The organism is Acinetobacter sp. RF15B (genome assembly GCF_007558235.1).
Taxonomy (GTDB): domain Bacteria; phylum Pseudomonadota; class Gammaproteobacteria; order Pseudomonadales; family Moraxellaceae; genus Acinetobacter; species Acinetobacter lwoffii_C.
Genome location: NZ_VLSR01000013.1, coordinates 1 through 57,671 on the forward strand (window position 1 = coordinate 1; position 57,671 = coordinate 57,671).

The 57,671-nt window shown below is 45.3% G+C and carries 52 protein-coding genes, 1 tRNA gene and 1 pseudogene (1 of these 54 running past the window's edge); 32 read left to right on the forward strand and 22 right to left on the reverse strand.

Annotated features, from left to right (window positions below; genetic code table 11):
- The 4 genes and pseudogenes from E2K74_RS10280 to E2K74_RS10295 all read left to right on the forward strand — a co-directional run.
- Positions 1 to 115: pseudogene (locus tag E2K74_RS10280) on the forward strand (IS5/IS1182 family transposase); the annotation flags it as partial.
- A gap of 95 nt (positions 116 to 210) precedes the next feature.
- Positions 211 to 1,251, forward strand: a complete 1,041-nt coding sequence (locus tag E2K74_RS10285; protein ID WP_151207433.1) for a hypothetical protein — start codon at positions 211 to 213, stop codon at positions 1,249 to 1,251.
- A 66-nt stretch (positions 1,252 to 1,317) separates the two neighbouring features.
- Positions 1,318 to 1,890, forward strand: coding sequence for a rhombosortase (gene rrtA, locus E2K74_RS10290; RefSeq protein ID WP_151207434.1), 573 nt, complete (start codon positions 1,318 to 1,320; stop codon positions 1,888 to 1,890).
- Positions 1,891 to 2,069: 179 nt separating this feature from the next.
- Positions 2,070 to 4,352, forward strand: coding sequence for a TRAP transporter large permease subunit (locus tag E2K74_RS10295; protein ID WP_151207436.1), 2,283 nt, complete (start codon positions 2,070 to 2,072; stop codon positions 4,350 to 4,352).
- Positions 4,353 to 4,831: 479 nt separating this feature from the next.
- Here E2K74_RS10295 and rsfS read toward each other — a convergent pair whose 3' ends face one another.
- The 5 genes from rsfS to E2K74_RS10320 all read right to left on the reverse strand — a co-directional run bounded on the left by rsfS (position 4,832) and on the right by E2K74_RS10320 (position 10,754).
- A complete protein-coding gene (gene rsfS / locus E2K74_RS10300; protein ID WP_151205629.1) occupies positions 4,832 to 5,236 on the reverse strand; it encodes a ribosome silencing factor in 405 nt (134 codons plus the stop codon).
- A gap of 80 nt (positions 5,237 to 5,316) precedes the next feature.
- Positions 5,317 to 6,105, reverse strand: a complete 789-nt coding sequence (locus E2K74_RS10305; RefSeq protein ID WP_151207438.1) for a hydroxypyruvate isomerase family protein — start codon at positions 6,103 to 6,105, stop codon at positions 5,317 to 5,319.
- Between the two features lie 39 nt (positions 6,106 to 6,144).
- A complete protein-coding gene (locus E2K74_RS10310; RefSeq protein ID WP_151207440.1) occupies positions 6,145 to 7,011 on the reverse strand; it encodes an NAD(P)-dependent oxidoreductase in 867 nt (288 codons plus the stop codon).
- Between the two features lie 33 nt (positions 7,012 to 7,044).
- Positions 7,045 to 7,836, reverse strand: a complete 792-nt coding sequence (locus tag E2K74_RS10315) for a crotonase/enoyl-CoA hydratase family protein (protein ID WP_151207442.1) — start codon at positions 7,834 to 7,836, stop codon at positions 7,045 to 7,047.
- Positions 7,837 to 7,940: 104 nt separating this feature from the next.
- On the reverse strand, positions 7,941 to 10,754 hold the full coding sequence (locus tag E2K74_RS10320; RefSeq protein ID WP_151207444.1) for an ATP-binding protein: 2,814 nt from the start codon (positions 10,752 to 10,754) through the stop codon (positions 7,941 to 7,943).
- A 349-nt stretch (positions 10,755 to 11,103) separates the two neighbouring features.
- Between E2K74_RS10320 and cysM the strand changes: the two genes are divergently transcribed.
- The 5 genes from cysM to E2K74_RS10345 all read left to right on the forward strand — a co-directional run bounded on the left by cysM (position 11,104) and on the right by E2K74_RS10345 (position 17,345).
- Positions 11,104 to 12,033, forward strand: a complete 930-nt coding sequence (gene cysM / locus E2K74_RS10325; protein ID WP_151207446.1) for a cysteine synthase CysM — start codon at positions 11,104 to 11,106, stop codon at positions 12,031 to 12,033.
- 17 nt (positions 12,034 to 12,050) lie between these two features.
- The gene (locus E2K74_RS10330) at positions 12,051 to 12,869 is read left to right on the forward strand and encodes a 3'-5' exonuclease (protein ID WP_151207448.1); all 819 of its coding nucleotides are present in this window, start codon (positions 12,051 to 12,053) and stop codon (positions 12,867 to 12,869) included.
- Positions 12,870 to 12,875: 6 nt separating this feature from the next.
- A complete protein-coding gene (gene rlmD, locus E2K74_RS10335; RefSeq protein WP_151207449.1) occupies positions 12,876 to 14,252 on the forward strand; it encodes a 23S rRNA (uracil(1939)-C(5))-methyltransferase RlmD in 1,377 nt (458 codons plus the stop codon).
- A gap of 44 nt (positions 14,253 to 14,296) precedes the next feature.
- A complete protein-coding gene (locus E2K74_RS10340; protein ID WP_151205264.1) occupies positions 14,297 to 16,603 on the forward strand; it encodes a RelA/SpoT family protein in 2,307 nt (768 codons plus the stop codon).
- Positions 16,604 to 16,694: 91 nt separating this feature from the next.
- Positions 16,695 to 17,345 carry a hypothetical protein gene (locus E2K74_RS10345; RefSeq protein WP_151205263.1) on the forward strand — a complete coding sequence of 217 codons (651 nt, stop codon included), beginning with the start codon at positions 16,695 to 16,697 and terminating at the stop codon, positions 17,343 to 17,345.
- A 55-nt stretch (positions 17,346 to 17,400) separates the two neighbouring features.
- Here the strand turns inward: E2K74_RS10345 and secF are convergent, their stop codons facing one another.
- The 7 genes from secF to queA form a co-directional block, all read right to left on the reverse strand.
- On the reverse strand, positions 17,401 to 18,375 hold the full coding sequence (gene secF, locus E2K74_RS10350; RefSeq protein ID WP_171480677.1) for a protein translocase subunit SecF: 975 nt from the start codon (positions 18,373 to 18,375) through the stop codon (positions 17,401 to 17,403).
- An 8-nt stretch (positions 18,376 to 18,383) separates the two neighbouring features.
- Positions 18,384 to 20,282: a protein translocase subunit SecD gene (gene secD, locus E2K74_RS10355; RefSeq protein ID WP_151203685.1), complete on the reverse strand. Its 1,899-nt coding sequence runs from the start codon at positions 20,280 to 20,282 to the stop codon at positions 18,384 to 18,386.
- A 54-nt stretch (positions 20,283 to 20,336) separates the two neighbouring features.
- On the reverse strand, positions 20,337 to 20,666 hold the full coding sequence (gene yajC / locus E2K74_RS10360) for a preprotein translocase subunit YajC (protein WP_151203683.1): 330 nt from the start codon (positions 20,664 to 20,666) through the stop codon (positions 20,337 to 20,339).
- A gap of 100 nt (positions 20,667 to 20,766) precedes the next feature.
- Positions 20,767 to 21,897 carry a tRNA guanosine(34) transglycosylase Tgt gene (gene tgt, locus E2K74_RS10365; protein ID WP_151207455.1) on the reverse strand — a complete coding sequence of 377 codons (1,131 nt, stop codon included), beginning with the start codon at positions 21,895 to 21,897 and terminating at the stop codon, positions 20,767 to 20,769.
- A gap of 229 nt (positions 21,898 to 22,126) precedes the next feature.
- Positions 22,127 to 22,696: a LemA family protein gene (locus E2K74_RS10370; protein ID WP_151203679.1), complete on the reverse strand. Its 570-nt coding sequence runs from the start codon at positions 22,694 to 22,696 to the stop codon at positions 22,127 to 22,129.
- Positions 22,697 to 22,724: 28 nt separating this feature from the next.
- Complete coding sequence (locus tag E2K74_RS10375) at positions 22,725 to 23,753, reverse strand: hypothetical protein (protein ID WP_151207457.1); 1,029 nt, start codon at positions 23,751 to 23,753, stop codon at positions 22,725 to 22,727.
- A gap of 16 nt (positions 23,754 to 23,769) precedes the next feature.
- Positions 23,770 to 24,804 (reverse strand): tRNA preQ1(34) S-adenosylmethionine ribosyltransferase-isomerase QueA, encoded by a 1,035-nt coding sequence (gene queA / locus E2K74_RS10380; RefSeq protein WP_151207459.1) that lies wholly within the window; start codon positions 24,802 to 24,804, stop codon positions 23,770 to 23,772.
- Between the two features lie 167 nt (positions 24,805 to 24,971).
- Between queA and E2K74_RS10385 the strand changes: the two genes are divergently transcribed.
- Positions 24,972 to 25,058 (forward strand) — tRNA-Leu (locus tag E2K74_RS10385).
- 198 nt (positions 25,059 to 25,256) lie between these two features.
- On the opposite strand, the gene E2K74_RS10390 is transcribed toward E2K74_RS10385, so the two are convergent.
- Positions 25,257 to 25,883 carry an SOS response-associated peptidase gene (locus E2K74_RS10390; protein ID WP_151207461.1) on the reverse strand — a complete coding sequence of 209 codons (627 nt, stop codon included), beginning with the start codon at positions 25,881 to 25,883 and terminating at the stop codon, positions 25,257 to 25,259.
- A gap of 231 nt (positions 25,884 to 26,114) precedes the next feature.
- Complete coding sequence (locus E2K74_RS10395; RefSeq protein ID WP_151207463.1) at positions 26,115 to 27,758, reverse strand: acyl-CoA synthetase; 1,644 nt, start codon at positions 27,756 to 27,758, stop codon at positions 26,115 to 26,117.
- 225 nt (positions 27,759 to 27,983) lie between these two features.
- Between E2K74_RS10395 and E2K74_RS10400 the strand changes: the two genes are divergently transcribed.
- The 4 genes from E2K74_RS10400 to infC all read left to right on the forward strand — a co-directional run bounded on the left by E2K74_RS10400 (position 27,984) and on the right by infC (position 33,158).
- Positions 27,984 to 29,267: a D-arabinono-1,4-lactone oxidase gene (locus tag E2K74_RS10400; RefSeq protein ID WP_151207465.1), complete on the forward strand. Its 1,284-nt coding sequence runs from the start codon at positions 27,984 to 27,986 to the stop codon at positions 29,265 to 29,267.
- Positions 29,268 to 29,277: 10 nt separating this feature from the next.
- Positions 29,278 to 30,450: an alanine racemase gene (locus E2K74_RS10405; protein WP_151207467.1), complete on the forward strand. Its 1,173-nt coding sequence runs from the start codon at positions 29,278 to 29,280 to the stop codon at positions 30,448 to 30,450.
- A gap of 228 nt (positions 30,451 to 30,678) precedes the next feature.
- Complete coding sequence (thrS, locus tag E2K74_RS10410; RefSeq protein ID WP_151207469.1) at positions 30,679 to 32,601, forward strand: threonine--tRNA ligase; 1,923 nt, start codon at positions 30,679 to 30,681, stop codon at positions 32,599 to 32,601.
- Between the two features lie 59 nt (positions 32,602 to 32,660).
- On the forward strand, positions 32,661 to 33,158 hold the full coding sequence (gene infC / locus E2K74_RS10415; protein WP_218955312.1) for a translation initiation factor IF-3: 498 nt from the start codon (positions 32,661 to 32,663) through the stop codon (positions 33,156 to 33,158).
- A 421-nt stretch (positions 33,159 to 33,579) separates the two neighbouring features.
- On the opposite strand, the gene E2K74_RS10420 is transcribed toward infC, so the two are convergent.
- Positions 33,580 to 34,053, reverse strand: a complete 474-nt coding sequence (locus E2K74_RS10420; protein ID WP_151207470.1) for an Hsp20 family protein — start codon at positions 34,051 to 34,053, stop codon at positions 33,580 to 33,582.
- A 281-nt stretch (positions 34,054 to 34,334) separates the two neighbouring features.
- Between E2K74_RS10420 and E2K74_RS10425 the strand changes: the two genes are divergently transcribed.
- From E2K74_RS10425 to E2K74_RS10435, 3 genes are all read left to right on the forward strand, one after another.
- Entirely contained in the window at positions 34,335 to 34,946 is a 612-nt protein-coding gene (locus E2K74_RS10425; protein WP_151207472.1) for a glutathione S-transferase N-terminal domain-containing protein, read from the forward strand.
- 93 nt (positions 34,947 to 35,039) lie between these two features.
- Positions 35,040 to 35,330 (forward strand): hypothetical protein, encoded by a 291-nt coding sequence (locus E2K74_RS10430; protein WP_151207474.1) that lies wholly within the window; start codon positions 35,040 to 35,042, stop codon positions 35,328 to 35,330.
- Between the two features lie 7 nt (positions 35,331 to 35,337).
- The gene (locus E2K74_RS10435; RefSeq protein ID WP_151207476.1) at positions 35,338 to 35,760 is read left to right on the forward strand and encodes a YqaA family protein; all 423 of its coding nucleotides are present in this window, start codon (positions 35,338 to 35,340) and stop codon (positions 35,758 to 35,760) included.
- Positions 35,761 to 35,783: 23 nt separating this feature from the next.
- On the opposite strand, the gene E2K74_RS10440 is transcribed toward E2K74_RS10435, so the two are convergent.
- Complete coding sequence (locus E2K74_RS10440; protein ID WP_151207478.1) at positions 35,784 to 36,521, reverse strand: TonB family protein; 738 nt, start codon at positions 36,519 to 36,521, stop codon at positions 35,784 to 35,786.
- Between the two features lie 359 nt (positions 36,522 to 36,880).
- Here E2K74_RS10440 and rpmI point away from each other — a divergent pair, with 359 nt between their 5' ends.
- The 3 genes from rpmI (at position 36,881) to E2K74_RS10455 (ending at position 37,954) form a co-directional block, all read left to right on the forward strand.
- Positions 36,881 to 37,075 carry a 50S ribosomal protein L35 gene (gene rpmI, locus E2K74_RS10445; RefSeq protein ID WP_001096359.1) on the forward strand — a complete coding sequence of 65 codons (195 nt, stop codon included), beginning with the start codon at positions 36,881 to 36,883 and terminating at the stop codon, positions 37,073 to 37,075.
- Between the two features lie 11 nt (positions 37,076 to 37,086).
- Entirely contained in the window at positions 37,087 to 37,446 is a 360-nt protein-coding gene (rplT, locus tag E2K74_RS10450) for a 50S ribosomal protein L20 (protein WP_004647525.1), read from the forward strand.
- 127 nt (positions 37,447 to 37,573) lie between these two features.
- A complete protein-coding gene (locus E2K74_RS10455) occupies positions 37,574 to 37,954 on the forward strand; it encodes a hypothetical protein (RefSeq protein ID WP_151207480.1) in 381 nt (126 codons plus the stop codon).
- 670 nt (positions 37,955 to 38,624) lie between these two features.
- On the opposite strand, the gene E2K74_RS10465 is transcribed toward E2K74_RS10455, so the two are convergent.
- Entirely contained in the window at positions 38,625 to 39,647 is a 1,023-nt protein-coding gene (locus E2K74_RS10465; protein WP_151207482.1) for a hypothetical protein, read from the reverse strand.
- Positions 39,648 to 39,807: 160 nt separating this feature from the next.
- Between E2K74_RS10465 and pheS the strand changes: the two genes are divergently transcribed.
- The 3 genes from pheS to E2K74_RS10480 all read left to right on the forward strand — a co-directional run bounded on the left by pheS (position 39,808) and on the right by E2K74_RS10480 (position 43,597).
- The gene (pheS, locus tag E2K74_RS10470; protein ID WP_151203647.1) at positions 39,808 to 40,788 is read left to right on the forward strand and encodes a phenylalanine--tRNA ligase subunit alpha; all 981 of its coding nucleotides are present in this window, start codon (positions 39,808 to 39,810) and stop codon (positions 40,786 to 40,788) included.
- Positions 40,789 to 40,922: 134 nt separating this feature from the next.
- Entirely contained in the window at positions 40,923 to 43,304 is a 2,382-nt protein-coding gene (gene pheT, locus E2K74_RS10475; RefSeq protein ID WP_151207484.1) for a phenylalanine--tRNA ligase subunit beta, read from the forward strand.
- The gene (locus E2K74_RS10480) at positions 43,301 to 43,597 is read left to right on the forward strand and encodes an integration host factor subunit alpha (protein ID WP_004783565.1); all 297 of its coding nucleotides are present in this window, start codon (positions 43,301 to 43,303) and stop codon (positions 43,595 to 43,597) included. The genes pheT and E2K74_RS10480 overlap by 4 nt, the downstream gene beginning before the upstream one ends.
- A 104-nt stretch (positions 43,598 to 43,701) precedes the next feature.
- On the opposite strand, the gene E2K74_RS10485 is transcribed toward E2K74_RS10480, so the two are convergent.
- The 3 genes from E2K74_RS10485 to trxA all read right to left on the reverse strand — a co-directional run bounded on the left by E2K74_RS10485 (position 43,702) and on the right by trxA (position 46,313).
- On the reverse strand, positions 43,702 to 43,989 hold the full coding sequence (locus E2K74_RS10485) for a hypothetical protein (RefSeq protein WP_151203643.1): 288 nt from the start codon (positions 43,987 to 43,989) through the stop codon (positions 43,702 to 43,704).
- A gap of 406 nt (positions 43,990 to 44,395) precedes the next feature.
- Positions 44,396 to 45,664 carry a transcription termination factor Rho gene (gene rho, locus E2K74_RS10490; RefSeq protein ID WP_151203641.1) on the reverse strand — a complete coding sequence of 423 codons (1,269 nt, stop codon included), beginning with the start codon at positions 45,662 to 45,664 and terminating at the stop codon, positions 44,396 to 44,398.
- A 322-nt stretch (positions 45,665 to 45,986) separates the two neighbouring features.
- Positions 45,987 to 46,313, reverse strand: a complete 327-nt coding sequence (gene trxA, locus E2K74_RS10495) for a thioredoxin (RefSeq protein WP_151207486.1) — start codon at positions 46,311 to 46,313, stop codon at positions 45,987 to 45,989.
- A gap of 259 nt (positions 46,314 to 46,572) precedes the next feature.
- Between trxA and ppx the strand changes: the two genes are divergently transcribed.
- The 7 genes from ppx to E2K74_RS10530 all read left to right on the forward strand — a co-directional run bounded on the left by ppx (position 46,573) and on the right by E2K74_RS10530 (position 53,550).
- Positions 46,573 to 48,093 carry an exopolyphosphatase gene (gene ppx / locus E2K74_RS10500; protein WP_151207488.1) on the forward strand — a complete coding sequence of 507 codons (1,521 nt, stop codon included), beginning with the start codon at positions 46,573 to 46,575 and terminating at the stop codon, positions 48,091 to 48,093.
- Positions 48,094 to 48,124: 31 nt separating this feature from the next.
- Positions 48,125 to 48,949, forward strand: coding sequence for an acetyl-CoA carboxylase carboxyltransferase subunit alpha (locus tag E2K74_RS10505; protein ID WP_151207490.1), 825 nt, complete (start codon positions 48,125 to 48,127; stop codon positions 48,947 to 48,949).
- The gene (gene tilS, locus E2K74_RS10510; protein ID WP_151207492.1) at positions 48,886 to 50,259 is read left to right on the forward strand and encodes a tRNA lysidine(34) synthetase TilS; all 1,374 of its coding nucleotides are present in this window, start codon (positions 48,886 to 48,888) and stop codon (positions 50,257 to 50,259) included. The genes E2K74_RS10505 and tilS overlap by 64 nt, the downstream gene beginning before the upstream one ends.
- Before the next feature lie 2 nt (positions 50,260 to 50,261).
- Positions 50,262 to 51,101, forward strand: a complete 840-nt coding sequence (gene proC, locus E2K74_RS10515; protein ID WP_151203631.1) for a pyrroline-5-carboxylate reductase — start codon at positions 50,262 to 50,264, stop codon at positions 51,099 to 51,101.
- Between the two features lie 19 nt (positions 51,102 to 51,120).
- Positions 51,121 to 51,690, forward strand: coding sequence for a YggT family protein (locus E2K74_RS10520; protein WP_151203629.1), 570 nt, complete (start codon positions 51,121 to 51,123; stop codon positions 51,688 to 51,690).
- 225 nt (positions 51,691 to 51,915) lie between these two features.
- A complete protein-coding gene (locus tag E2K74_RS10525) occupies positions 51,916 to 52,425 on the forward strand; it encodes a DUF1543 domain-containing protein (protein ID WP_151207494.1) in 510 nt (169 codons plus the stop codon).
- Positions 52,426 to 52,557: 132 nt separating this feature from the next.
- Positions 52,558 to 53,550, forward strand: coding sequence for a DUF2804 domain-containing protein (locus E2K74_RS10530; protein ID WP_151203625.1), 993 nt, complete (start codon positions 52,558 to 52,560; stop codon positions 53,548 to 53,550).
- Positions 53,551 to 53,747: 197 nt separating this feature from the next.
- Here the strand turns inward: E2K74_RS10530 and E2K74_RS10535 are convergent, their stop codons facing one another.
- Complete coding sequence (locus E2K74_RS10535) at positions 53,748 to 54,626, reverse strand: metal-dependent hydrolase (protein WP_151207496.1); 879 nt, start codon at positions 54,624 to 54,626, stop codon at positions 53,748 to 53,750.
- 144 nt (positions 54,627 to 54,770) lie between these two features.
- Between E2K74_RS10535 and E2K74_RS10540 the strand changes: the two genes are divergently transcribed.
- Entirely contained in the window at positions 54,771 to 55,808 is a 1,038-nt protein-coding gene (locus tag E2K74_RS10540; protein WP_151207498.1) for a helix-turn-helix transcriptional regulator, read from the forward strand.
- 39 nt (positions 55,809 to 55,847) lie between these two features.
- On the opposite strand, the gene E2K74_RS10545 is transcribed toward E2K74_RS10540, so the two are convergent.
- Complete coding sequence (locus E2K74_RS10545) at positions 55,848 to 57,179, reverse strand: Na+/H+ antiporter NhaC family protein (RefSeq protein ID WP_151207500.1); 1,332 nt, start codon at positions 57,177 to 57,179, stop codon at positions 55,848 to 55,850.
- Between the two features lie 364 nt (positions 57,180 to 57,543).
- Here E2K74_RS10545 and trpA point away from each other — a divergent pair, with 364 nt between their 5' ends.
- A protein-coding gene (gene trpA, locus E2K74_RS10550; protein WP_151203617.1) for a tryptophan synthase subunit alpha crosses the window boundary here: on the forward strand, positions 57,544 to 57,671 show its start. It continues 676 nt past the right edge of the window; the window shows 128 of its 804 coding nt (coding positions 1-128); the start codon lies at positions 57,544 to 57,546; its stop codon lies off the right edge, out of view.

Below are 57,671 nucleotides of genomic sequence, written 5' to 3' on the forward strand. Positions count from 1 at the left end.
ATTTGCGAGATTAAAACATTTCCGTGCTATTGCTACCCGATTTGATAAGCTTGCACGAAATTATCAGTCTATGATTTACATTGCTTGCATGTTTATTTGGTGTAAAGCCAAATGAGGACACGCCCTAGAGTAAATACTCTTTTATTCCTAAAAAGCTTCTGCTATGTTTAGCAGCATATGGACATCATCACAATTATAGAGGACAGGAAAATGTCGAGCGTCCGAAAAATATGCCAAGGTATGGCGACCATTGCAATAACAACAACAGTTTTAACAGGATGTTCTCAAGTCACCAAGACCGGTGCCAATGTTGCACTCGGTTTTACTGAAAAGCATGTTGTCCCACCAATTCTGGCGATGGATGATGCTGAAATGGTGTGTAATTCCGGTAATGCTTTAACGCCAGCCATTATGTCCACCAAGGAAATGGGAGCAGATCCTACTCGTGTGGCAGTCTTGATGTATTCTGCAGCCGGTATCTGTGCCGAGAAGAAGGCACTCGAAGCAGAATTACGCTATTTGCGAGCTTCCAGAGCCAATCAGGTCACCGAAGCACAAGATGCCCGCGTTGAACAAAAGCGCTGGGCCGCTCTGGCAGCGCAGCGTCAGTACACAGGCTATCAGTTATTCCAGACCCGTTATGAGAAAAAGTATAATAAAGGACTGGGCGAAGAATGCGCACGCATGAACAGTGATATTGAGCAGACTGTGTATTTGCTTGGCATGTTAAGCGGTTTGCAAGCCATGACCAATGATATTAATTCCGGTAATGCGGTTAATGTACCGAAAGATATTGCTGCTGTGGTCGAACGTGGCATGACCTGCCTAGACAATGCCAAATTCTGGGGTGTGCCAAATGCGACCCGTGCCGTTATCTGGACCTTATTGCCAGGCGCGGGAGAGGGCAAGCCAGAGCCTTACCAAACCCTTAAACAATCTACACAAATCGGTGAGCAAAAAGGTGTACGTTTATCACATGCTCTGTATGCAGTAGCAGCTCAGGCCAGCGGGGACGATGCTAAAGTACGGGATGCCCTAAAAACTTTTGCCCAAGCCCGCAGTGATGAGAAACCGGTTAATCCTCAGTTCAAACTCATCGACAGTATGGCAGCCATGATGACCGAAGGTATTGCAGATCGTTACTGGACTGAACATACGGGTGTACGTAGTGCAGATGATGGTATGCAGAACTTTTGGGATGAAACAGCCAATTCTTCAGAACTGGATGAGCTGTTTAATGCTGACATGTAATTAATAGAATAGGCATGAGCGGCTGTATAGCTCATGTTAGTGGCTCACAGGGAGGACAAGAAGCCGATGCACGATCAAGATCTGCGACGAAAAATTATTTTTCTGGCAGCTTTTGTCTCTCTTGCTGCATGTTTGCAAATTTTTATGGAGCACTTTATTTACTGGCGGGAAAGTTTGCTCGGTGAGTTCTGGCGGCTCTGGACAGCACATTGGGTGCATGTCAGCTGGGTTCATTATTTGTTGAATATTCTGGCCTTTATCTGCCTGCCTTTTATATTTCCCCGCGTCACTATCTGGCATTTTATAGCGATTTTGCTGATTTTACCGCCGTTGATCAGCCTGAGCTTTTACTTCTTTTTACCAAATATTGAAGCTTATGCCGGTCTATCCGGGGTATTGCATGGGGCGTATGTGGCAGTGGCCTGTCTTCATCTGCTCTACCGGCGTGAACGAAGCTTTGCCACGCTGGTTCTGGTTTTAATTTTAGGCAAGCTGATCTGGGAAAATACTATAGGTAATATTGGCACTGCACAATTAATTGGTAGTCCGGTACTGGTAGAAGCGCATTTGTTGGGTGTCATCTGGGGAGTAGTAATCGCCTTGCTGTATATACTCGTCAGCTATGTTCGCGAAAGTTAAATAGTTGGCATAAAAAACGAAAAAGAAAATACAAATTGTCATTCTTATTTTGACAATATTCATGCAGAGTCGAAAAAGATAATAAAGAAACTTAGCTCCGAACAGGACGTGTCGGAGCATACAGGAAGATTGGCGTCCTGAACCAAAGGGTCGCTAAAACAAAAAAAATAGGAATATACATGCAAAACGATAATCAAAACAGATCTGGTCTGGGTCTGTTGCGTTATATCTGGACCGAATGGATCTCGACCTTTGTGGTGCTCATCTTGCTTTTGCTTACCCTGATTATTGGGACAGGTGAAATGATTCACGGTCAGCTATTACGTATGGGTGAACGCCTGTATGGTGATCCGGCAACCGGGATGCAATATTCATTTTTACGGGCAGAGCCTACTGCACCCCAATGTGAGCGCAATATTAATGTCGATCAGCGTGTTCAGGAGCAAATGAAAACGGATGCTGCGGATGAGTATGCCGACTTCTTTGGCGTTCGTTCTGAAGCGGATGTCCGTGCTGCCGTTATGCAGGCCCAGCAGGTTTGTGAGGAGTCCTATGGATTCTATGACAAGGCCATTGCACATATGCAGGCTTATCCTAGTATTCGGGCCTATCGTACTTTTGAAACCACGTTCTTTGGACTGTTTAAGTTCGGAACTGAAAACCGGGCGTTATTGCTGGTCATCATGGTGGTATTTGCTGCGATTAGCGCAACTTTAAAAACCCACCACATTGGTCTGCGTAGCCCCGCCACTAAAATTGATTTCCGGGTATATACCCTGGCCATGCTGATTGCCAATGCGTTCCTGGCCTTTTCATCTTATAGCCAATATCAATCCGTACTGAATTCTGGTGTCCCGATGGGCGAGATGAAGTATATCTACTGGTTATGGATGATTTTATTCGGAACTTTGACCCTCGTCAGTTTGTTTCAGGTCATCCGGCTTCCTCAGCCTATACGTGAAGGGGGTAGTCTGGGACTGGCATTTTTAAGTGTTCCTCTGTATGCCTATATGGCGATTACAACCGGGATCAACTTTACCTTCTTTATGGATTATCCAATGGGACAGGGGATTTACCTCGGTCAATTGGTTGAGTTCTCCAGTATTTTCCTGAATCTGGCCCTGTTTATCTGGGCAGGGATGCTGTTAAAACAGACCCGTGTGGTCGACATGTTTTTGAATATTCTGCGTCCATGGAATCTGGCACCAGAAACCCTGACCTGGCTGATACTGCTTGCAGCAGCCTTGCCGACAGCCTATACCGGTGCTTCAGGAATTTTCGTGATTGCAGCAGGTGCCATTATTTATAAGGAAGTCTGGAATGCCGGAGGGCGTCGTCAGTTTGCCTTGGCAGCTACGGCGATGTCTGGCTCTTTGGGTGTGGTTTTGCGTCCATGTCTGCTGATTGTTGTGGTGGCCTCCTTAAATAAAGAAGTCACGACCGATCTGCTGTATCACTATGGTCTGTATGTTTTCCTGCTGACTTCAACTTTATTTTTAGTCATTTCACTGTTCTTTGCCGAGCATAAGTTTAGGATTGCTGCACCCAGCATAGCTGCCCCACAATCAGCTCGTGCCTTTGTTGCGATCATTCCTTATGTGATGATCTTTGTGCTGATCTGGTTGTTCTATAAATATGCCCTGTCGACCAACCTGAATGAGTTTACTGCACCTGTGATGATGCCAGTGATCTTGCTGATGATCGTGCTGTTTGACAAGCTGCGTCATGAGCCTGCGCCGTTACCACCCGTTGGACATTGGGATGAAACGATGACCGCGAGCCTGGGTTCAGGTTCTACGCCGGCGCTTGCAACGGCGAGTGCTGCGGCTCCTGCCGAGTATCGTGAAGCAGCACATGCTGAGCAATCTCAAAAAGAGTTGGCAGTAGATCATGGCGTTCCACGATCACCGTCGAATGGAACTTTGCGTCAGGTGGGTTTCTGGAAGTCCATGCATATCTCTACCAGTGAAACGGTAGGGCATATCGGTGCTTTGGTTATCCTGATGGCGTTGTCAGTCAGTGTCGGCGGTTTGCTGGAGCGTCTGGAAATCATGGAAGCTTTCCCGACCGATATTAGCAGTACGCTACTGGTAATTTCGATGATTGTCGGGCTAATGATTTTTGTCGGGATGATTATGGATCCATTCGGTGCCGTTATTTTAATCTCGGCTACGGTAGCCCCAGTGGCTTATCAATACGGCATTCATCCTGTGCATTTCTGGATGATTACCTTGATTGGTTTTGAGCTGGGCTATGTCACCCCACCTGTGGCATTGAACCATCTATTGGCACGGCAATCCATTGGCGATGCCGAGGTGGCCGAAGCAGATGCAGAAGTACGCCATCTGTCCTTCTACTATCGTTTTGAACGCTGGATTTTGCCAGTGATCGTATTGTTGCCAGCTATGCTGATCATTGCTTATGTACCTTATATTTTTAAGCTATTTGGCTGGTATCAATAGGTTTCAATAAAGGTATCTTCGGGGCATGCATGTCCCGTCGTTTGCTTTAAATAATAACCTGAGTCTCAATCGTTAAAATGTCGGTATGATCCCATATTTTAATAACAAGGACTCAGGTTTTGTCCTATCTGAAAATTGTGCGTGATTCCTGAATAAAAGTTATTTCATCTTGTGAGATTGATGTCCTGTCTATCAGTAGCATTCAGGATGAAACCAAGATCATTAAGAGATGGGCATTAAGTTAGCAACCTCCAATATGACTCATATTCATTGTCTATCTATTGGTATTCTCAGGCACTGGATATGAGCAGAAGGGCAATGGAGATAAATCGTATTCAGTTGATTTTATTTGAAGTTAGACTTTCAAAACTTCTTATTCACTGCGGAAAAGGTATGAAAACAAAAAGAACCTCAATTGAGGTTCTTTTTGTAATATGTCTGGGGGAGCAGGACGCTACGGACCTGTTTCTAGAATCCGGTTAGGCGACAGAATCTGCTGGATTTTTTTGCCATAAGCTTTCCAGATCGTAGAACTTACGAGCAGTGGGCAGCATGCAGTGAACAACCACATAACCTAAATCAATTAGAATCCATTCTGCATCACGTTCACCTTCCACGCCAAGTGGACGGAAACCGGCTTTACGTGCTTCTTCAGCAACATTATGGGCAAGAGATTTAATATGACGCGTTGACGTACCACTGGCAATAATCATGGCATCTGCAACATTGCTGATATTGCTGACATCAAGCTCGACAATTTCTTTCGCTTTTACATCTTCAAGGGCTGCGTGTACAACGTTCAGACACTCTTGTACCGCTGGAGAATAAGAATTCATGCTGTGATCGTGAGAATTAGAAGCGCTGGGCGATGGTTCTAAATTCATAGAGGGTATAATTTCCTAACAATTATGCTGATCTAATATAGCGGTTTTAGTCTTAAATTTCAAACGCTACCCTGGCCGGCCTAGTCATGCTCAGGAAAGAATTCAGCTTTCCAGCTAAAGGAATCATTGGAGTGTCCGAGCGGCTTATATTCGGCTGCAACATAAGCTTGATATTGGCTACTCTTTAACCACTGAAAAATATCATAATATTCAATAGAAGCAGTATTTGGCTGATGCCGACCCGGGTAATCTGCAAATTGTATATGTCCAATGACTGCAATATTTTCTTTCAAAGTTTCCAGTACATCTTCGCCCATCATGGCCATGTGATAACAGTCATATTGCATTTTTAGGGCCGGATGCTGAACTGCTTCCAGCATTTCCTGAGCCTGGGCAATATTTTGTACCAGAAAACGAGGCATATCCTTGCCATTAATAATTTCAAATACAGGCTCAATCTGATGCTCGGCGAGCATAGAACAGGCCATCTTTAAATTACTGGCGAGGGTTTTCAGGCAGGGCAGCAGGTCACAGTCGAGTGGCTGCCGTCCTGCCAGAATATTGACCCGCGGTACTTGGAGTGCGGTTGCATATTGGATGGCCTGTTGCATGGCATGACGAAACTCCAGTTCCTGTCCCGGAATACCTGCCAGACCATGGCCGCCCTGCATCAGGTCACCGGCTGGTACATTGATGAGGCAGAGGTTGATTTCATGTCTGCTTAACTGACTGCGAATCTGCTCTATGCTGAGTTCATAGGGAAACTGTATTTCAACATGTTCAAATCCGTGGGCACGGGCAAGGGCAAATCGCTCTAGGAGGGGAACTTCCGTAAAAATCATTGAAAGATTAACGGCGAGTTTAATCATAGGAAATGTCCTTGCTGAGTATTTAACAGGAATAGCGTATTAATGATTGATCTGCTGAATGAGAGAGGCCAAATCTGCTTCAGCAAAGCCTTGATCCTGATGAGCTTTTAATTGGGATAAAGCCTGCTGTGCAACTGGAATATCCAGCTCTAAACTGCGGGCCAGTTGTACGGCATTATTCAGATCTTTAGACAGGGTCTGGACTTTCCATTGTACCGGTTCAAAGGTTTGGGTGGCCATACGCGGTGCCAGAATCTGAAAGGGCTTGGAGTCGGCAAAACCATCGGCCAGTGCAGGGGCCAGTAAGCGGGTATCGACCCCGGCATGCTCCGCCAGCGCGACAGCTTCGGCAATGAGGGTGCTGTTGGCAGCTACAATCAGCTGATTGCAGATTTTGGTTGCTTGGCCTGTACCATTGTTGCCCATACGGGTGACACGCTGTGACAGCACCTTATAAATCAGGCTTAATGCGTCAATGACTGCGCGATTACCACCTGCAAAGATGACCAGATTACCCTGTTCGGCACCTGCTGTTCCACCAGAGACGGGTGAGTCAATCCAGTTGACCTGTTTGGCCTGTGCCTGTTCAGCCAGTAGCAGGGTCTGGGCAACTGAAAGACTGGAGAAATCAACAATAACCTGACCGGCTACCAGAAAAGGCGCAATTTGTGCAAATACCGCCGTCATCGCCTGATCATCGGCCAGACAGGTTAAAATTACAGGATAATCTGAAATCTGCTCGAGACTTAAGGCAAGGGCACCCATAGCAACAAGTGGATCGCAGGCGGTCGTTGTACGATTCCACACTGCAACCTGAAAACCGGCCTGTAGCAAACGTGTCGCCATACGGCTGCCCATCAGCCCCATGCCCAGAAAAGCAATTTTACTCTCACGATTAAATAGCATCTGTGTTTTCACCTCTTGATTCCGCTTGCGCTCTTATGATTTGTACTGACGTGGTACAAACTGAATCTCCGGATTCTTGTCTTTTTTACGCGCCAGCTGGCTGTTTTTGCCCAAAATTAATTTTAATTGCCAGATTTTTTCCATACGCAGGGATTTGTTCGGATGGTGCTGCATGGCATCCAGCACAAATTTAGAAGCCATTAAGGCATCTGGGGAGCGTTGTAGCATTTCCTCTGCCAGGGCCTGAGCTTTGACAAGTGGTTGCTCATCTAGATGAGTGACCAGACCAATCTCTTTAGCATAGGCCCCTTCAAAAATACGTGCCGTTAATGTCAGCTCTTTGGCCAGATCAATCCCGATCAAGCCTTTGAGTGAACGGCTCAGGCCCATATCTGGCACCAGACCCCAGCGAGTTTCCATAATCGACATTTTGGTGGCGGGGTGAGCAATACGGATATCGGCGGCAAGCGCCAGTTGCATGCCGGCACCAAAACAGAAGCCTTCAAGTGCTGCAATCACGGGCACAGGTAGCTCCTGCCACACCAGAAAGGCTTTTTGAAACAGGCTCTGGCCCGGGCGAATCAGCTCCCAGGCGGCAAAGACACGGTTTTTAGGATTGTTTAAGTCAGCCAGATCAATTCCGGCACTAAAGACCTGGGCTTCGCCTGTCAGGATGACACAGCGGATGGATTTATCTTTTTTAATCCGCTTGGCTGTCTGCACCAGTTCACGCAGCAGGGCAAAGCTCATGGCATTACGTTTGTCTGGACGGTTCAGTGTAACCGTCGCAATTCCATTATTTTTTTCAAAGCGTACCAGAGACATGGGGTTCATCCTTATTTTTTCTTCAGCGAGCATAACATGCACTCTAAGCACTTGCATGACAGTCCGGTCACGCTCCCTTTACGTGTCCCGGACTAAAAACAGATTTAATGGTCGGATTTGTACAGGATTTGTCGGGCTGCCTGTTGGACCTGCTCAATGACGGTTTTTAGCTCATCCAGATATTTCAGTACCTGCTGTACAAAACTCTCATCTGCTTTACGGCGCTCTTTACGCAAGGTCGAAACAAACTGCTCAAACTCGCCTGTGATCGTTTGCAGGCTTGGCGTACCGACATAACGAGTTGCGCCATAGAGGCGGTGCAGGACATGTTCAAGCTGAGGAAAATCCTCCAGCTCAATCAGCTGCTCAATTTCAGTCAGTTCATTTTCAAAGCTGTCGACCAGCATGCCGAGCAGATCAATCGCCAGATCCTCTTTGTTGGCTGCCAGTTGCAGGCTTTGTTGCCAGTCCAGAATATTAGGATCCAGGGCTTCAATGACATTGATACGTTCGGGCACCGGCAGCTTTTTAAAGCTTTCTGTGGTCCATTGGGTCAGGATCTGTACAATCTGCTCAATCTGGATTGGCTTGGTTACATAATCATCCATCCCATTTTGCAGCAGTTTATGCTTTTCATCGGAAAGCGCATGGGCGGTCAGGGCAATAATCGGCAAGCGCTGCTGAGGCTGGGGGTCAAACGTAGATTCCAGTGAGCGAATCGCACGCGTGGTATCAATGCCTGACATCACCGGCATCTGGATATCCATAAACACCAGATCAAAAGGGCTGAGTCCCTGTTCATGACGGCTCTGGATAATATGCAAGGCTTCTTGTCCGCTAATGGCTTTGGTGGTACGGACATTCAGTTCGCCCAATAAGGCTTCCAGGACAATCAGGTTCGGTAGATGGTCATCCACAGCCAGTACATGCAACCCCTGACCATTAAAGCTTTCATACTGCTCTTCTTCAAAACTTTGCTGGTTGCTCAGGAGTTGAATCAGGGCCGTACGGCTGAGTGGCTGATGCAGGGCACGAGCGCGATGTTCATTCAGCATGTTCGGATCAAGCTGCATCTGATAGCCATACACTGCCAGATGACCCTGATAACGGGTACGGATTTCTCTGAGCAAGGCCTGTCCATCGCCCCCATGATCAACAATGAGCCAGGTATTGTCGGTACTGTGTAAATGATTCAGGCGACTGAACAGATCCAGAATAGAGGCACATTCACTGTGTGCCACTTTATAGTTTTCTAGATAATGCCGCAGTACATTGGCGGTTGCCGGATGCGCCAGATAGGACACCACCGTCAGTTCACTGAAATCCGGATGTTCAATTACATGTTCTTCATCCAGCAGTAATTGTGCCGTAAACCAGAAAGTTGAGCCTTTTTCGGTCGGGGCGCGTTCCTGATTATCTTCAAAGCCAATCTGGCCGTGCATCAGGCTCACTAATTGCTTGGAAATAGCCAGCCCCAGACCGGTTCCACCGAACTGACGGGTGACAGAGGTGTCGCCTTGCGAGAAGGATTCAAACAGTCTCTTGCGGTCGGTACCACTCAGGCCAATACCGCTGTCCTGTACGCTAAAGTGCAAGACACAGTGCTCCAGGTCCTCATGTTCCAGACGTACCCGGACAATGATTTCCCCGTCGGGGGTGAACTTGATGGCATTGGAGATCAGGTTGGTTAAAATTTGCTTGAAGCGTAGCGCATCGCCAATCACATGTTTGGGCACATTGTCGGCATAGTAGAAGGCCATATCGATATGCTTTTGCGCAGCCAGCGGCGAGAGCATATCCATCACATCAAAAATGGCTTCTTCCAGATCAAAAGGTGCGGTTTCCAGCTCCAGTTTACCGGCATCAATCTTGGAAAAATCCAGCACATCATTAATCAGGGCCAGAAGATGGGCTGAAGACTTGCGAATCGTTTGCAGGTACAGGCTTTGTTCATTGCTCAGGTTGCCCTGACGCAGCAATAAATGGATAAAACCGTCAATACTGTTTAGTGGCGTGCGCAGTTCATGTGAAATATTGGCCAGAAATACCGATTTGGCCTGATTGGCAGAAATGGCCTGATCGCGTGCCTGACGATAGGTAATGTTTTGCACTTCTAAAGTGTCTAAGGTACGGCGCAGGTCATCTTCAGTCTGTTCGGTATGTTCGCGTAACTCCAGAAAACTAAAATGCAGACGTTTAACCACATTGGCAATATCGCGTTGCAACAGGCGCAGCTCGCCGGTACTGTTAATAACCATGTGTTGGTCCAGCGTATCGACGTTCAGGCGTTGCAACTGCATGCGAATTTCATACATCGGCGCAATCCAGCGACGCGAATAGAAATTCAGACATAACAGCAGAAGTAATAAGGTCAGTAAACCAGTGGCAATCAGTACGATTAATACCCGGTAACGGGCGATTTCCAGAGGCTGATTATCCAGCTCAATGGCCAGCCAGCCGGAATTAAAGCTATTTTCATTGACCCTGACCGCATAAATATGATTGTTTTTATAAAGAATGGGACCGATAAAACTGGCCGCTTGATTGAATTCCGGCCAGGGTGCCTGTTCCTGAAAGCCAATTCCCAGACGGTTTCGGCCATTTTCATCCAGAATTGCTGCGCGTACCAAATGCTTTTCATTCAGCATATGCTGCATGGCACTGTGCGCCTGATCATATTGCCAAGGATACAGGCTTAAAATATCAAGTGAATATTCTGCCGTAGACTGAAAACGCGTCATAATCGCAATCGCCATCTGCTTTTGCTGGGCACGTGCCGCATTCGAGGTTTCAGTAATCACCAGAATGGCACCTACACAGGCCAAGATGGTAATCGGCACAAAAATCAGTGCAATCAGCTGTCCATAAGCGTGATTTAAGTGCAAGCGTTTAAACATCTTTTTATTGATACTTGACATGATTTAAGCAGTATTTTCCTTATGTCGGGCATATTAGCATGCTTTAAATTGACAGTTAAAATTTAAGCATTATTTTTATTCAGGTAGCCGCCGTGAAATACTGATCATCGGGTTTATAAAAGAGCTATCCTGCACATTTGCTCAGATAAAAATGTAAAGATATAACTGGATGCCATTTTCTTTAAATAGCATAGATTTGACCTAATCTTTTGAAAAAACCTGTTTTTGAATCCATTTTTGATAAAGCGGAGCAGTCTGCAAGCCGTATGAAGGAAAAAGAAAAGGGGAAATGGATGCAGGGAAAAGTATTTTTTCATACAATAGTCGCACATCGATATAGGTGCAAATAATGAGTAATACATACCCCGATTTCCAAGCCGATGAATTTTTGTTAGACCATTGTGTGGGTAAAACGCCACTGGTGCGTTTGCAACGTCTGGCAAGTCATACTCAAGCGACTGTATTGGCTAAGCTCGAGGGCAATAATCCGGCAGGTTCAGTGAAGGACCGTCCGGCTTACAATATGATCATGCAGGCAGAAAAACGCGGGCAGATCCAGCCTGGTGATACCTTGATTGAGGCAACCAGCGGAAATACGGGAATTGCATTGGCAATGGTGTCTGCCATGCGCGGCTACAACATGAAGCTGATCATGCCGAGCAACATGAGTCAGGAACGTAAGGATGCCATGCGTGCTTATGGGGCCGAGCTGATTGAAGTAAGTAAAGAGCAGGGCATGGAAGGCGCGCGCGATCTGGCCTTGCAAATGCAGGCAGAAGGTAAGGGGCTGGTTCTAAACCAGTTTGGTAATCCGGATAATGTCGAAGCGCATTACCTGACCACAGGTCCGGAAATCTGGCAGCAGACGGGTGGCAAGATTACCCATTTTGTGAGTTCCATGGGAACGACTGGCACAATCATGGGAGTGTCCAAGTACCTGAAAGAAATGAATCCGGAAATTCAGATTGTAGGCTTGCAGCCTTCGGATGGCTCAAGCATTGCCGGCATTCGTCGCTGGCCAGAAGAATATCTGCCAACGATTTTTGACCGTAGCCGGATTGATCGTATTATGGATATTCCGCAGATTGAAGCTGAAAGAACCATGCGTAAACTGGCCCAAAAAGAAGGTATTAGTGCCGGTACCTCATCAGGCGGAGCCGTGTGGGCCTCCATTCAGCTGGCCGAAGCGCATCCAGGCGCTGTGATAGTCTGTATCATCTGTGACCGGGGTGACCGTTATCTGTCTACCGGCCTGTTCTCTGTAGAAGATCCCGAATAATTGTTGAGAAATCGTTTATGCGCTTGCCTGTTTTAACTTTCGATATTGAAACCCAAACCGATCTTAAATCAGGCGCTCATCTGTTTGGTCTGGATCTGCCCGAGGCAGACCTCGAGCAGGCCCTGACCAAATTACGCCGTCAGGAATCTGGTTCGGATTTTCAGCGTTTGCCCCTGCATGAGATTGTCTGTATTTCCGGTTTATGGATGGATGAGCAGGGCATGCGCCTGTTTTCTTTTAGTCAGGAACAGGACAGCGAAGCAGAGATTTTAAAAAAATTTCTGTCCATTTTTGACAAGCGCCATCCAACCTTGGTGAGCTGGAACGGCTCACAGTTTGATTTACCGGTAATTTTATACCGTGCCATGTATCATGGCCTTTCTGCGCCCAGCCTGTTCGACCAGGGCGAAATTGACACACAAAAGCGTTATAATAACTACCAGAATCGTTACCATCAGCGCCATGTCGATTTGATGGATGTCATGGCCATGTTTCATGCGCGGCATTTTCAAAAACTTGATGATGTGGCGCACTTGCTGGGTTATCCGGGAAAATGCGGTGATGGTGTGTACCGTATACCGAATTACGTCCGCGACCAGCAATGGACTGAAATCACCAGTTATTGTGAAGGCGATGTCCTGAATACCTGGCTGGTATATATCCGCTGGCTCTTGCTAAAAGGGCAGCTGTTATTGCCGGATTATCAGCATCTGTTGCAAAGCACCATTCAATATTTGCAGACCCAGCCGCAGCATGCAGATTTTTTAAGCCGCTGGCGCGAAACTGCGCAGCAGACTGCATTTACCCGTTTTGATTTTCCACTCTCCACAGATTAGGTTTTCATGAAACATCGCGCTCGACCCCGTCTCCAACAGCCATCCGAATATATTTTTCAGGTTGAGTCGCTTTCCCATGAAGGGCGTGGCATAGCTCACTATGGCACCCATCCCGATCATCCGCCTGAAAAACACGGCAAGAAAGTGTTTATCCGCTATGCGCTGCCGGGTGAAACCGTGCGTGCCCGTATTAGCCGTGAAGTCAAAAAGCTGGAAGAAGCCGACAGTATAGAACTGCTGAGTGCACCTTCTGATATGCGTATCCAGCCTATCTGTCCGCATTTTGGGATATGTGGTGGCTGTAATATGCAACACATTCATCCCGATGCCCAGATTGAGCTGAAGCAGAATGTATTGCAATCGCATCTGGCACATTTTGCAGGCATCCAGCCGGAACAATGGCTGATGCCTTTGCGTTCCCAGCGTGAAGATTATCGCCGTAAAGCCCGGATTGGTGTGCGCTATATCGCACAGAAAGACCAACTGGTGGTGGGATTTCGTGAAAACCAGTCTAACAGGCTGACTTCAATTGACCGTTGCATGATTCTGGATCGTGAGTTCGGCTCGGTTACAGCTCTTAAACAATTGCTCCAAAGTCTAAATGGTCAGGCCAACATTGGTCATATAGAATTAGCCATGGGTGATGCAGAAATTGCGCTGACGGTTCGGGAAACTGCAAAACTATCAGCAGAAGATGTCAACCAATTGCGCCAATTTACGTTAGATAAAGGCTGGCAGCTGTATTTGCAGCCTGTGGGCAAGGAGACGCTGCAGCGTATGGACGACTCGCAGGCTGCTGCACGCTTGCACTATGGTCTTGATGACTTCGCCGTAACATTCGGGTTTAATCCTTCAGACTTTACTCAGGTAAATTCGACTATTAACTCGCAGATGGTCCACCTGGCATGTGATTTGCTTCAACTGCAGCAAGGCGAAAGGGTTCTGGATCTATTTTGTGGATTAGGGAACTTTTCCTTACCTTTGTCACGCTGTGTGGGGCCTTCAGGTCGGGTTGTGGGCGTGGAAGGTAGTGAAGAAATGGTACAACGCGGTCGGGAAAATGCCAGATTAAATGGGATTGAACAGATTTCGTTTTATTCACAAGATTTAACCAAAGATTTTTCGCAGCAGGCTTGGGCAAAACAGGGTTTTGATGCATTATTAATCGACCCACCACGCTCAGGAGCGGAAGAAGTAATGCAGTATGTGCCTAAATTTGGCGCAAAAAGAATCGTTTATGTGTCATGTAATCCGGCAACCCTGGCAAGAGATGCGGGAATTTTGACACAACAGGGTTATCGCCTGAAACGGGCCGGAGTGATGGATATGTTTACCCATACTGGCCATGTAGAATCGATCGCCTTGTTCGAAAAAGAAAATTAAATAAACGATTAAAGAGATGATGTATCTAAAAGTAGGAGAAGGGTATGGTCACAGTGCGTGAACAACTGCCTGGGCGACTCAATGAGTTGTCACAGGAGACGACTGTAGAACATGCCGAACAAGCACACCAAGATCTGACCGAATGGTTAGAGCGGGTTCGTGGCATATTAGATGGAGCACCCTTAACGCAGCTCGAGGAAGTCGCTCATTTAACATTACAATATGAGCTGCAAAGTACGATTCAGCATCGCTCCAATACCTTCTATACCGGTATTGAAATGGCCGATATTCTGGCGCATCTGCATGTGGATGAAGATACCTTATCGGCTGCGATGCTCTATCGTTCCGTGCGTGAAGGGGTCATGCCGCTGGCAGAAGTGCGGGAAAGGTTTGGCGAACAGGTGCATAATCTGGTCAAAGGCACCCTCGCGATGGGTAAATTATCCGAGCTGATTGAAAAGAATAAACGTCTGGAAGACCATTTCAATAATAACCAGCGTGAACATCTGACCGGTATTTACAAGATGCTGATTTCGGTCACCGAAGATGTGCGGGTGGTCTTGATCAAGCTTGCCGAGCGTACCTATGCCTTACGTGAACTGACTAATTCTTCGCGTGAGCGTCAGGAACGGGTAGCCCGGGAAATTTTGACCATTTACTCACCGCTTGCCCACCGTTTGGGCATTGCCCAGTTGAAATGGGAGCTGGAAGATCTGGCTTTCCGTTATCTGGCGCCTGAACGCTATAAAGAAATCGCTTCTTTATTGAATGAAAAACGTTTGGAGCGTGAGCAGTATATTCAGTTTGTTATTGATAAGCTGCGTACTGAACTGAGTGAGTATAATATCGATGCTGAAATCAGTGGCCGGGTAAAACACATTTATTCGATTTATCGAAAAATGAAAAGCAAAAACCTGAGCTTCGACCAGCTTTATGATATTCGTGCATTACGGGTCCTGGTAAAAAATGTGCCGGAATGCTACCACACCTTAGGGATTGTTCATCAGATCTGGCGACATATTCCACATCAGTTTGATGACTATATTACTAACCCTAAAGCGAACGGTTACCGTTCCTTGCATACGGCGGTAATAGCCGAAAACAAATCGCTCGAAGTGCAGATCCGTACCTATCAGATGCATGAAGAGGCAGAATTGGGGGTCTGTTCACACTTTAACTATAAGGAAGGCTCAAAAAATACCGATCATTCCTTTAACCATCGTTTGCATTCCTTGCGTGCTGTGCTGGAGCATTATCAGGAGCGCAATGAGGCCAGTGCCTATAAAACAGATGATGAAACCGAAAATTTTGAGCATATTCAAGAGTTTGAAGGTTTTGAAAAAATCTATGTGTTTAGTCGTGATGGGGATATTAAGGAGCTGCCACGTGGCTCGACAGTGCTGGATTTTGCCTACCATGTGCATACTGAAGTCGGGAACAAATGTTATGCCGCGCGGGTCAATCAGCGTTATGTGCCGCTGACCTATACCTTAAAAACCGGTGAGCAGGTTGAGATTCTGACCAAGAAAGACCGTGAGCCGAACCGGGATTGGCTGGTGAATTCACTGGGCTATATCCGGACAGCACGTGCGCGGGATAAATTGCGTCACTGGTTCCGCCAGCAGGATCGTAGCAAGAATCTGGAAGTGGGCCGTGATGTACTGAATAAAGAACTTTCACGTCTGGCGATTCATCCAAAATCCATTGATTTGAGTGATTATTGTAACCATTTTAATGTGAAAAATGGTGATGATATCCTGATTGGCATCGTAAATGGCGATATTAGCCTGCATGCCCTGATCAATCAGGTGAACCGCCATATGCATCTGGATCAGGATGAGCCTGAACTGGTGCTGAAGCCTGCTTTAAATCCACGAGCCAGTCACACGCTTTCAGCGCACGGGATTCTGATCGATGGTCTGGATAATGTAGAACTGCATATTGCGCAGTGCTGTCAACCGGTGCATGGTGAGTCTATTGCGGGTTATATTACCTTGAACCGTGGGGTAAGCATTCATAAGGTGGCTTGTCCGGACTATGTGCGCATGATTAATCAGGAACCGGAACGCGCAGTAGAAGCGGACTGGGAAATGCAGCCAACCCGGGGGCAAAGTGTACAGATTGTGGTGGAAGCCTATGATCGCCGGGGTCTCTTGAAAGACCTGACCCAGGTCATTTTCTCGGATCAGATTAATATCCGTCAGGTCAATACGATCTCGGAGTCGGATGGTATTGCCAATATGAAATTGCTGATTGAAGTAAAAGGCCTGGCGCAACTGTCCAAACTGCTGGCCCGTCTTGAGCAGCAACCGGGAATTATCAGTGCACGCCGTCTGGTACAAGGCAATTAATTTCTGATCGAATACTTTAAAAGCCCGCAATTCAATTGCGGGCTTTTTTGTTGTAAGGTGTCTGTTCAGAATAAAAAAACCAGCTAAAAGTATGAGTGCGACGGAAATATTTGAGCGCAGACGTCATAATCTGGCCAAGCTCATTGACCATCTGATTGACAGCCAGCGCTTTAAAAATGGCAAAGACATTTGTGAGCATTTTGGTCTGTCAGCGTCTTATATTACCCAATTACTGAATAGCAAACGCCAGATAGGGGACAAAGCTGCGCGGGAGCTGGAACGGCAGCTGGGGCTGGAAACCCTGTTACTGGATCAAGTCCTAGAGTCGCAGACTGAGTTGTCCCCCGCCCAAGTATCGTGTGCTCTATTTCAAATGCACACTGTTGAGCAGCAGGCTTTTCGTTTAAGTCCTTTGCTGGGTACTATCAGAAAAGCACCTGTAATCTTATCTGCGTCTGATTACTATGCAATTCAGGTTAATGATCAGCATTATTTTCCTGCTTTAAAGCCCGGTTACTGGGTGGTCTGTGATCCAGGACAGCAAGTCCAGCCTCAGGACATGATCTGTTTATATCTGAACAATGCTCTACAGCTCATGGTGGAATTAATTGCTGAAACAGAAAACAGTTTGCAGTTTCAAAGTCTGGATGCTAGCCGGACGGTCAGTTTTAAAAAATCCGATATTGCAAAGATGCATAGGGTAGTGGCCATTCTACCGGCCAGAGAGATAGGTGTGAATTGAAAATAAATCAGCCCATCCGAAGATGGGCTGAACACTGATTAGGTGAAAAGACCGCTTATGGCAGCTGGTCTTCGTCTTCAAATTCAGGTTTGACTTGTACAATAAAGTCCTGACGATTCAGACCGCGCCATAGCGCAAAAGCTGTCCCGATATAGATCGATGAATAGGTACCGACAAAGACCCCGATAAACATTGCAATCGAGAACCATTTCAGACCTTCACCCCCCATGACCATCATGGCCACGACCACCAGTAATAGGGTCATGGAGGTGTGGATGGTACGGCGCAAGGTTTCAGTCAGGGCAATGTTGATGATCTCGAGCGGTTCGGCACCGCGAATTTTGCGGAAGTTTTCACGGATACGGTCCGACACTACGATGTTATCGTTCAGTGAGAAACCAATAATCGCAAGAAGCGCTGCCAGAACGGTTAGATCAAATGGCCATTGCATCATCGCAAAAATACCAATGGTCACGATGATGTCATGGAACAGGGACAGGACGGCACCCATCGCCAGCTTGAACTCAAAGCGGATGGTGACATAAACCAGCATCAGCAGGAGCGCAAGGGCAACTGCACCGCCGGAACGCACATACAGCTCGTTACCAACCTGTCCGCCGACCACATCGACCTTCGGCACTTCTGCTGCATTATTTGGCAATTGCACGGCAGAGGTGATGGCTTTGGTCAGGTCTTCCGCTTCAATATCTTCTTGCACCGGCATACGTACCATCAGGTCACGTTCAGACCCTAGGGTCTGCACCACTGCATCATTAAAGCCCGCCTGAGCCAGTGCTTTGGATACCTCGGTCGGTTTTACCGGATTGGTATAGTTCAGTTCAGCTGCTATACCGCCGGTAAAGTCCAGACCCAGATTTAAACCTTTGGTCACAATAAAGAAGATACTGGCTACCGTCAGAATGATTGAAAATACTGCCGCAGGCAGTGCAATCTTCATAAACGGGATAATGCGTTCGTCTTCCGGGCGACCGTACTGTTTTTGATTCAGTTGAGTATTTTCAGTCATCAGTGATCTCCTTAAATGCTCAACTTTTTCAAGTTACGTTTTTTGCCATAGATCAGCTGAACAATGGCACGGGTTACCGTAATGGCGGTAAACATTGAGCAGACAATACCGATCATCAGAGTCACGGCAAAGCCTTTGATCGGACCAGTACCAATCGCGAACAGGATAAATGCCACCAGGAAGGTGGTGAGGTTCGAGTCGAAAATGGTGTTATAGGCCCGGTCATAACCAGCCACAATCGCCTGTTTGGGCGAGGCCCCCCATTTAAGTTCTTCCCGTATCCGTTCACAGATCAGGACGTTGGCATCGACCGCCATACCAATGGTAATCACGATACCTGCAATACCCGGCAAGGTAAGAGACGCACCAATCCAGGACATGACCGTAAGGATCATAGCGAGGTTAAAGATCAGGGCAAAGTTGGCAATCACACCAAACAGACGGAAGAACACCACCATCCAGATTGCCACCAGAATGAAACCGATCTGCGTAGATAATACACCTTTGTCGATGTTTTCCTGACCAAGACTTGGACCAATCACACGTTCTTCAACAAAATACATGGGCGCAGCCAAAGCACCAGCACGTAACATCAAGGCCAGTTCAGCTGCTTCTTGTGGTGAATCCAGACCGGTAATACGGAACTGTGAACCCAGTACGGCCTGAATGGTGGCGGCATTAATTACCACAGATTCGGTATATGGCGTACGTACTTCAGTCTGGGTACCAGTTGCAGGGTCTTCGACATAACTGATGCGCTGTTTATTTTCAATGAACAGTACCGCCATGCGCTTGCCGACTGCATTACGGGTTGCATCGGCCATCAGCTTGCCACCCGCGCTGTCCAAGGTAATATTGACCTCAGCACCACCAGTGTCCTGGCTAAAACCGCTTGAGGCATTCTGAACACGCTCACCGGTCAAAATACGGTTACGATTCAGCAATAACTGACGCCCACTGTCCAGCGATTCATAAGCAAAAGCTTCGGTTCCCGGTGGCGGAGTGCCATTTAATTGGCCGGTATATGGGTCGATTGACTGATCATTCAGATCAGACACCAGCCGGAATTCCAGATTCGCAGTACGACCCAGAACACGTTTGGCCTCAGCTGTATCCTGTACACCTGGAAGCTCGACCACAATACGGTTGCTGCCTTGGGTTTGTACCAATGCTTCTGCTACACCGAGCTCATTAATACGGTTACGTAAGGTGGTTAAGTTCTGGTTAACAGCATACGACTCAATTTCCTGCTTACGCGTGTCTGTATAGTTCAAACGTAAAGTTGAACCTGAGTCGGTGGCTACAGCTTGCGGGTTAAACTCATTCCCATTGCGACGCAAGAAATCCATGACCGCAGAACGGTCATCATTGTTGGCAAACTGCACCACAATGGTATTGTTGCTTAAAGAAAGGCTGTTGAATTTCAGGTTATTGTCACGCAGTTGACGACGCAGGTCGGCGGCTGAAGTTTCCATCCGCTGGGCAATGGCTTTGTCCATATCCACTTCAAGCAGGAAGTGTACACCACCACGCAAGTCCAGGCCGAGCTTCATTGGCTTGGCACCAATTTTTTGTAGCCATTCTGGGGTGGTCGGGGCCAGGTTCAAGGCCACCACATATTCATCACCCAAACCACGGCGCAATGCTTCTTTGGCTTTGAGCTGGGTTTCACTTGAATCTACGCGTAAGAGGGCGGCATTGTTACTAAAGCTATTGTCATGAGTTGCAATATTTTCAGTGCTTAAAATCTGCTCTGCTTTTTGTATGATGCCTGCGTCAATTTGAGTACCGGCTTTGGCACCCGAAATCTGTACAGCAGGTTCATCTGGATACAAACTTGGCAGGGCATATAAGGTACTGATCACCAGGACAACCAGGATCAGTACATATTTCCATGCTGGGTAACGCATTCGTTTTCTTCTTAAAATGAAAAAAGTCGTGCGGGTGGCACGACTGTTTTTTGATTAAATGTTATTTAAAGTACCTTCAGGCAGCACTGAGATCACACTCGCACGCTGAACTTTAACTTCTACGCCACGGCTTAATTCAACTACTGCAAATTCACCTTCAATTTTGGTGATCTTGCCCATTAAACCGCCAGCGAATACCACTTCGCTGCCTACTCCAAGGCTGTCCACCAAGGCGCGGTGCTCTTTGGCACGTTTGGACTGTGGACGCCAGATCAGAAAGTAGAAGATTGCAATAAAAACCGCAATCATCAGGATGTTAGCCATCATACTTGGTTGTTGTGCGGCTCCACCTGCAGCGTGCGCAGTCGAAATAAAAAGGCTCATTTCATTTTCCTAAAATAAAAAACTGGTGATCAACTCGGTAATAAATTGACATATTCTTGCAATTTACCTTGTCTTTTTCTTCAGCGCAAATGCTGAAAGATTAATCTTGTGGACAAGGTGGAACTTCCAGGCCGCGACGGGCATAAAAGTCCTGTACAAATTCATCAAAAGTTCCATGGTCGAGCGCATTACGGATATCTTCAGTAAAACGCTGGTAATAACGCAGGTTATGGATGGTGCCCAGCATAGAGCCCAGCATTTCTCCGCATTTTTCCAGATGGAACAGATAAGAACGGGTAAAGTTTTGACAGGTATAGCAGTCACAATGTGGATCCAACGGGCTTTGATCATGACGATATTTACTGTTGCGAATTCGTACCAGACCGTCTGTCACAAAATAATGGCCATTACGTGCATTACGGGTTGGCATGACACAGTCAAACATATCGACACCACGGCGAATGCCTTCCACAATATCCTCCGGCTTGCCGACACCCATCAGGTAACGCGGTTTGTCTTCCGGCATTTTGACCGGAAGATAATCCAGGACCTTGATCATTTCTTCTTTCGGTTCGCCGACAGACAGGCCGCCAATCGCATAACCGTCAAAACCAATTTCTAACAGGCCTTGTAGGGATTCATCGCGCAGGTCTTCATACATGCCGCCCTGAATAATACCGAACAGGGCGTTGGTATTGTTCAGGTGATTGTGATGATGTTCTTTACAGCGCTTGGCCCAGCGTAAAGACAGCTGCAAGGATTTTTGTGCTTCTTCATGCGTTGCAGGATAAGGGGTACATTCATCAAAAATCATCACAATGTCAGAATTCAGCACCTGTTGAATTTCCATTGAAATTTCAGGAGAAATAAAGACTTTTGAACCATCAATGGGAGAACGGAAAGTAACTCCTTTTTCTTCAATCTTGCGCATTGCACCTAGACTAAAGACCTGGAAACCGCCAGAATCGGTCAAAATCGGCTTGTCCCATTTCATGAAACCGTGCAGGCCGCCATGCGCTTTAATGACATCCAGGCCAGGACGCAGATACAGATGGAAGGTATTGCCGAGGATAATCTGGGCTTTAATGCCTTCCACATCACGTGGCAACATACCTTTGACCGTACCATAAGTACCGACTGGCATAAATACGGGAGTTTCCACCACACCGTGTTCAAGCGTTAAACGACCACGACGGGCACGGCCCGACTGATCTGATTTTTCAAACTTCATAGGAGTTCCACATCGAGGCGAAAAAACAGTTCGCTGATTGTTAATATAAATAAAAGGCGCTATTTTCCTTGATTCCGGCCTGAAACGCCAGCATTCCAGAGTTTCAACTCTGTAATTTTATTTGTAAATGATTAAAGTGAAGTTTCAAATAAAAATAAAATATCCTTAATTCCTGGCTTTTTTCTGCTTGTCGTCAGCCAGAGAAAACATGCTTGAGTAAAATGTACAATTAATGAAAATTCGGACGATAGTCAAAATTCTGACTGACGTTCTGGTCGCGAAAAGGACGTACCGCTTTTTTTCTCAGCAGCATGTCATTGATCATATTGTGCGGAAAAATCTGGATCTGATTATTAAACAGCTCGACATTGCGGTTATAAATGGTGATCGCAGCACCGACATTTTCATTCTGTTCTTCAATTTCATTCATCATTTTCAGATAAATTTCATTGGCTTTGAGTTCTGGATAATTTTCAATCACCACATTCAGGCTGCGCATCAGTTCTTTATTCAGGCTTTCAATGCGTTGTAACTGGGCAATATCGGCATCTTTCATGTTCAGGTTCATGATGTTCTGGCGCAGTTCGGTCACTTTTTCCAGAGTACCTTTTTCAAAGCTGGAATACTGTTCGACCAGAGGGTGCAGACCATCCAGGATTTTAATTTTCTGGCGTTCATAACTGGCCACATCGGCCCAGGCACGAATGGTCGAGTTGTGATGACGGACAATATTGTTACGGATCATGATGATCGCGACAATCGCAGCGACCATGATCAGGCAAAAAATCAAAAAGCCCATGCGTAGCTCCCCCTTAAAGTTGAAATAATTATTTTAAAAACTGTAGTAAGTCGTGTTGTAACTTTTCTAGTTCGGTTAATTTAAACGTTCTCAGATGCCCACGCAATGCTGGAATATCGTTAATTTTATTGTGTTTGCTCGATGCCTGAAACAGATTGTGGGGTCCTAGGTAGCAGAGCAGCTGACTTTCCGGGTGAAACATTAAGTCTCCCTGACGCCGTTCAAAAAAGTCAGCCAGTCTGAGTACAAAACCTGGAGTGTAGAGTTTGGCCATCTGCAGCGGGTCACTACCATAAAAGCTCAATTTCTGGTTGGTGCGAATATCACTACTGTGCCAAGGGTAGGTAAAAGGATAATAAAATTTCTTTCGGGCCGTGGTGACAGCCAGTCCCTGAGTTTGAATGTCAAACACAAATACTCCCCACAGATCTTTATGTACTTCGGTCAGTTTGATCGGCTGGCCTTCTTTGTCCCGTACCTGGACTTCATGCACATAATGATATTGAAAGAGCAGCACCTGATGCTGCTGACCATCTTCATCTTCCCAGACGGTACTGGCATAACGCTGTATATCATTCCTCAGGGAACCCTGGTTAAAGACCGGAAACTGGCGCTTTAAATGACTGATGAAATGCAGGGGATTCAGCGCAATAGAAATATGCTGCGGTTGTTGTTGAAAAGCCAGCTGATATTTTTTTGCAATCGCTACCTCTTCCAGATAGCGGATGACGTCATCCAGCGGCTTACGGTGTTCATAACTGATATAGGCACCGAACAGCAGCAGGCAACCTAAAAATACACAGCTTTGAACCCAGATGTTTTCAGGTGCGATAAACACACCCATGATTAAAAAAATACTGATTCCACCCAAGGCGAGTGGCAGGTTATTTTCAAATTTTAAAGTGATTGGGCCATTCCAGGGATGCAAGCCATCTAGTAGTTCCTGATAGCTTTTAGCCTGATGGCCCAAGTGCCAGAGCCGCGCAATATTGTGAAGCACCACTTTATTCTTCTTGCGTCGAATATGAATGGAATGCTGCACAGAGTCGATCGGCATCGGGAAGCTTCCTGCTTTATTCGGCTTGATCAATCAGCATGGCATCGCCATAACTGAAGAAGCGATATTGACTGGCCACCGCATGCTGATAGGCCTTCAGAATATGGTCACGGCTGGATAATGCCGATACCAGCATCAGCAGGGTGGATTCCGGCAAATGGAAGTTGCTAATCAGGCGGTCGACCACTTTGAACTCATAACCGGGATAGATAAAAATCTGGGTATCGCCAGTCCAGCCTTTCAATTCACCACCATTGGCCTGAGCCGCACTTTCAGTGGCCCGGGTGGCAGTGGTTCCCACGGCAATCACTTTATTGCCACGCGCTTTGGTGGCTTTAATTAACGCCATGGATTCATCTGAAACCTGACACCATTCACTGTGCATGATGTGATTTTCAATATCATCAGTGCGTACGGGCAGGAAGGTACCTGCACCCACATGCAAGGTCACAAAAGTCTTTTGAATGCCTTTTTCTTCTAGCTTATTCAATAAGTTGACATCGAAGTGCAAAGAAGCAGTGGGTGCGGCAACACTGGCCAGTTTGGTCGGATCATTAAATACAGTCTGATACCGCTCGCTATCAATCTCTTCCGCTTCACGGTTGAAATAAGGCGGAATCGGCAGGGCGCCGTATTGATCTAGTACTTCTAGAATCGGCTGAGAGAATTCGACAATAAACAGGTTCTCATGACGTCCCTGAACCGTGACTTTAATAGCATCTGGTCCAATAAACAGTTCTGCACCAGCTTTAGGCGTATTACTGGCCTTGATATGACAGTGGGCAACCAACTGGTCTATCATCCGTTCGACCAGCACTTCAACAGCGCCACCTGATGCGCGTTTCCCTTTCAGGCGCGCTTTCATGACCTTGGTGTCATTCAGAACCAGCAGATCTCCTTCATTCAGCAAATCCAGAATATCGGTGAACTGGTGATCGTGATATTGGCCTTGTGCATCCAGATGCAGGAGGCGAGAGGCACTGCGTTGTTCCAGCGGGTAACGGGCAATCAGCTCATCGGGGAGATCGAAACTAAAATCAGAAAGTTGCATGACAATTTACGATAAAAAAACTACGGCTAGTATAAACTTTTTTCTTTTTTGTGGCGGGAATTGCCGGATTATAAAACAAAAAAATGCCAATTGTTTTAAAATTAAGCAAATGTGTTTTTTCTGCGTTGACAAGTTTTCGAATCAGAGTAATATAGCCGACATCCACTCCCGAGGTGGTGAAATTGGTAGACGCGGCGGACTCAAAATCCGCTGTCAGAGATGACGTGTCGGTTCGAGTCCGACCCTCGGGACCAAAATTCAAAAAACCCAAGCATATTCAGTCTTGGGTTTTTTATTGCCTGAAAGTTTTTATTTTGAGTGCAAGTTATTGAATATTTGCAATATTTTTCTATACCTTAACTGCATAAAACGAGTAAACAACCTCCTTTAAGAAAAGGGAGCGAGCAGAATCATCATGCCAGTAGCGAATAAATCTTCTAGCCGTTCAGTGCTTAAGTCTTGCGCGGCATAAAAGAAGCAGTAAACTCCGCAGGATTCATATGGATAAAAAATTGCGCTGCATCTTCAAAATTACCATATAACCAGTCCTCGCGTAGTTGCTCCGGAATCACAATAATCGAGCGCTTTTCAGCTCCGGGTTTGTGGAAGTTTTTCATAAGTGGATGCTGATCAGCATTGATAGTCAGCATAGACATGGAGCGAACCTGCTCCCCCTCTAAAGTGGTATTTTCATAGAGGGCAGCGACGGTAAAGGGGAGGCCATCTTTGCGATAGATGCCCCAGTGCTGGGCCTTGCCATCTACATATTTGGGTTCATAAATAATCTGCACCGGAATCAGGGCAAACTGGTTGTGATACCACGCGTTTTTGAAACTCGGTTTTTCATCGATAGTTTCAGTTCGGGCGTTGTAGGTCATTCTGCCAATTTTGAACGTTCTGGCCCATTTCGGAATCATGCCAAATTTGACCGAACGCCATTCAAGCCCTTGGGGGCCAGCAAAGACAAGCGGGCAGTCATTCAGCGGATAAATATCTGGCTTAAAGTCAAACTCAGGCGGATCGGGCAGCTTCAGGAGTTGAGCCTGCTCTCTGCTGATGGGACGAAAATTGGCGCACATTGTTTATCTCCTGAATGCGACAAAACACAATTCAAGGGGGCTGAACAGACCCGACTTTATCGGGCTGCTGTGTTAAAGAAGCCGACGATCACCGGATCAATACTTTAGAGCTGAGCTAGGTAATCTGATGACTTTATTTTAAGCATAAAAAAGCCCCACGCCTGAAATTCTCCTTTTTATATTGCAACAGAAAAATTCAGGCTTGAGGCAGTTTTAGGCTATCGCAATGAATTAAGAGAATTCACCTTGTGAACGTTCTTTGGCCCATTCACGCAGGACAAACTTCTGTAATTTACCAGTGGAGGTTTTTGGAATCTCGGTAATGACCACATCTTTTGGCACTTTAAAACGTGCCAAATGCTCACGACAGAAATTGATAATTTCTTCTTCTGTAACCTGACTGCCCTGTTTTAGTTCAATAAAGGCACATGGGACTTCCTGCCAGCGAGGGTCAGGTTTGGCAACGACTGCTGCGGTTAGTACCGCCGGATGTTGATATAAAACTTCCTCCACTTCTAGGGAGGATATATTCTCACCACCGGAAATAATTACGTCTTTTGAACGGTCCGTGATTTTGGCATAGCCGTCCGGCTGGCACACAGCCAAGTCACCGGTATGGAACCAGCCACCTGCAAAAGCTTCTGCGGTTGCTTCCGGATTTTTTAAATAGCCTTTCATCACAATATTGCCCCGGAACATAATTTCACCCATGGTCTGGCCATCATTCGGCACAGGTTGCATGGTTTCCGGGTCCAGCACTTTCATGCCGTCTTGTAACGGATAAGGCACCCCTTGACGGGAGTGCAGCTGCGCCTGCTCCTGAAGGGACAGTTCTGACCAGCCCGCTTGCGAAGCACATAGCGCTGATGGACCGTAGGTTTCAGTCAGGCCATACACATGCGTCACATTAATCCCAATATTACGCATACCTTCAATAATTGCCGCAGGTGGTGCAGCACCTGCCACCATTACTTCAACACGATGCTCAATGTTTACCTTTTTATCTTCAGGCGTATTGATCAGCATAGACAGGACAATTGGCGCAGCACAGAAGTAGTCCACTTTGTGTTGCTCGATCAGTTTAAAGATCAGTTCCGGATCGACTTTACGCAGACAGATATTGGTTCCGCCGTTTGCTGCCATGGTCCAAGCAAAGCACCAGCCATTACAGTGAAATAAAGGCAAAGTCCATAAGTAGGTGGCGCGTGGCGTCATGCCACAGGCAATGATATTGCTGGCCGCATTGATATACGCACCACGATGGTGATAGACCACACCTTTAGGATTGCCGGTAGTGCCGGATGTATAGTTCAGACTGATGGCATCCCATTCATCCTGCGGTAAATGCCACTCAAAACTGGCATCTCCTTCAGCTAGCCAGTCTTCGTACTCAATCTGCCCAATCGGCGTAGTAAAGCACTCTTCATAATTTTCATCTTCTACATCAATGACGAAAATTTCTTGAGGCACCATGTCCAGGGCTTCTTTGGCCACAGCAGAAAACTCCGGATCGACCAGCAGCACCTTGGTTTCTGCATGTTCCAGCATAAAGGCCAGAGTTTTGGCGTCGAGGCGTGTATTGAGCGTATTCAGTACTGCACCCGCCATCGGCACAGCAAAGTGTGCTTCAATCATGGCTGGAATATTCGGTAACAGGACCGAAACGGTATCATTTTTGCCAATGCCGAGCTTTTGTAATTGATGGGCAAACTGGCGGCAGCGCTGATAAGTTTCACGCCAGCTAATTTCACGCTTGCCATGAATGATGGCATTCTGAGTCGGATAAATATAGGCGGCACGCTCCAGATAACGCAAAGGAGACAACGCAACAAAATTGGCCGGTGTGCGTGGTAATTCGTCATAAGCGCTGACCATTGTTCTACTCCATGAATTTTATTATTACATCCTTTAACAATAGTCATTTTTCAGTATCTCTGACAGTTATGCTTTAGTCGAGTTTTTGTTCGTTGTTTTTAAAATATTGAATTTAATAATAATTATTTTTTAGTTTAATTTTTTTTGAACTATCCGGTTCCTATGTTTGCTTTTTGGGGTATTTTGTTCTAATTGAAAATAAATTCTCATGGTCAAGGAAGAATAATGAAAATAAGACAGGCGGAGGGAAGGTGGCAGAACTGGTCGGGTAGCCAGCAGGCGCGACCGGAAATTATTCAGGTTCAGCATCTCCAGCATTTACAGGATATTGTGAAATCTTCGGCGCAGATTCGTGCTGTCGGTGCAGGACATTCCTTTAGTGCGCTCGCCACCACAGATAATATTTTAGTGAATCTGGATCATTTAAGAGGCGTTGTGGCCTGGGATAAAGCAAACACCCGGGCCACCGTGCAGGCCGGTACACGACTCTATGAATTGGGCAAGGATTTAACGCCCTTCAATCAGGCCTTGATCAATCAGGGCGATATAGACCAGCAAAGTCTGGCAGGTGCGATCTCTACCGCGACCCATGGCACAGGAGTCGATTTACCTTGCCTTGCCGCTTTTGTTCAGGGTTTTGAACTACTGACCGCGGACGGTGAGTTGCTACAATGTAATCAACAGCAAAATAATGATATTTTTCAGGCAGGACGGGTAGCACTGGGCAGTTTGGGTGTACTAACCAAAATTACCCTGCAAAACCGTTCCTGTTATAAGTTAAAAGAACAGATCCGGCTATGTAGATTAAAAGAAGTCTTTACCCAGCTTGAACACTGGAAAAATCAGCATCGGCATATTGAGTTCTGGGCTTTTATCCATTCCGACGTGGTGATGCTGAAAACATTGGATGAAACCGATGACGCCATTCAACCCAGAGAGGACGGCTGGCCTTCTGAAGATAATTTACTGACTGTATGTTCGGAGTTGACCCGAATTATTCCTGCCTCTAATCCTTATCTACAAAAATTACTCGGTGTTTTTGTCAAACCCAGTTGTTATGTGGACTGGTCCAGCCGGATTTTCCCCACAGCGCGCAATACCAAATTTAATGAGATGGAGTACCAGCTGCCGGCTGATTTGGGCCTGCAATGTCTGGAAGAAGTTTTACAAACCTTAAAACAGCAATGCGCCCCGATATTTTTTCCGATCGAGTTCCGTTATGTCAAAGGCGATGACATCTGGTTAAGTCCATTTTATCAGCGTGATTCAGTTTCTATCTCGATTCACCAGTTTTATAAACAGGATTATCAGGCTGTGTTTGCTCTGGTTGAGCCGATTTTACAGAAATATCAGGGACGTCCTCATTGGGGCAAATTGCACTCCATGACTGCGACTGGCCTGCGTGAACTTTATCCGAAGTGGGATGAGTTTATGACCTTGCGCCAGCAACTTGACCCGCAGCAAAAGTGGCTAAACCCTTATTTAAAACAATTGTTTTTGACGGAGTAGGAGAGGCAGGATGCAAGCTGTTTATTTTCAGCAGTTGACTCAGGACCTGAAGCAACAGGGCACGGGTACACCACAACTGATTCTGGATTTGGCCCGTTATCACGCCAATCTGGAGATGGTGCAGTCCAAGTTGGCTACTGCTCAGCTCAAGCCACGTCTGGTGGTGAAATCTTTGGCCTGTATGCAGTTACTGCAAGTGGCCAGTGAAAAGCTAAAGACTCAGCGTTTTATGGTTTTTCATCTACCACATCTGTCAGACCTACTGAGCAGATTCAAGCAGGCCGATATTTTGCTGGGTAAACCGATGCCTGTTCAGGCAGTCCAGCAGTTTTATCAAAACCGTTCAGATCTAAATGTGTCGTATCCACCGACAAATATTCAATGGCTGGTGGATGATCTGGAACGGCTGCAACAATATCTGCAACTGGCACAGCAGTTAAAGCTGTGTCTTAACATCAACCTTGAAATTGATGTCGGCCTGCATCGGGGTGGTGTCAGTCATCCAGAGCAGTTTAGCGCCTTACTTGAGCTGATTCGGCAACATCCCGACTTTCTCCAGCTTTCCGGCCTGATGGGCTATGATGCCCATGTTGCAAAGCTGCCAAAAGTGCTGAAAAGCCCGGAAAAAAGTTATCAACAATCACAGCAGACTTATCAACGCTATAAAACTATTCTTCAACAGCAGTTTCCTGAGCTGTGGCAGGCAGATCTGTGCTTTAACGGTGGCGGCAGTCCGACCTTTATGCAGCATTGCCAGCAGAGTGTCTGTAATGATCTGGCCTTTGGCTCGATGCTGCTCAAGCCGCGTGATTTCGAGTTGGACCCTCTGTCTGCTTTTCACTGTGCTTTATGGATTGCTGCGCCCATTTTAAAAATATTGCCTTATAGTCAGATTCCGGGGCTGGAAGTGCTGAATCGTCTGCCGCATAGATATAAAGCCGCCTTTATTTATGGCGGCTACTGGCAGGCAGATTATATTTATCCGGAAAAAAGCCAGCCACATGCCCTGTATGGACGTAGCAGCAATCAGGAAATGGTCCAGATTCCCAAACACTGTGCAGTAAGCACCGATGATTATGTGTTTTTAAGGCCCCTGCAAAGTGAAGCGGTGATTCCGCAGTTTGCCCGACTGTATGCCTATCATGAAGGACGATTGACTGCATGGGAAACCTTTCGGGAATAAGAAAATCCTGAAGCAAAAAAATTAGCCGGAGTCTTTACTATGCTGGAGCGATTTTCGCCCTAAATCTTATTTTTATTGGGGAAAAGGTTTAATCATGTGGCCAAGCCGTGTAAAATTCCAAATGATTTTTTATTTATCCACCGTTTTTATCTTTTGAGGCTTTGCCTCGATCATAATCTCGCGGTGACATGCTCCATGGTACGGGGCATCACTCCTTAAGGATTTTCTATGCCAATTATCACTTTGCCCAATGGCGATCAAAAACAGTTTGATCAAGCCGTATCCGTGATGGACGTTGCTCAAAGCATCGGTCCTGGGCTTGCGAAAAACACGGTTGCAGGTCGTGTGAATGACCGTCTGGTCGATGCGTGTGATCTGATCACTGAAGATGCCACCCTGCAAATCATTACACCTAAAGATGAAGAAGGTGTCGAGATTATCCGCCACTCTTGTGCGCACTTGGTGGGACATGCAGTGAAGCAATTGTTCCCGGAAGCGAAGATGGTAATTGGGCCGGTCATTGAAGAAGGCTTCTACTATGACATCTGGATGCCACGTCCGTTTACACTGGATGATATGGCCGCGATTGAAGAGCGTATGAAAAAGCTCATCGATCAGGACTATGATGTCGTGAAAAAAATGACACCGCGTGATGAGGTGATTGCAGAATTCACTGCACGTGGCGAAGAGTATAAGCTGCGCCTGATTGCAGACATGCCAGAAGAAACCCAGATGGGCTTGTATTATCATCAAGATTATCTGGACATGTGTCGCGGTCCGCACGTTCCCAATACCAAATTCTTAAAATCTTTCAAGCTGACCAAAATTTCAGGCGCTTACTGGCGCGGTGATGCGAAAAACGAACAGTTGCAACGGATTTATGGTACCGCATGGGCTGACAAGAAACAGCTGGCTGCCTATATCAAGCGTATTGAAGAAGCTGAAAAGCGTGATCATCGTAAAATCGGTAAGGCACTGAACCTGTTCCATATGCAGGAAGAAGCACCGGGCATGGTATTCTGGCATCCAAATGGCTGGACCATTTACCAAGTGCTTGAACAGTATATGCGTAAAGTGCAGCAAGACAACGGTTATGAAGAAATCCGTACTCCGCAAGTGGTCGACTTTACGTTGTGGGAAAAATCGGGGCATGCGGCCAACTATGCGGAAAACATGTTTACCACGCATTCTGAAAACCGTAACTATGCTGTAAAGCCGATGAACTGTCCTTGTCATGTACAGGTATTCAACCAGGGGCTGAAATCTTACCGTGATCTTCCAATCCGTCTGGCAGAGTTTGGTTCATGTCATCGTAACGAGCCATCAGGTTCTTTACACGGCATTATGCGTGTTCGTGGTTTTACCCAGGATGATGCACACATTTTCTGTACCAAAGAGCAAATCGGTACTGAAGTTGCAGACTTTATTAAATTGACACTGGATGTATACAAAGACTTTGGTTTTGAAGACGTACAGATGAAGCTGTCCACGCGTCCTGAAAAACGTGTGGGTGAGGATGCACTTTGGGATCTGGCCGAAAAATCTCTGGCAGATGCGTTAGATGCTGCTGGACTGGAATGGGAGCTTCAGCCAGGTGAAGGGGCATTCTATGGTCCGAAGATCGAATTCTCCTTGAAAGACTGCTTAGGTCGTGTATGGCAATGTGGTACGATCCAGTGTGACTTTAACTTGCCAGAGCGCCTTGACGCCTCTTATGTCACTGAAGATAACGACCGAGATCAGCCAGTAATGTTACATCGTGCAATACTTGGCAGTTTTGAGCGTTTTATTGGTATACTCATTGAACACTATGCAGGTTTGATGCCACCTTGGTTGTCACCTGTGCAAGTATGTGTAATGAATATTACCGATTCTCAAGCCGAAGCTTGTGAGTCAGTCGTCGCGAAACTTAAAGAAAACGGAATTCGAGCAATTTCTGACTTGAGAAATGAGAAAATCGGCTTTAAGATTCGTGAACGTACTTTAGAGCGTATTCCATACTTACTGGTACTTGGGGACCGTGAAGTTGAGGAAGGTACAGTAAATGTTCGTACCCGCTCAGGGAAAAATTTGGGTACTATGTCAATCGATACTTTCGTTGACCTAGTAAAAGCAGCCGTAGCCGAACGCGGCCGGTACATTGTGGAGTAACAGCGATTAAACAGCCTGACCGTAATCAACAGGGTGGTAACAAATCAAACCGTCCTGCCTTGAATGATGAAATTCGTGCAAAAGAAGTCCGTCTTGTAGACGAAAATGGTGAGCAAAAAGGGATTGTAAGCTTAGCTGAAGCCCTGCGCGCAGCAGAAAGCGTTGAGCTTGATCTTGTGGAGATCGTAGCGAATGCCGAGCCACCTGTTTGTAAAATCATGGACTTCAACAAGCATTTGTTTGATTTAAAGCAAAAGCAGAAAGAAGCGAAGAAAAAACAGCATCAAGTCCAGGTGAAAGAAATCAAACTGCGCCCGGGTACTGATGTTGGTGATTACAACGTAAAATTACGCGCAATCATCAAGTTCCTTGAAGATGGTAACAAAGTGAAAATTACCTTGCGTTTCCGTGGTCGTGAAATGGCTCACCAGCAGTTAGGTCTGGCTCAATTGCAAAAAATTGAAACAGATGTAGCTGAATACGGTACAGTCGAACAAGCACCAAAAATGGAAGGCCGTCAAATGGGTATGCTGCTTGGTCCTAAAAAGAAAAAGTAAGCACTCATTGAGTCTAAAAAGCCCTGCAATTGCAGGGCTTTTTTATGCTGGTTTTATGAGTCTCGATGGAATTTTAACTTCCAATGGTCTTGAAGCATTTGAACAATCGCATGACGATGCTGTTTAGAAAAGTTGAGTAAATACATGAGGCGGAATTTATGTCTCTCAAACGCAATGAATAGCTGTCAGATTTCCGCATAAGTCCTGTTGTTGCTCCGCCCGATCTAGAAAATAACTAAAGTGACCAAGACAGGAAAGAGAATAAAAAATAAGCCCGTATATTTCAAAATATCAACCGGATACTGTTTTATTGAAGGTTGTGCTTTCATCTATGTTTTTATTATGCATGTTTTGAATCCACTAGACTGTTATGTATAAAAAAAGAAAGACTCCAATTGGAGTCTTTCTTTGCATAAAAACATTATTCTGCCTTCACTGTTTTTTCGGTCACCTCTTCCGGATTTTCTAGCAGTAACTTTTTGCCGATCGGGATTTGTCGCGGCAACTTCTCTTCCGGAATGATACGTTGCAGATCAATGACCAGCAGACCATTTTCATAATCAGCTTGTTGTACTTCAATATGCTCATCTAAACGCAATGACAGCCTAAAGGCGCGACGGGCAATACCTTTATGCAGGTATTCAGTACTTTCTGTTTGTACAGCTTCGGGCTTGCCGGAGATGGTTAATAAACGATTTTCAATTGAAATATCCAGTTCGTTCTGATTGAAGCCAGCAGTTGCCACTACAATGCGGTAATGATTTTCACCATGTTTTTCAATATTGTAAGGTGGATAGTTGGGTGCGTCGCTTTGCATCGCGTAGTCAATAAAATCGTTTAAACGATCAAAGCCAATGCTACGACGGAACAATGGATGAAGATTTAAGTTACTCATAATTAGAACCTCCTGAGGTCAGCAAAGTTTTAATAACAAGAATTCAAATCTGTCATGATTATCATCGACAGAGCGAAAGAAAACTTTTATCCTTACGCATATTCAATATGTGATTTAGCGGGAAAATTTCAAGATTTTTTCACTTATTTTTTTATAAATTTATAATAAAACACTGAAGTTAAAGTGAAAATAATTTATAGCGTGATGGCTTGCTATTTTTTCATGGCTCTATTACGTTGTTCAAACAAGTCGCTCTTCAGGTAGACGGAGTATAAAATCGAATGATCGATCTATATTATTGGCCAACCCCGAATGGTCATAAAATTACTATTGCCCTAGAAGAGATGGGCCTGAAATATCAGCTTATTCCGGTTAATATTTTGGAAAATGACCAGTTTCAATCCGATTTTCTGGCGATTTCTCCTAATAATAAAATCCCTGCAATTGTGGATCAGGATGGTCCCCGTCATCAGGCGATTTCAATTTTTGAATCGGGGGCAATTTTACAGTATTTAGGACGTAAAACCGGGCTATTTTATCCACACGATGAGCTAAAACGGGTACAGGTCGAGCAATGGCTGATGTGGCAAATGGGTGGGCTGGGGCCAATGCTGGGCCAGAATCATCATTTTAGCCGTTTTGCACCAGAGCGAATTGCCTATGCAACTGAGCGTTATGTGAATGAGTCCAAACGTTTATATGGGGTATTGAATACACAGTTGCTGGGACAGGACTATGTTGCAGGTGAATATTCGATTGCCGATATAGCAATTTTTCCGTGGTTATTGCGGCATGAATGGCAGCAGATTGATCTGGCCGATTATCCTGAAGTCGAAAAATATATTGCGCGTATCAAAGCTCGTCCTGCGGTAGCAAAGGCCTTGGCAATCTAGGTTTAGGCGATGCCATGCATGAAGCAGGTTTATGCTAAACTAGAGTTCTTAAACATAAAACCATCTTTCCGGTGGTTTTTATTGGATAGATATATGCAAGATTTTTTTCTGAATTTAACCAAGATTATTGAAAGTAATACGCGAATTTATTGGAGTATTATTTTTGGGGTGGCGGCTTGTCTGTTGCTATATATTGCTGAAATTTTCCATGTTGATCATATTATTACGCTCTTAAATACCAAAGATCAGCAGATTTTGGCTGCCGCGATTGATCCGATCACGGACAGATACGGCTGGGCGCGTATGGCGATCATTGTAGCCGCTGTATTGTGGGCAAACTGGGAATTTCTAAAGGCAAAAAAGAAACTGGGCTTAAAACCTTAAGTTTGGCATGTCGCTCCTTTTACTATTTCTTTCCGCATTTGGTGCGGCAACTCTATTACCGTTGCAATCTGAAGCGGTCTTATTGGGCTTGCTCTGGCAGGAACATCATCATGCAGCCTTATTGATACTGGTGGCGAGCCTTGGAAATATTCTGGGTTCTTGTGTGAACTGGTATTTAGGTATGCGGGTAGAACAGTATAAACATAAAAAGTGGTTTCCTGTTTCAGAGCAGCAGATGCTAAAAGCGCAACGCACTTACCAGAAATATGGTTATTGGTCGCTACTTTTTAGCTGGGTGCCCATTATTGGTGATCCGATTACCCTGATTGCAGGTTTGCTTAAGGAAAAGTTTGGCCGTTTTTTATGGATGGTCAGCCTGGCCAAGACCGGACGTTATCTATTTCTCTATTGGGCTTTTAATATGTGGTAAAAAAAGAGGTGTTCGCCTCTTTTTTAATGACATTCATCGAGTTTAAATTCAATTTCATCTTTAAGGCTGGACGGTTTATACAGCCATAAGGTACTGGCAAGGCGTTTACTACGGATTTCAGTGCCTTTTAGGGCAGCGATCACTTGCTGGTCGACTTCATAACGTCCCGAACCTTGTCTGATCTTAACGCTTTTGACCTGACCTTCGCGATTGAGCTTCATTTTAAATTTAACTTTGCGGTCATGCCCATGCAGCTGCTCAGGATGGAGATCAAGCTGAGGCTGCTTCAGATATTGAAAATGGGTTTTCTGCCCTTGCTGCTGTGCCTGCCAATGACTAGAGTTAAAGCTATATTCACAGTCAGTCTGAGTCTCATCTTTTAGTTTGAGGCTAAATACCTGATAGCCAATCAGCGGCAGGGTAGTTTTATTTTCAATATGTGGGTTGGCTTTGGCTGCTTTTATAGCCTGAAGCAGGCGTTGATCAAGCTGGGTAAAACCAGTGCTTTCCTGGATCGAGGCCTGTTCTATTTGTCCCTGCTCATTGACATAGATGCGGACGATGGCAGAGCGATCCTGGCCTTTGAGTTCATCATTATTATAAATAGGTTGAGGAAACTTGCTCCATTCAATACGTGTGGTCAGGTGAGCAGGCTGTACATCAATGGATTGTGTGGGTAATTGATTGACGTTTTTTATTGTTGCGCTATAAGCCGTGGCGAAAGGGGCAGTGAATAGCATTACACACAGGATAGGTTTCATAAGTTTGAGTCTTAAATCAGGCAAAGTACAAAGCGATGAGTCTTGCAGCGCAGTATTTCCTGAAATGGCAACACGAGCAAGCATTAAACATAAAAAATTATTTTTCTTTAGCTTTGCTGAGGTCGACTGCAAACGGCTCTTGGAGTTGGGTTCAGTTGAATGCAATGATTAGTATGGCAAGGTTTGTAAATTTCGTAATTTAATCCCTTGCTGCAAAATGTTAGTTTTGCAATTTCCTTCAGAAAAAAGCACTAGTGCTTTTGTTTTAAGCAAAGATGCATTAGAATGTGCGCTCCCTTACCTGCAGGTCGTTGTTGCAATGGTGCAGACGTGCCGAACAGGTGTTTAAAGAGGTTGTTATGGCTAAGTTAAAAACTCGCCGTGGTGCAGCTAAACGTTTCAAAGCGACTGCAAACGGTTTCAAGCGTAAACAAGCGTTCAAACGCCACATTTTGACCAAAAAATCTGCTAAACGTATCCGTCAATTGCGCGGCTGTGTAATGGTTCACGTAAGTGACGTTGCTTCAGTTCGTCGTATGTGCCCATACATCTAAGGAGATTATAAATGGCTCGTGTAAAACGTGGTGTACAGGCTCATCGCCGTCATAAAAAAATTCTTGCTCGTGCTAAAGGTTACTACGGCGCTCGTTCACGCGTATATCGCGTAGCGTTCCAAGCGGTAATCAAAGCAGGTCAATACGCTTACCGTGACCGTCGTCAGAAGAAACGTCAATTCCGTGCTCTATGGATTGCACGTATCAACGCTGGTGCTCGTCAAAATGGTTTGTCATACAGCCGTATGATCGCTGGCTTGAAAAAAGCTCAGGTGATTATCGACCGTCGCGTACTTGCTGACATCGCTATGCATGACGCAGTTGCATTTGCTGCTTTAGCTTCTAAAGCTAAAGATGCATTAGCTGCATAAGTCTTTAGGACTTAAAAAAAAGACCGCTTTTAGCGGTCTTTTTTTATACCTTTATGTATATGGTTGAATCATAAAATTATGAGTAAAAGTTCAAAATCTGATTTTACCTTCATTAAGGAGGGCTGGAATGCGTCAACAATATCATTTTAGACAAGTGGGCGATGATACTCATATTTGGGATGTGCATCGTTTGGTCAAGCTGAGCCAAAGCTTACAGATTAAACAATTTCCAGTGGCAGCTATTCAAGAGCTGAATGAGGCCTATTGGTTTCCTGAAACTCACCCTACCACGCAGCAAATTATTGAACATATTCAGTTGATTCAAGAAGCTGATTTACGTTATCCCATTATTTTATGCGCAGCAGGGAGGGTGATGGATGGAATGCATCGAGTGGCAAAAGCCCAATTATTGCAGCAGGAAACCATTCAGGCGGTCCAATTTAAGATAACCCCAGTACCTGACTTTATTAACCTTGCTGAAGATGAGCTGGATTATGACGAGGACTAAAGATTAATCATAGTAGAGACAGCCATTTTGCGTATTAGTGACTAAGCACGTGCAGCGGCTTTAACTGATATGCATTGATCAGATGACTTGAGGGCAATATCGTAAATAATGGCTGAAATAAATAAAATTAATGCTGTTGCTACCTCTGCTACAGGGAAAATCATTTTTTTCAGGGCTTTGGTATATAAACTCGGTTTGTATTATATTGAGCTGAATAACCTATTTTGGCTGGATTTGCAGTTTCCAGTAAATTTATACTGCTCTGTTAAGCATGTATTTCATCGCGCATGGCATCAACAGAATTTATAGTCTAATTCGAGTAATTAGGAAAGTTTGTCGCGGATGTTTGGATAACATTCGATGGTCTACTGGATGCTTGGTACACACCGCAAAAACCGGGAAAAATATGTGCAGATGAAGAATCTACCCGAATATCGGCATAGCCGGTGGATACCTGTAAAAAGTCAAAAGAGATTGATGATTTTTTTAGCTTAGCTGGGTACTTCTGTGTTATCGCAGATGTGACACCAACATCCTTTAAATTGTCGTCTCTTTCTATAAATCTGCTTTAATTCACAGATGTTAGGCCGCTCTGCATTAAAGGAACACGACAGTTGAAGATACAATTTAATGCATGAAACAGAGTCGAATAGCAGCCCTATCAACAAAACTACAGGCCAAAATAGTAGCCAATCAGACAGATAATCACGGTGATAATAATTAAAGTTAATACATTGGTCGCACTGGACTTGCCTGGGTCTTGCGGTTTGTGTGCCTTAGAACTTGCCGATACATGTTTGTCCGTCGTCATGCCAGCGAATGGATCAGGAGTCGCTTTGCTGCTCAGTTGAGCCGTCTTATAGTGATTCCCCACTTTAACAATAAATTTTGCAGTTAAATCATCAATCTTTTGCGAGAAATGACGTAAATCCAGTTGCTGTTCAGGGCTTAAAATTTCTCCCTCCGCATGATAGGGATGCTGAATCTGGCTATCAATAAAATCACTTAAGGCTTCTAGACGATAAAGGGTCTGATGGACATAATCTGCTGAGTAATTGGTCGGGATTAAAGCTAGATGGGTGGTTGAATCAGCTTGCAACGCCGGGATGCTGCCATAATAAGGCAAAGAGCTATAAGTTGGCTCTGTAAAACCTTGGGCCCATCTATTTTGAAACAGCTCCTGTTCGGTATAAGTCTGAATATCATCCCAGTTTGGCGCCTCCAGATCGGCATTAATACGTTTGGCCAATTTGGAATTTAACTGATAACCCCAGAAGGTTTCATGCCGTAAAGGAGACTGCTGAGCAGGAGGGGCTTCATAGTCATTATCTGCGCTATACCATTCTGCCAGTTCCTTCCCAATCATCCAGGCCATTTTCTCCTGCTTTCCATGGCTGATAATCACATGCGCGAAAGGCACCAGTTCGACATTGGCATTGGGGTTCTTTTCATCTTCCAGTAAATGTGAGGAGTGCAGGCTCAAGCGGTGAACCCCCTGTTTTTTTAAGCCTTCCAGCCAGATCTGAAAGTGTTGGGCCAAGAGATGCTGTGAAAGCAGGTCACGAAAAATCAAATGGTGCTGATTAAAAATGGAGTGATTCAGCCACTGGCTAAAGCCAAGATCCTGAGTCAGAAACTCGTTACCATAAGTCACGAGGGTCAGTTGCTGTTTCCAAATTTGATCGAGTGCCATAGTGATTTGATCTCTTTGATATTGTTTATATCTTATACTTTTTATATTTGATCCTGCCAATCTAATTTTCCTGTACAGGTCTCTTCATCAAAGTCTTTAAAAACTGTTAGAATATGGGGTTTTTAAAATAATTTTTTAACCTGTTGCTTTGAGAGTTACTATGTCACTGGAAGCCCTGACCACTGAAGCGCTCGCTGCGATTGCAGCAGCTCAAGACCTTGCTGCACTTGATCAAGCCCGAGTGCAATTTACAGGGAAAAAAAGCCAGCTCGCGGAACAATCTAAGTCGCTGGGTAAAATGGATCCTGAACAGCGTAAAGCGTTCGGCGCACAAATTCATGCAGTCCGTGAAGCAATTACCAGTGCTTTGACCGCACGTCAGGCGGAACTGCATCAAGCCGCATTAGAACAAAAGCTGGCGAGTGAAACAATTGATATTACTTTGCCGGGTCGCGGTCAGCAGGTGGGCAGTATCCATCCGGTGACCCAGGTTCAGGAACGTATTTGCCAGTTCTTTACCAAAGCCGGTTTTACCGTGGCAACAGGTCCAGAAGTTGAAGATGACTATCATAACTTTGAAGCCCTGAATATCCCGGGACATCACCCTGCACGTGCCATGCATGATACCTTCTACTTTGATGTCAACCATCTGCTGCGTACCCATACGTCTGGCGTGCAGATCCGTACCATGGAAACCCAGCAACCGCCGATCCGTATTGTCTGTCCGGGGCGGGTATATCGCTGTGACTCGGACCAGACGCATTCACCGATGTTCCATCAGATCGAAGGGTTATACGTTGCGGAAAATACCAGCTTTGCTGAACTGAAAGGTTTGCTAGTCAATCTACTGAATGAGTTCTTTGAAAAAGATTTAACAGTACGTTTCCGTCCGTCTTATTTCCCATTCACTGAGCCAAGTGCTGAAGTGGACATTATGGATGAGCGCGGCAAATGGCTGGAAGTACTAGGCTGCGGAATGGTGCATCCAAATGTACTGCGTGCAGCAGGCATTGATCCGGAACAATACAAAGGTTTTGCATTTGGTTTGGGGGTAGAGCGTTTTGCCATGCTACGTTATGGCATTAATGACTTGCGTATGTTCTATCAAAATGATGTGCGTTTTTTACGCCAGTTTGCTTAAAACTTTTTAATAATCCTCTCCTAACCTCTCCTTTTAAAAAGGAGAAGGACTCCGCGAAATAGATGGAGTTCTCCCCCTTTGGAAAATGGGGGCAGAGGGGGATTCTAGAGATTTGAATTACAGGTTTTATATCAATGAAAATTAGCGAAAATTGGCTGCGCACATGGGTTAACCCAGCCATCGACAGCGAAAAATTATCTGACCAACTGACAATGCTCGGTCTGGAAGTCGATGAGCTGGCTCCAGCAGCAAAACCCTTTACAGGCGTAGTGGTGGGTGAGGTTTTAACAGTAGAACAGCATCCTGATGCCGATCGCCTGCGGGTAACAACAGTAAATATTGGTTCGGGGGAACTGTTACAAATCGTATGCGGTGCGCCCAACGTCCGCGCAGGCATGAAATCGCCGGTGGCAACCATCGGTGCGGTTTTACCCGGCGATTTCAAGATTAAAAAAGGCAAACTGCGCGGTGTTGAATCACAAGGTATGCTATGTGGTGCTTCTGAAATTGATCTGGAAGATAAAATTGACGGTCTTTTAGAATTACGGGATGACGCGCCTGTGGGTGTCAATATCCGTGAATATCTGGATCTGGATGACCATGTGATTGACATCAGTATCACGCCAAACCGGGGCGACTGTTTTAGCATTCGTGGTATTGCGCGTGAAATCGGGGTCATCAACCAGCTGCCAGTAACTGTACCAGAAATCAAGGAAGTTGCTGCAACGATTAATGATGAAAAGAAAGTCGTTGTCTCAACTGAAGGTTGCCCACGTTACTTGGGTCGTGTGATCAAGAATGTAAATACCAAAGCGCCGACACCAGAATGGATGGAGCGTGCTCTGGTGCGTTCAGGCATTCGTCAGCACAGCATTCTGGTGGATATTACCAACTATGTCCTGATGGAGTTGGGTCAACCTCTTCATGCTTTTGATGGCGGTAAAGTTCAGGGTTCTGTCCAGGTTCGTCAGGCAACAGCAGGTGAAAAACTTGTGTTGCTAAATGAACAGGACGTCGAGCTGCAAGATGATGTCATGGTAATTGCAGATGATGAAAAAGCATTGGCCATTGCTGGTATTATGGGAGGCTTGTCTTCATCAGTTACCGATGAAACAACAGAAATTTTCCTGGAATCAGCCTTCTTTGCTCCGCTGTATATTGCTGGGCGTGCGCGCCGTTTTGGTCTGCATACAGATGCCTCGCAGCGTTATGAGCGTGGGGTCGATTTTGAACTGCCAATGCTGGCTATGCACCGTGCTTCACAATTGATTGCTGAACTGGCTGGCGGTGAATTTGGACCAATTGTTGTGGCTGAAAATCCAGCAGCATTGCCAACGCGCGAAGCGATTGAACTTGAACAGGCACAAGTGGACCAATTGCTGGGTTATAGTATTGAGTCTGGCTTTATTCGCGATGCATTAATGCGTCTGGGTTGTGAGGTGACGGTCAAGGCAGAAGGGCAATGGTCCGTTGTTCCGCCATCACACCGTTATGATATGGTGATTTATCAAGACTTGATTGAAGAAGTGGCGCGTATTCACGGCTATGACAATATTCAGATCAGCTTGCCAGTACTTGAAGCCAAACTTGCAAAATATCAGGATCAGTTTGAAACCGCACAATTGCGTCAGACAGCAGTGACTTTGGGTTACCAAGAAGCGATCAGTTTTAGCTTTGCTGATCTGAAACTTGAAAAGCAGTTAAATCCTGCGGTTAATCCATTGGCATTGGCTAACCCAATCTCTAGTGATTTGGCGGTGATGCGTTCGACCCTGCTTTCCAGCCTGATTCCTTGTGTACAGTACAATACCAACCGTCAGCAGAGCCGTGTCCGTTTCTTTGAATTGGGTTTACGCTTTGACTATCAACATGCTGCCTCAATTCATGATCTTAAGCAGATTCCAACCTTTGCCCTGATTGCCACAGGTTCACGCACTGCGGAAAGCTGGCATGCAAAACCGCAAGCGATGGATTTCTTCGATTTTAAAGGCGATGTAGAAGAAATTCTGGCTGCTGCACGCTTGAAAGTGGAATATGTACGTTCTGAACGTGCCTGGTTGCATCCTGGTCAATCCGCAGAAATTCTCGTGAATAATGAATCAATAGGTTATTTGGGGCGTTTACACCCTTCACTTGAAGATGAATTGGATTTAACAACGACTTGGGTCGCTGAACTGGATCAAAACGCTGTTTTGCAAACTTATGTATCTAATTTTACAGAATTATCACGTTTTCCGTCGGTTCGACGTGATATTGCGCTTTTAATTAGTGATAAGATTAATGTTAGCGAAATTCAGGGACTTATCGAAAAAACAGGTGGAGAGCTTCTAGACTCGACATGGCTATTCGATGTGTATACTGGACAAGGAGTAGAGGAAGGGAAACGCTCACTGGCATTTGCACTTCTCTGGCAGCATCCAAGCCGTACACTGGAAGATGCTGAAATTAAATCAGGTATGGATAATATCCTTCAAGTGTTGGAAAACACTTATCAAGCGACATTGAGGGCTTCATGACAGCATTAACAAAAGCAGAAATGGCTGATCATTTAAGTGAGCTCACGAGTTTAAACCGTCGTGAAGCTAAACAAATGGTCGAGTTATTTTTTGATGAGATTAGCCAAGCACTAATCTCAGGCGAGCAGGTCAAATTATCAGGTTTTGGGAACTTTGAGTTACGTGACAAACGTCAACGTCCAGGTCGTAATCCTAAAACCGGGGAAGAAATTCCAATTTCTGCACGTCGTGTCGTTACCTTCCGCGCCGGACAGAAATTCCGTCAACGCGTAGGGAATGAGCAGATCAATTGATCTGCTTTTTTCTTTGAATAACAAGCTATAAAAATTCAGATTTTTATAGCCACAAAAAAAGAGAGCCAATGGCTCTCTTTTTTTGTACTGAATAATCGTAATGATTATTGAGCAGCAGCTTCAGAAGCAGCAGTTGCGTCAGCAGCAGCGTCAACAGCAACAGCAGCAGCAGCGTCAGCTTCAGAAGCAGCAGCAGCTTCAGTAGTAGCAACTTCAGAAGTAGCTTCTACAGCAGCAGCATCAGCAGCAGCTTCAGCTTCAGAAGCAGCTTCTACAGCTTCAGATGCAGCTTGGTTAGCGTCAGTAGCAGCGTCGTCAGCTTTTTTAGCACAACCAACGAAAGCTAAAGTAGTAGCAACTGCAGCAGCAATAGCGATTTTTTTGAATAACATGGCATCACTCTCTAAAAAAATGAGATTAAAAAAAACCGGAGTTAGGCTGTAATATGCTTTTATTATTCCTAATTTTGTCAGGGACTAACAACGCAGGAGCAGTCTAACTGGTCTGTAAATATGCTATCACCGTGGATTTTGAATTGCTACTGGCTAAACCGTTAAAAATGTAGAAAAATGATAAAAATGAAGAGTTTTTTAACAGAAAATAACAATTAATTGAAAGATTAGGATTGGAGAAAGGCAGGTTACATTTTTTAAGTTTCTGATTACTTTGTTTTATTTATTTTATTAATCAAAACCTTAAAAATAAGTTTACATGATTTCATGCATATTGTTTCAAAGTGTAAGGCTTGTCAACCAAAAAAGGCCACCTAATAGGTGGCCTTTTATGTGATGATTAATATTAATTAGATGCTTTACGTTTCATCTGGTCAAAGAACTCATCATTGGTCTTGGTTTCTTTCATCCGATCCAGTAAGAATTCCATGGCTACCAGTTCATCCTGAGTGTGGAGTAGTTTACGCAGAATCCAGACTTTACGCAGATTATCTTCGGACATCAGGCGCTCTTCACGACGCGTGCCTGATTTCTTGATATTCATGGCAGGGAATACACGTTTTTCTGCAATACGGCGATCCAAGGTAATTTCTTGGTTGCCTGTACCTTTAAATTCCTCGTAAATTACTTCATCCATCTTGCTACCGGTTTCAATCAGCGCAGTCGAGATGATAGTCAATGAACCGCCTTCTTCGATATTACGTGCCGCCCCAAAGAAACGCTTTGGACGCTCCAGCGCGTGAGCATCAACACCACCTGTGAGCACCTTACCAGAGGAAGGAATCACAGTGTTATAAGCACGCGCCAGACGTGTGATTGAGTCAAGCAGAATGACGACATCTTTTTTATGTTCCACCAGACGTTTGGCTTTTTCAATGACCATTTCTGCTACCTGAACGTGACGGGCCGGTGATTCGTCAAAGGTTGAAGCCACCACTTCACCGCGAACAGTACGTTCCATTTCAGTAACTTCTTCAGGACGTTCGTCAATCAAAAGTACAATCAGGAAAACTTCCGGGTTATTGCGGATAATAGACTGGGCGATATTTTGTAGCAGCATGGTTTTACCTGCTTTTGGCGGCGCTACAATAATCGAACGTTGACCTTTACCAATTGGTGCAACCAGATCGACTACACGTGCAGTCAAATCTTCAGTTGTACCATTGCCTAGTTCCATGATCAGCTGTTCAGTTGGAAAAAGTGGGGTCAGGTTTTCAAATAGGATCTTATTACGCGAGTTTTCTGGCGTATCGTAGTTAATCTGGTTGACTTTGAGCAGAGCAAAATAACGTTCACCTTCTTTAGGTGGACGAATTGTGCCGGTAATTGTATCGCCAGTACGCAGATTAAAACGACGGATTTGTGAAGGGCTGACATAAATATCGTCAGGACCTGCCAGATAAGAGCCTGCGGCAGAGCGTAAGAAGCCAAATCCATCTGACAAAATTTCTAGAACGCCATCACCAAAAATCTCTTCGCCATTCATTGCATGACGTTTTAAGATGGCAAAAATAATGTCTTGCTTGCGGTTACGCGCCATACCTTCAAGGCCCATAAACTCGGCAATCTTGATGAGTTCGCCAATCGGTTTTTTCTTGAGTTCGGTTAAATTCATAGGTAGTCAGATAGAATCAAAGTTCTGAGGTACAGGTTAGAAAGGGAGTAAGATTTGGCCGCATACAAGCATTCAAACGAAAGTAATTGAATTTGTAGAAGAACAATTCAGAGATCTGTTTGATTGTTTGAAAGAGAAACGTGAAAAACAATTTCTATTGCCGAGCGGCATCTTATGTAATGTATCTTTTAAGAAATTGGCAGGATTTAGCATCCTTTATCTCTTGAGTTAGAAATATAAGAGAGAAACCGCTTTTTGTCAATTTATAGTCGAAAAAAATACGCGGCGATTTGTCGCGTATTTTAATTTGAATTGGATATGCTTAGATATTTTCATCAATAAACGCAGTCAATTTTGATTTTGGTGCTGCACCTACTTGAGTCGCAATCACTTCACCGCCTTTAAACATCAGCAATGCAGGAATGTTGCGGATATTGAAATTTACTGCAGTTTGTTCGCAAGCCGTCACATCTACTTTGACAATTTTTACTTTGCCTTGGTATTCATCTGCAAGGACTTCAAGTACAGGGGCAATGGCTTTACATGGTGCACACCAGCCTGCCCAGAAGTCTACTAGTACAGGAATATCCGATTGAAGAACGTCTGCTTCGAAGTTTGCGTCAGTAGTATTTACAATGTTGCCAGACATGAAAGGCTCCAGAAATAATTTTTAAAGATGACTATATTTCTTAGTATTACATAGCCTTCTTTAACAATGTAGGGGAATCTGTAAATTTTGAAGCTTAAATCGTGTTTTGTCCAATAGATGATGACGATAGTCATCATCGTGTCATGCAATTGACATATAAATGAAAAAATAATTACGCGAAATTGTGCTGTTAAATGGCTTTTAAATTGCATGGTTGTGAATTACTCTAGGCACAATTTGTAAAAGGTTGATTTCTGAAATGTCTGATTTTTTGATTGATGAAGAGCTACTCGCAGCCATCGATATGGGATCAAACAGCTTTCATTTGGCGATTGCCCGTGTGGATCATGGCGAAGTTAAAAAAGTCGTATCAATGTCAGAAAAGGTTCAGCTGGCTGCAGGGCTGGATGAAAATAAGAATTTAACTGAGGCAGCCCAGCAGCGCGGTCTGGCGTGTCTGGCACGTTTTGTGGGACGTTTGGGGGCCGTGCAGCCTAACCGTTTAAGAATCGTGGCAACCAATGCGCTACGCCAGGCTAAAAACGGGGATGAATTTATTCAAAAAGCGGCTGAAATTCTGCCTAAGCCGATAGAAATTATTGCAGGGCGAGAAGAAGCTCGTCTCATTTATCTGGGTGTGTCACACACCATGGAAAATTCAGGTCGCCGTCTGGTGGTGGATATTGGTGGTGGTTCAACCGAACTGATTATTGGTGAGGAATTTGAGCCGATTCATACAGAGTCGGTGCAAATGGGTTGTGTGGCTTTTACCAAAGCTTATTTCCCCGAAGGTCAAATCAGTAGCAAGGCTTTTGATAAGGCGGTCACTGCAGCACGTAAAGAAATTTCCGGTATTGCCAATACCTATAAGGCAGCAGGTTGGGATGCGGTAGTTGGCTCAAGTGGTACGATTAAAGCCTGTCGTCAGATCTGTGTGAACATGGGCTGGAGCAATGATAAGGAACAGCTTACCCGCGAAGGTCTAGAAAAACTGAAAGACAAGCTGCTGAAATACAAACATGTCTCTGAAATGGAGTTTGAAGGACTTAAAGAGGATCGCCGTGCAGTTCTGCCCGCAGGTATCGCTATTCTTTATGCCGTTTTTGATGTCCTGAATGTTCGTTATCTAACCTATTCTGATGGTGCATTACGTGAAGGGGTCATGTATGACCTGCTTGGCCGTTTCAAGCATGAAGATATTCGAGACCGTTCGGTACATGCCCTGATTGGACGTTATAGTGCCGACAGCAAACAGGCAGAGCGTGTAGTGCAAACTGCACAAAAAATGTTTGATGATATGGCTGAAAAGCTTGGATTGAACAGTGATGACAGTGACCTGTTGCGCCGGGCTGCCTATTTGCATGAAATTGGTCTGGCAATCAGCCATAGTGGTTATCAGCGTCATGGTGCCTATTTGTTGCAGCACTCCGACATTGCCGGTTTTTCCCAAATCGACCAGAACTATTTGTCACATTTAGTCGCGCACCATCGTCGTAAATTGCGCACTGATGCCAAGATTGATGTGATGAAAGTGGGCGGATCTAAACTTTTATACTTGTGTTTGCTGCTTCGTCTGGCGGTTTTGGTCAATCACAGCCGCAGTGATGAGATGCTTCCTGCCATTGAACTCAAGGCAAAAAATACGCAACAATGGCAGCTCAGTATTTCCGGTGATGCCAAACAGTGGCCATTGCTAATCGCTGAGCTGCATGATGAACAGCTGCAGTTTAAAAATTGGGACATTGAACTCTCGATTCAGTCTGAACAGTTTGTTAATTAATACCTTTATAGGGATGAAAAACGGTTAACCTATGAGAAATAAAGCTACCCCATCAAAAGCATGGAAGACAGTGCAGATCGCCCGTCATCCGGAACGTCCACAATTTCTGGATTATGTTAGTGAAATATTCACTGAATTTGATGCTTTACATGGTGACCGTTTATATGGTGATGATGGTGCCATGATTGGCGGTCTGGCTCGCTTTGATGGGCAGCCCGTGATGATTGTCGGTCAGCATCGCGGTCGCAGTACCCGTGAAAAACTACAGCATAATTTCGGCATGAGTAACCCGGAAGGTTACCGCAAGGCCCAGCGGTTACTGGACATGGCGGAACGTTTTAATCTGCCCGTCTTTACCTTTATTGATACCATGGGCGCTTATCCGGGGGTAGGGGCAGAAGAGCGTGGTCAGGCTGAAGCGATTGCCACCAGCCTTGCTCAACTCTCTCATTTGAAAGTGCCTGTAATTGCTACGGTACTGGGTGAAGGTGGTTCAGGTGGCGCACTGGGTATTGGTGTCGCGGATCGGGTCATCATGCTGTCTCATAGTATCTATTCTGTGATTTCGCCAGAAGGCTGTGCATCTATTTTGTGGAAAACTGCAGAGAAAGCAGAGGTAGCAAGTGAAGCGCTGGCCCTGACAGCAGACAAGCTGCAGAAAATGGGGATTGTGGAATATGTCGTGGATGAAGGTGAGGGTGCTCATTTAAATCCGGATCAGGTCATGAACAGCCTGAAAGCTGTCCTGAAAGAAGCTTTAAATGAATTGCAACCGATGGAAGCACAAGAGCGATGCGAAGCACGTTACCAACGTTTAATGAAGTTTGGCAGCGACAATTTAGGTCTGGTTTCTTAAAGCAACTGCAGGAATTTCCTGCAGAAAAAAAATTTCTAATCGGATGCAGTGGTGGCGTAGATTCTATGCTGCTGCTGCATCTGATGTTTTTTTTCTGCCACGAAAAAGTGCGTGCCATTTATGTGGATCATCAATTGCAGCACATGAGTGCAGGTTGGGGAACTTTCGTCCAGCAGCAATGTCAGCAGCGGCATATTCCCTGCATCGTCCAGCCGGTTCAAGTCCTGAGTGGAAATCTTGAGCTTCAGGCTCGTCAGGCCCGTTATCAGGCTTATGCAAAACATCTGCAAGTCAATGAAATTCTGGTATTGGCCCATCATCAGCAGGATCAGGCAGAAACCTTGATGCTGCGCCTGCTCTCTGGTGCAGGAATTGATGGTCTGGCCGCTATGAAACCGGTAGATCAGCGAGAAAATTTAACCATCTGGCGGCCATTACTAGATATCTCACGTGAGCAGATTTGTCAGTGGGCTATGGATTTAAATATCCAGAATATTGAAGATCCGACCAATCAGGATATTCACTATGATCGTGCTTGGGCACGTGAGCAGCTATGGCCAGTGCTGACAGAACGTTATCCTAAAATGCAGAATGCTTTGGCGCGTAGTGCCGTACTAATGCAGGATGCACAGGATGTTTTGCAGGAAATTGTGCAGCAGGATTTGAAATCTTGCGGCACCGCAGCAAGGCTTGATTTAACCCGGTTAAGTCAATTATCTAAAGCACGACAGCGCCAGCTCTTGTCGATCTGGATGAAAGGCACAGCACAATATCGTCCTGCCTTTGATATGGTGGAACGTTTGCAGCGTGAAGTTATTGCTGCAAAACTGGATGCTCAGGCTGCCCTGCATTGGCAAGGCTATTATTATGTGCGCTATCAGCAGCAGCTCTATCGTTTAACAGCTGCTGTGTATCAGGCAGATCGAAATGCTATTCCCGTTGAGCAAGTCCTGCAGTTGAACTTAGCTGCCAATGTGCAACTGCCTTCAGGGAGCTTTAAGATTCAGCAGGCAACTGTGGGTTTATCCAGAGATTTACTGAATCGGCCGCTGAAACTGACACGAAGACAAGGCGGTGAAAAAATCCATTTGCATGGACGTGTAGGTAACTGGCCCTTAAAGAAAGCCATTCAGGAAGCGCAAATATTTCCCTGGACACGACATACGATTCAAATATTAAGCACAGATAATGTTATGCTAGGCGTGTTTACACCTCAGGGATTCTGGTTGGCTCAATCTGCATATTGTACAGCAGGGGGGTGGCTACCTATTTTGGTTTCTTCGACATTAGAACTCAACGACGAGCATTGAACATGAGTGCAGCTTTAAATTGTAATATCTGTTTTATCGGTGGCGGTAATATGGCGCAGGCTTTAATTGGCGGCCTGATTTCACGAGGATTGGCAGCAACGCGTATTACAGTGGCTGATCCGGTTGAAAAAGTCCGTACGCTGCTGGCAGAAAAAGATATACATGTGACTGATGATAACCAGGCTGCGATCAAGGATGCAGATATTGTCGTGTTTGCAGTCAAACCTCAGGTGCTGGCTAGCGTACTGTTACCCTTGAAAGGATTGGTGAGTGACAAGCTGATTATTTCCATTGTCGCAGGTGCAGAAATTGCGACTTTGTCGCGACTATTGGGGGCGGAACGTATTGTACGGGTGATGCCAAATACCCCGGCGCTGGTGCAAACCGGCGCCCATGGACTATATGCCCATGACAATGTTGAGGCAACTGACCGAGAGCTGGCCAGTCAAGTTCTCGCTTCTACTGGTCTGACAATTTGGGTAAACTCAGAGGCACAGATTGATGCAGTGACAGCTGTATCCGGTTCGGGACCTGCCTATTTTTTCTATATGATGGAAAGTATGATCCGTGCGGGCAAAAATTTAGGTCTGGATGAGAAGACTGCCACTGCTCTAACTTTGCAGACTGCATTAGGTGCAGCGCAGATGGCCATTACCAGCTCTAATACACCCGCTGAACTGCGTAAAAATGTAACTTCTCCTAATGGGACAACGCAGGCAGCGCTAGAGGTTTTTGACCGTGCGCAAATCTCGCAGAATATTCAGGCAGCTTTGGCGGCTGCACAAAAACGTAGCCAAGAACTTGCACAAGAACTTAGTGAAAGTAATCAATCTTCAGTTTAATTTTTAGGAACGTTCAAGTATGGGTGCAAATTCTGCGCTAATTTTTGGCATTATCATTAACGTCGCGATTTTGCTCGTATTCTTCCGCTTTTTAATGCAACTGGCCGTCATCAGTCCCTATAATCCGGTAGTACTTTCAACTGTCAAGGCGACAAAAATTGTGGATGTATTCGGTCGTATCTTTCCGACCCTGGCCAAAGGCCGGGTCAATACGGCAGCTTTGGCCTTGCTGGTGGTGTTATATCTACTCAAGATTTTTGGCATGATGTATTTGTCCGGAGGGATGCCGAATGGCCCTGTACATCTGCTGATTTTGACTTTTGTCACGATGATTCAGGATCTGATCCGTTTCTGTCGTTATCTGATTTTTGCAGCCATTATTTTAAGCTGGGTGGTCATGTTTACCCAATCGCGTTCCCCTTATATTGAGGTGGTGCAGGAACTGGCCGAACCGATTCTGGCACCATTTCGCCGTATTATGCCGAATATGGGCATGATTGACCTGTCTCCAATTATGGCGATTCTGGCCTTGATCATTATTGAAATGATTATGAATCAAGTTGCCATTGTCTTGTTGACTGGCCTTTAACAAGATTTTAAAAAAGGATGCTAAGGCATCTTTTTTTTATATGGGACAAATGGGAAACTCTTTTAATGAAGAGCTCTGGTTTAATTTGCCCCCAGAAAACCCTTAAATGGCACATTAAGCAAGCAAATTAAAATGATGGGTTCTATCCTGCTCCCTTCAGCGCAACTCTGGTCTCGGGACGGATAAATATAGTGTCCAAGTGAAATATTTACCAAGGAGCGTGTGATGTCCAGTCTATTTATTGTCATGCTTGGAGGCCGTCATGTGCGGGCAAATACCGAAGTCCATGATGTGGTTCTGGCGGTAGGGGAAAGTCTGGAAGAAACCTATCCGCAATTGAAAAATGCCTGGTTTGGCGAACAGCAAGGTTTGCATATAGATGCCTGGGCACAGATTCATGGCGTAGAGTTTGCAGGAAAGCCCTACCAGATTCAATTTACGGATGCCGCACCGAATCAGGCGAATGAAAAACTCTGGCTTATTAATCTGGGGGGCTATGATGCACATGAATTTGGCGAGCTGCATCGTTATGTGCTGGTGGTCGCACAAAATGCCATGGTCGCCAAGCAGCGGGGTAAAGGCCATTTTGCACGGCACTGGCAAAAGCAGCATACTGATCGAGTGCTAGATATAGATGACTGCATTGCCATCGAGCATGTCTATGGCCGTTATATCCAGCTGGTCGAGGGTGAGTTTAAGCCTAATCGCTGGGAAAATACCTATCTGTCGATTTAAATGGATGAAATGATAAACAGAGGGTGATGTAGCAGATCTCGACGAGTGGCAGCAAAAAACGCTTTATCAAATCTTAATAATGGGCATAATACGATTAAAAATATCGTTTCTGAATAAGATGGAATGTCTTAAATGGATTTAATTCAGGCAAATGGACAACCGCGTTACGGACGTTTTAAGGAAATTCCCAAAAGCATTGATTATGATGCCTACCGCTACAGAACCCCTTATGGAAATACGGTTTCGGGTTGGCGTAAACATTTAAAGTATAAAAAATTCAAGTTTTGTAGTATTCAGCACGAGCACTATACGATTGGTCTGGCGATTGCCGATATCGCATGGGCTGGGCATAGTTTTGTCTATATCTATAATCATCTCACCAATGATGTACAGGAATGGAAGGCGATTAATTTTCTGGCACGGCATACGGTACTGGATGAGCAGCCGCTGTTTAATCATAGTTATTTTAATAAGTCACCTTTTCAGATCGAGATTCAGCATAGCAACGGGGTGCGTTATATCAACGTCACCAAATATGGAGAAATCAAACTTTCGGCTCGCATCTTCTGTGCAGGAACAGAGCCACTGAGTATGTGCAGTCCGACCGGAATTAATGGCTGGACCTATACCCAGAAATTGACCACGCTGGCATGTGAAGGGTATTTCGTCAACAAGCAGGGCCAAACCCTGCAATTTAATGAACGGACTTTTGCCTCCCTGGATGATACCTGCGGCTTTTTGCGTCCTGAAACGGCATGGTTCTGGTTGTCCAGTAATTTTAGGGATGCCAATCAAAACCGGATCGGGATTAATCTGGCATCTGGTGTCAATGAAAGTTTTGGCAATGAAAACTGTTTATGGGTGAATGGAAAGATTTATCCACTCGCAGATGTGCTGTTTCAGCAGGAAAATGAAAACCAGTGGAGTATTCAGTCGCTGGATCAACGTTTAAATCTGACAGTTAAAACCGGCTGGCGTCGTTATGAGAATCTGAATCTGCGTTTGGTCGGTAGTCAGTTCAGTCAGTGGCAGGCCAAAATCTGTGGCACCATTCAGCAAGGTGATCAGGAAATTATTCTGTTAAATGAATATGGGCTTTTAGAGCAGCACTATGCGAAGTGGTAAGATTTTTTTATTGCTGCCTCCTTAAAGAGTCTTTCCTATTCTATTCAGAATATGAGTCAGTTTAGGTGTTTAGAAATAGCCCCCTTATTTTTTGCCTCCATCTACCTGATAAAAATGCCAGTCCATATTGTTTAGGGGCTGGCATAATTCAAGCGTGAAGACTTTTTACAATCTGAAGGCCTATCTTTGCTGAGCGCTTAAGCTTGTGCGGCCTGCCAGAATGCTTCACCCGCCAGAATTGGATTATTGGTTTCTTCCAGAGTTTTGACCCAGACTTCGTATTGCGCAATGACAGGGTGTTGGCTTGGATGGAAGTCGGCTTTAAACCAGTCACGATATTGCTTGCCCATGCATGTTAGCACCCCTTTTCTACCAAAGAACCACGGCAGGCCTTTGAGGTTCATTTGCCAGCGCTGTAGTCGGTTAAAACCATCATATTTCAACATGATATTTGCGCGGTAGAGGGTAAAACCGAACATCACCACCGTGATAAACGGCAGGGCTGCTTTACGGGTTAATTCGGGTGTTTGGGCGACCTCTTTCATCACATCAAAGGCCACATCACGGTGTTCCATTTCCTCAATGGCATGCCAAGCGAAAAGAGCGCGCACATAAGGATGTGCTGCAGCCAGTGTCTGCTTATGGGCATAAAACGTTTCTGCCATTAAGGCGGTTAAGTGTTCTGCTGCAGCAGTGACGGCTATATTGTAATGTGGTGAACGGTACTTGAGATCTCTGTTCATCATACTATTCAAGCGGCTAATAAACTGGTCAACCGGCATCCCTTGCTCACGCATCAGATCATTCATTTGGTCATGTGCAATACCATGCTGCGCTTCCTGACGAATAAAATCGGCTACACGTTGCTGTAGCTTGGGGTCTTTGATTTGGTCGCGAAAGAGTCGCACACTCAGAATAAAATAGCGCTCGCCATCTGGAAAGGTCAGGCTGAGTGCATCAAACATGCGGGTCAGAAAAGGATCACCGCCAAACCAGTAACGTGGAATTTCATCAAGCTTGAAATCAAGATTGCTACGGACCACAGGTTGTATGGTGGATTTTACTATAGCGTTCATTTACTTTTATTCTTTTTTCTGGAGATATTGACAGTATGTCGGAGAGTGGGTGAATTGTTTTGACAGATATTGCCAATTTTTATACATTTTACGCCAGAAGAAATAAAAAAATATATCGTGTTGCAGCCGTGATTGGGAATCGCTATGCAAGAGATCAAAATATCCAATGGTTATATCCAGCTGTGGGCAAGTTATTTACGAAGCCGGCAGATTGATCCTTTACATGCTGATTTCCTGAAAGATTTTAAGGAGCAATTGCAAGGCTTGATTGATCAGCCTTTTGATATACAGGTGCCACTGCAACTGCTTAACAATGTATTGCTCAGCACCCGGCAGCATCTTGATTGTCCGCAGTTAATTTTTGAAATTGTCCAGGAAATCAGGCCAGAGCATTTTGGTGTGCTGGGTTATATGGCTTCCAAAAGTAGCAGCATTTCAGAAATCATCGGTTATATCATACGCTTTCAACGGCTGGTGGTGGATGGCAGTGATCTTATTCCTTTTCAACTGCGACAGCATGAACAGAGTGTCGAGTTGTACTGGGCTTTTCTGGAGGAACGTTATAATGTGCTGAATGAATTGACTATAGCGGCAATGGTGCAACTGGGCCGTTTTATTTTGCAGGAGCAGCCTTTGTTGTTGCGCAGCATCCACTTTGCACATCGGCCTGAGATTGCAGTAATTCATTTTCAAAAGTTTTATGCAACAGAGCTTAAATTTTCTCAACCCCATTATGCACTGGAGCTGGATGTGCAAGGCCTGAACCTGAAATCTGATCAGGCTGACCCGATGCTCCTGCAACTGTTAATCCGTCAGGCTGAAGGGGAAATTGCCGCCCGGCCACCACTGGAATCGACGCTGCAACATGCCCAAAGGCTGATTGCAGATCACTTGCGTATGCACCAGCAAGCTTTAAAAATTGAACAGCTGGCAGAACATCTGCTGCTGTCTGTCCGTACTTTGCAGCGTAAACTTGCCGAGCAGGGCACAAGCTTTAAAAAGCTGCTGGAACAGGAGCGGATAAAACGTTGTGATCTGCTGCTCCAGCAGGAGATCAGCCTGAGTGAGATTGCCGAGCAGCTGGACTATTCTGACCAGTCTGCCTTGGCACGTGCTTATAAGGCAGCAACGGGCCGCACTTTATTACAATACCGTAAGCAGCCCAAACAAGATCAGCGTTAACAAAGCGCTCTGTGATGACCGTCATCTCAAGAGACACATTTACGCGGTTTTTAGTTTTGGGTAACGTACCGCAATGGCGATTACGGCAAAAATTGCCAGAATCCAGCAGTAATATACGCCACCAATCAGCTCGACCGGAGAGAGTTTGGCAATCGAACATGCCAGCAGCAACTGTGCGCCATAAGGAATCAACCCCTGAACGACGCAGGAAAAAATATCCATTAGGGCAGCGGCTCGTTTGGGATCTACGCCGTATTCTTTGGCTACTTCACGGGCCATATCTCCCGACAGGATAATGGCCACGGTATTATTTGCCACAAACAGATTGGACAATACCACCAAAAAGCTGATGCCAATTTCGCCAGCGCGTTCACGGCCGACCTTAAACAGGCGCGTCAATGCATAAATGCGTTCGATCAGCCAGCGCAAGCCACCTTCACGTTGCATGAGAGCAGACAGGCCGCCCAAGAACATGGAGAGCAAGGCCACCTCAAACATGCCAACAAAGCCATCATAAATTGAATTGTTCAGCTTGAGCAGATTAAAACCGGGTGTAGCAAATAGGCCGAACAGGCTCGATAACAATACGCCCATACTCAGCACGGCTAAAACATGCAAACGACTAAAGGCCAATAAAAAGACGGCGATATAAGGAAGAATCAGGATCCAGTTAAAATCCTGATATGCCACAGGGCTGGAACGACCGATACTTACAATATAAATCAGAATCGTGATTATGGAAGCCGGAACGGCAATCCAGACATTGACTCTGAACTTGTCACGCAGTTGTACACGCTGACTGGTCGTGGCGGCTATCGTTGTGTCGGAAATCATCGACAGGTTGTCACCGAACATGGCGCCACCCACAACTGCTCCAATTGCATAAACTACTGCAATATCCGTTGCTTGACTAAAACCAAAAGCAATTGGCGCACAGGCTGCAATAGTCCCCATAGAGGTCCCCATTGCCGTTGCCAGAAAGGCTGAAATCACAAATAGCATGGGGAGGACAAATTCGGGAGGGATGATCGACAAAGCCATCTGTACCGTTGCATCGACACTGCCAATGGTACTGCTTACATTGGCAAAGGCCCCGGCCAGCATAAACACCATGAACATCAGTACTAGATTGGGATGGCTGGCTCCTTTTAAAAATGCTTCAATTCCCTGATTCAGTTTGCCACGATACAGCCAGACTGCCAGCATGATGGCAGGCAGTGCGGCAACTGGCGCTTTGACCTGATAAAACGCAAACTCCGTTCCGATCAGGGAATGATAGATCCCGCTACCTAAAAAAATGGTTAAAAATACAATAAGCGGCAGCAGTGCAATGGCGTTGGCCTGCACGCTAGCTTCGGAATCAGTCTGCATAGGAGATAAAAAATTAAAAGAATGCGGTTAGTATAAAGCAGGTTTTGCAATTTCCGAAAACTTTAAGTGAATGCGCTAACATCTGTATTTTTATAATTTTTATATATTAAAAATAAGTTTATCTAAGTATTCAATATTTTAGGGCATAGTAAAATTAGGCATCTTTGATCATTGAGAAAAAAATCAAAATAATCGTAAATAGAGCCTTCCGGGTTGTTCTGAAATCTTCATACAGGAAAGGAAATACCAGAGGTCGATGCTGCACACTGTTCAATGGACAAAAAATAGCGTTACAATGCGATGTCTTGTATTTCTACATAGTCAATGCCTCAAGTTTAAAATACGTTAAGGAAAGCTCAGCCCTATGTCACGTTTAGCCACACGATTTGAACAACTTAAATCTCAACAGCGTAAAGCTTTGGTTTCTTATTTAATGGCTGGTGATCCGCATCCAGAGGTCACTGTACCTCTTCTTCATCAGATGGTGGATGC

Coding starts and splice junctions, on each gene's coding strand:
- ppx (WP_151207488.1), top strand. CDS start 46,573: ATGTCTGATTTTTTGATTGATGAAGAGCTACTCGCAGCCATCGATATG.
- E2K74_RS10455 (WP_151207480.1), top strand. CDS start 37,574: ATGCGTCAACAATATCATTTTAGACAAGTGGGCGATGATACTCATATT.
- E2K74_RS10540 (WP_151207498.1), top strand. CDS start 54,771: ATGCAAGAGATCAAAATATCCAATGGTTATATCCAGCTGTGGGCAAGT.
- trxA (WP_151207486.1), bottom strand. CDS start 46,313: ATGTCTGGCAACATTGTAAATACTACTGACGCAAACTTCGAAGCAGAC.
- rplT (WP_004647525.1), top strand. CDS start 37,087: ATGGCTCGTGTAAAACGTGGTGTACAGGCTCATCGCCGTCATAAAAAA.
- rlmD (WP_151207449.1), top strand. CDS start 12,876: ATGAAACATCGCGCTCGACCCCGTCTCCAACAGCCATCCGAATATATT.
- E2K74_RS10370 (WP_151203679.1), bottom strand. CDS start 22,696: ATGGGCTTTTTGATTTTTTGCCTGATCATGGTCGCTGCGATTGTCGCG.
- tgt (WP_151207455.1), bottom strand. CDS start 21,897: ATGAAGTTTGAAAAATCAGATCAGTCGGGCCGTGCCCGTCGTGGTCGT.
- E2K74_RS10390 (WP_151207461.1), bottom strand. CDS start 25,883: ATGTGCGCCAATTTTCGTCCCATCAGCAGAGAGCAGGCTCAACTCCTG.
- E2K74_RS10485 (WP_151203643.1), bottom strand. CDS start 43,989: ATGTTATTCAAAAAAATCGCTATTGCTGCTGCAGTTGCTACTACTTTA.
- E2K74_RS10295 (WP_151207436.1), top strand. CDS start 2,070: ATGCAAAACGATAATCAAAACAGATCTGGTCTGGGTCTGTTGCGTTAT.
- E2K74_RS10505 (WP_151207490.1), top strand. CDS start 48,125: ATGAGAAATAAAGCTACCCCATCAAAAGCATGGAAGACAGTGCAGATC.
- thrS (WP_151207469.1), top strand. CDS start 30,679: ATGCCAATTATCACTTTGCCCAATGGCGATCAAAAACAGTTTGATCAA.
- E2K74_RS10310 (WP_151207440.1), bottom strand. CDS start 7,011: ATGCTATTTAATCGTGAGAGTAAAATTGCTTTTCTGGGCATGGGGCTG.
- E2K74_RS10305 (WP_151207438.1), bottom strand. CDS start 6,105: ATGATTAAACTCGCCGTTAATCTTTCAATGATTTTTACGGAAGTTCCC.
- E2K74_RS10340 (WP_151205264.1), top strand. CDS start 14,297: ATGGTCACAGTGCGTGAACAACTGCCTGGGCGACTCAATGAGTTGTCA.
- E2K74_RS10545 (WP_151207500.1), bottom strand. CDS start 57,179: ATGCAGACTGATTCCGAAGCTAGCGTGCAGGCCAACGCCATTGCACTG.
- pheS (WP_151203647.1), top strand. CDS start 39,808: ATGTCACTGGAAGCCCTGACCACTGAAGCGCTCGCTGCGATTGCAGCA.
- E2K74_RS10395 (WP_151207463.1), bottom strand. CDS start 27,758: ATGGTCAGCGCTTATGACGAATTACCACGCACACCGGCCAATTTTGTT.
- E2K74_RS10330 (WP_151207448.1), top strand. CDS start 12,051: ATGCGCTTGCCTGTTTTAACTTTCGATATTGAAACCCAAACCGATCTT.
- cysM (WP_151207446.1), top strand. CDS start 11,104: ATGAGTAATACATACCCCGATTTCCAAGCCGATGAATTTTTGTTAGAC.
- rsfS (WP_151205629.1), bottom strand. CDS start 5,236: ATGAATTTAGAACCATCGCCCAGCGCTTCTAATTCTCACGATCACAGC.
- E2K74_RS10400 (WP_151207465.1), top strand. CDS start 27,984: ATGAAAATAAGACAGGCGGAGGGAAGGTGGCAGAACTGGTCGGGTAGC.
- E2K74_RS10420 (WP_151207470.1), bottom strand. CDS start 34,053: ATGAGTAACTTAAATCTTCATCCATTGTTCCGTCGTAGCATTGGCTTT.
- E2K74_RS10465 (WP_151207482.1), bottom strand. CDS start 39,647: ATGGCACTCGATCAAATTTGGAAACAGCAACTGACCCTCGTGACTTAT.
- rrtA (WP_151207434.1), top strand. CDS start 1,318: ATGCACGATCAAGATCTGCGACGAAAAATTATTTTTCTGGCAGCTTTT.
- E2K74_RS10285 (WP_151207433.1), top strand. CDS start 211: ATGTCGAGCGTCCGAAAAATATGCCAAGGTATGGCGACCATTGCAATA.
- E2K74_RS10320 (WP_151207444.1), bottom strand. CDS start 10,754: ATGTCAAGTATCAATAAAAAGATGTTTAAACGCTTGCACTTAAATCAC.
- rho (WP_151203641.1), bottom strand. CDS start 45,664: ATGAATTTAACCGAACTCAAGAAAAAACCGATTGGCGAACTCATCAAG.
- rpmI (WP_001096359.1), top strand. CDS start 36,881: ATGGCTAAGTTAAAAACTCGCCGTGGTGCAGCTAAACGTTTCAAAGCG.
- E2K74_RS10315 (WP_151207442.1), bottom strand. CDS start 7,836: ATGTCTCTGGTACGCTTTGAAAAAAATAATGGAATTGCGACGGTTACA.
- yajC (WP_151203683.1), bottom strand. CDS start 20,666: ATGAGCCTTTTTATTTCGACTGCGCACGCTGCAGGTGGAGCCGCACAA.
- E2K74_RS10435 (WP_151207476.1), top strand. CDS start 35,338: ATGTCGCTCCTTTTACTATTTCTTTCCGCATTTGGTGCGGCAACTCTA.
- E2K74_RS10375 (WP_151207457.1), bottom strand. CDS start 23,753: ATGCCGATCGACTCTGTGCAGCATTCCATTCATATTCGACGCAAGAAG.
- E2K74_RS10535 (WP_151207496.1), bottom strand. CDS start 54,626: ATGAACGCTATAGTAAAATCCACCATACAACCTGTGGTCCGTAGCAAT.
- E2K74_RS10520 (WP_151203629.1), top strand. CDS start 51,121: ATGGGTGCAAATTCTGCGCTAATTTTTGGCATTATCATTAACGTCGCG.
- E2K74_RS10430 (WP_151207474.1), top strand. CDS start 35,040: ATGCAAGATTTTTTTCTGAATTTAACCAAGATTATTGAAAGTAATACG.
- E2K74_RS10480 (WP_004783565.1), top strand. CDS start 43,301: ATGACAGCATTAACAAAAGCAGAAATGGCTGATCATTTAAGTGAGCTC.
- E2K74_RS10525 (WP_151207494.1), top strand. CDS start 51,916: ATGTCCAGTCTATTTATTGTCATGCTTGGAGGCCGTCATGTGCGGGCA.
- E2K74_RS10425 (WP_151207472.1), top strand. CDS start 34,335: ATGATCGATCTATATTATTGGCCAACCCCGAATGGTCATAAAATTACT.
- tilS (WP_151207492.1), top strand. CDS start 48,886: ATGCGAAGCACGTTACCAACGTTTAATGAAGTTTGGCAGCGACAATTT.
- E2K74_RS10405 (WP_151207467.1), top strand. CDS start 29,278: ATGCAAGCTGTTTATTTTCAGCAGTTGACTCAGGACCTGAAGCAACAG.
- pheT (WP_151207484.1), top strand. CDS start 40,923: ATGAAAATTAGCGAAAATTGGCTGCGCACATGGGTTAACCCAGCCATC.
- E2K74_RS10530 (WP_151203625.1), top strand. CDS start 52,558: ATGGATTTAATTCAGGCAAATGGACAACCGCGTTACGGACGTTTTAAG.
- proC (WP_151203631.1), top strand. CDS start 50,262: ATGAGTGCAGCTTTAAATTGTAATATCTGTTTTATCGGTGGCGGTAAT.
- secD (WP_151203685.1), bottom strand. CDS start 20,282: ATGCGTTACCCAGCATGGAAATATGTACTGATCCTGGTTGTCCTGGTG.
- E2K74_RS10440 (WP_151207478.1), bottom strand. CDS start 36,521: ATGAAACCTATCCTGTGTGTAATGCTATTCACTGCCCCTTTCGCCACG.
- E2K74_RS10345 (WP_151205263.1), top strand. CDS start 16,695: ATGAGTGCGACGGAAATATTTGAGCGCAGACGTCATAATCTGGCCAAG.
- queA (WP_151207459.1), bottom strand. CDS start 24,804: ATGCAACTTTCTGATTTTAGTTTCGATCTCCCCGATGAGCTGATTGCC.